At 42.5% G+C, this 57671-nt stretch carries 47 protein-coding genes (1 of these 47 running past the window's edge); 11 read left to right on the forward strand and 36 right to left on the reverse strand.

Going from position 1 to position 57671, the window contains the following annotated elements:
* The first annotated feature begins 459 nt into the window (after positions 1-459).
* From ACYVI1_RS16635 to ACYVI1_RS16660, 6 genes are all read left to right on the forward strand, one after another.
* Positions 460-900 carry a response regulator gene (locus tag ACYVI1_RS16635; protein WP_460911770.1) on the forward strand — a complete coding sequence of 147 codons (441 nt, stop codon included), beginning with the start codon at positions 460-462 and terminating at the stop codon, positions 898-900.
* Between the two features lie 145 nt (positions 901-1045).
* Positions 1046-2524, forward strand: coding sequence for a two-component system sensor histidine kinase NtrB (locus ACYVI1_RS16640; protein WP_460911772.1), 1479 nt, complete (start codon positions 1046-1048; stop codon positions 2522-2524).
* Between the two features lie 285 nt (positions 2525-2809).
* Positions 2810-3022: a DUF2188 domain-containing protein gene (locus ACYVI1_RS16645; protein ID WP_460911774.1), complete on the forward strand. Its 213-nt coding sequence runs from the start codon at positions 2810-2812 to the stop codon at positions 3020-3022.
* Between the two features lie 167 nt (positions 3023-3189).
* Complete coding sequence (locus tag ACYVI1_RS16650; protein WP_460911775.1) at positions 3190-3468, forward strand: hypothetical protein; 279 nt, start codon at positions 3190-3192, stop codon at positions 3466-3468.
* A gap of 114 nt (positions 3469-3582) precedes the next feature.
* On the forward strand, positions 3583-4086 hold the full coding sequence (locus tag ACYVI1_RS16655) for a pyridoxamine 5'-phosphate oxidase family protein (protein WP_460911777.1): 504 nt from the start codon (positions 3583-3585) through the stop codon (positions 4084-4086).
* A 78-nt stretch (positions 4087-4164) separates the two neighbouring features.
* A complete protein-coding gene (locus ACYVI1_RS16660; RefSeq protein ID WP_460911779.1) occupies positions 4165-4893 on the forward strand; it encodes a DUF3891 family protein in 729 nt (242 codons plus the stop codon).
* A 63-nt stretch (positions 4894-4956) separates the two neighbouring features.
* Here the strand turns inward: ACYVI1_RS16660 and glgX are convergent, their stop codons facing one another.
* From glgX to ACYVI1_RS16680, 4 genes are all read right to left on the reverse strand, one after another.
* On the reverse strand, positions 4957-7083 hold the full coding sequence (glgX, locus tag ACYVI1_RS16665; RefSeq protein WP_460911781.1) for a glycogen debranching protein GlgX: 2127 nt from the start codon (positions 7081-7083) through the stop codon (positions 4957-4959).
* A 136-nt stretch (positions 7084-7219) separates the two neighbouring features.
* A complete protein-coding gene (locus ACYVI1_RS16670; RefSeq protein WP_460911782.1) occupies positions 7220-7675 on the reverse strand; it encodes a ferritin-like domain-containing protein in 456 nt (151 codons plus the stop codon).
* Between the two features lie 175 nt (positions 7676-7850).
* Positions 7851-8015, reverse strand: coding sequence for a hypervirulence associated TUDOR domain-containing protein (locus tag ACYVI1_RS16675; protein ID WP_460911784.1), 165 nt, complete (start codon positions 8013-8015; stop codon positions 7851-7853).
* A gap of 81 nt (positions 8016-8096) precedes the next feature.
* Positions 8097-8840, reverse strand: a complete 744-nt coding sequence (locus tag ACYVI1_RS16680) for an OmpA family protein (protein WP_460911786.1) — start codon at positions 8838-8840, stop codon at positions 8097-8099.
* Positions 8841-9270: 430 nt separating this feature from the next.
* On the opposite strand from ACYVI1_RS16680, the gene ACYVI1_RS16685 reads away from it, so the two are divergent.
* Together ACYVI1_RS16685 and ACYVI1_RS16690 are read left to right on the forward strand one after the other, a co-directional pair.
* Positions 9271-10470 (forward strand): alpha/beta hydrolase family protein, encoded by a 1200-nt coding sequence (locus ACYVI1_RS16685; protein ID WP_460911787.1) that lies wholly within the window; start codon positions 9271-9273, stop codon positions 10468-10470.
* A gap of 449 nt (positions 10471-10919) precedes the next feature.
* On the forward strand, positions 10920-12158 hold the full coding sequence (locus ACYVI1_RS16690) for an alpha/beta hydrolase family protein (RefSeq protein ID WP_460911789.1): 1239 nt from the start codon (positions 10920-10922) through the stop codon (positions 12156-12158).
* Between the two features lie 168 nt (positions 12159-12326).
* Here ACYVI1_RS16690 and ACYVI1_RS16695 read toward each other — a convergent pair whose 3' ends face one another.
* From ACYVI1_RS16695 to ACYVI1_RS16705, 3 genes are all read right to left on the reverse strand, one after another.
* Entirely contained in the window at positions 12327-13316 is a 990-nt protein-coding gene (locus tag ACYVI1_RS16695; RefSeq protein ID WP_460911791.1) for a hypothetical protein, read from the reverse strand.
* 138 nt (positions 13317-13454) lie between these two features.
* The gene (locus ACYVI1_RS16700; protein ID WP_460911793.1) at positions 13455-14126 is read right to left on the reverse strand and encodes a response regulator transcription factor; all 672 of its coding nucleotides are present in this window, start codon (positions 14124-14126) and stop codon (positions 13455-13457) included.
* Between the two features lie 16 nt (positions 14127-14142).
* On the reverse strand, positions 14143-15483 hold the full coding sequence (locus ACYVI1_RS16705; protein ID WP_460911795.1) for a sensor histidine kinase: 1341 nt from the start codon (positions 15481-15483) through the stop codon (positions 14143-14145).
* Between the two features lie 222 nt (positions 15484-15705).
* On the opposite strand from ACYVI1_RS16705, the gene ACYVI1_RS16710 reads away from it, so the two are divergent.
* Positions 15706-16098, forward strand: a complete 393-nt coding sequence (locus ACYVI1_RS16710) for a DUF1573 domain-containing protein (protein WP_460911797.1) — start codon at positions 15706-15708, stop codon at positions 16096-16098.
* A 140-nt stretch (positions 16099-16238) separates the two neighbouring features.
* On the opposite strand, the gene ACYVI1_RS16715 is transcribed toward ACYVI1_RS16710, so the two are convergent.
* The 28 genes from ACYVI1_RS16715 to ACYVI1_RS16850 all read right to left on the reverse strand — a co-directional run bounded on the left by ACYVI1_RS16715 (position 16239) and on the right by ACYVI1_RS16850 (position 53220).
* Positions 16239-19892, reverse strand: a complete 3654-nt coding sequence (locus ACYVI1_RS16715) for a PA14 domain-containing protein (RefSeq protein ID WP_460911799.1) — start codon at positions 19890-19892, stop codon at positions 16239-16241.
* A gap of 486 nt (positions 19893-20378) precedes the next feature.
* Positions 20379-21086 (reverse strand): hypothetical protein, encoded by a 708-nt coding sequence (locus tag ACYVI1_RS16720; protein WP_460911801.1) that lies wholly within the window; start codon positions 21084-21086, stop codon positions 20379-20381.
* 175 nt (positions 21087-21261) lie between these two features.
* On the reverse strand, positions 21262-22260 hold the full coding sequence (locus ACYVI1_RS16725; RefSeq protein ID WP_460911803.1) for a phytanoyl-CoA dioxygenase family protein: 999 nt from the start codon (positions 22258-22260) through the stop codon (positions 21262-21264).
* A 282-nt stretch (positions 22261-22542) separates the two neighbouring features.
* Entirely contained in the window at positions 22543-24144 is a 1602-nt protein-coding gene (locus ACYVI1_RS16730) for a lectin-like domain-containing protein (RefSeq protein WP_460911805.1), read from the reverse strand.
* A 540-nt stretch (positions 24145-24684) separates the two neighbouring features.
* Positions 24685-25797 carry an acyltransferase family protein gene (locus tag ACYVI1_RS16735; RefSeq protein ID WP_460911807.1) on the reverse strand — a complete coding sequence of 371 codons (1113 nt, stop codon included), beginning with the start codon at positions 25795-25797 and terminating at the stop codon, positions 24685-24687.
* Between the two features lie 198 nt (positions 25798-25995).
* Positions 25996-27102, reverse strand: a complete 1107-nt coding sequence (locus tag ACYVI1_RS16740) for an acyltransferase family protein (RefSeq protein ID WP_460911809.1) — start codon at positions 27100-27102, stop codon at positions 25996-25998.
* Positions 27103-27194: 92 nt separating this feature from the next.
* Positions 27195-28271, reverse strand: a complete 1077-nt coding sequence (locus ACYVI1_RS16745; protein ID WP_460911811.1) for an acyltransferase family protein — start codon at positions 28269-28271, stop codon at positions 27195-27197.
* 304 nt (positions 28272-28575) lie between these two features.
* Positions 28576-30144, reverse strand: a complete 1569-nt coding sequence (locus ACYVI1_RS16750; protein ID WP_460911813.1) for a carboxypeptidase regulatory-like domain-containing protein — start codon at positions 30142-30144, stop codon at positions 28576-28578.
* A 36-nt stretch (positions 30145-30180) separates the two neighbouring features.
* Positions 30181-31506 (reverse strand): CsgG/HfaB family protein, encoded by a 1326-nt coding sequence (locus ACYVI1_RS16755; RefSeq protein WP_460911815.1) that lies wholly within the window; start codon positions 31504-31506, stop codon positions 30181-30183.
* 269 nt (positions 31507-31775) lie between these two features.
* Positions 31776-32225 carry a VanZ family protein gene (locus tag ACYVI1_RS16760; protein ID WP_460911817.1) on the reverse strand — a complete coding sequence of 150 codons (450 nt, stop codon included), beginning with the start codon at positions 32223-32225 and terminating at the stop codon, positions 31776-31778.
* Positions 32226-32282: 57 nt separating this feature from the next.
* Positions 32283-33173 (reverse strand): glycosyltransferase family 2 protein, encoded by an 891-nt coding sequence (locus tag ACYVI1_RS16765; protein ID WP_460911819.1) that lies wholly within the window; start codon positions 33171-33173, stop codon positions 32283-32285.
* Between the two features lie 91 nt (positions 33174-33264).
* A complete protein-coding gene (locus ACYVI1_RS16770) occupies positions 33265-34335 on the reverse strand; it encodes an acyltransferase family protein (protein WP_460911821.1) in 1071 nt (356 codons plus the stop codon).
* A gap of 97 nt (positions 34336-34432) precedes the next feature.
* Positions 34433-35011, reverse strand: coding sequence for an LbetaH domain-containing protein (locus ACYVI1_RS16775; RefSeq protein WP_460911823.1), 579 nt, complete (start codon positions 35009-35011; stop codon positions 34433-34435).
* Entirely contained in the window at positions 34986-36131 is a 1146-nt protein-coding gene (locus tag ACYVI1_RS16780) for a glycosyltransferase family 4 protein (RefSeq protein ID WP_460911825.1), read from the reverse strand. The genes ACYVI1_RS16775 and ACYVI1_RS16780 overlap by 26 nt, the downstream gene beginning before the upstream one ends.
* A gap of 29 nt (positions 36132-36160) precedes the next feature.
* On the reverse strand, positions 36161-37321 hold the full coding sequence (locus ACYVI1_RS16785; RefSeq protein WP_460911827.1) for a glycosyltransferase: 1161 nt from the start codon (positions 37319-37321) through the stop codon (positions 36161-36163).
* Between the two features lie 23 nt (positions 37322-37344).
* Positions 37345-38520, reverse strand: a complete 1176-nt coding sequence (locus ACYVI1_RS16790) for a glycosyltransferase (RefSeq protein WP_460911829.1) — start codon at positions 38518-38520, stop codon at positions 37345-37347.
* Between the two features lie 38 nt (positions 38521-38558).
* Positions 38559-39710, reverse strand: coding sequence for a glycosyltransferase family 4 protein (locus tag ACYVI1_RS16795; protein ID WP_460911831.1), 1152 nt, complete (start codon positions 39708-39710; stop codon positions 38559-38561).
* A gap of 64 nt (positions 39711-39774) precedes the next feature.
* A complete protein-coding gene (locus ACYVI1_RS16800; protein ID WP_460911833.1) occupies positions 39775-41166 on the reverse strand; it encodes a hypothetical protein in 1392 nt (463 codons plus the stop codon).
* 17 nt (positions 41167-41183) lie between these two features.
* Positions 41184-42347, reverse strand: a complete 1164-nt coding sequence (locus ACYVI1_RS16805; RefSeq protein ID WP_460911835.1) for a glycosyltransferase family 4 protein — start codon at positions 42345-42347, stop codon at positions 41184-41186.
* Positions 42348-42370: 23 nt separating this feature from the next.
* The gene (locus tag ACYVI1_RS16810) at positions 42371-43369 is read right to left on the reverse strand and encodes a glycosyltransferase family 2 protein (RefSeq protein ID WP_460911837.1); all 999 of its coding nucleotides are present in this window, start codon (positions 43367-43369) and stop codon (positions 42371-42373) included.
* The gene (locus tag ACYVI1_RS16815) at positions 43338-44459 is read right to left on the reverse strand and encodes a glycosyltransferase family protein (RefSeq protein ID WP_460911839.1); all 1122 of its coding nucleotides are present in this window, start codon (positions 44457-44459) and stop codon (positions 43338-43340) included. Before ACYVI1_RS16815 ends, ACYVI1_RS16810 begins: the two co-directional genes overlap by 32 nt.
* A gap of 143 nt (positions 44460-44602) precedes the next feature.
* Entirely contained in the window at positions 44603-45559 is a 957-nt protein-coding gene (locus ACYVI1_RS16820; RefSeq protein WP_460911841.1) for a hypothetical protein, read from the reverse strand.
* A 138-nt stretch (positions 45560-45697) separates the two neighbouring features.
* Positions 45698-46678 (reverse strand): hypothetical protein, encoded by a 981-nt coding sequence (locus ACYVI1_RS16825; protein WP_460911843.1) that lies wholly within the window; start codon positions 46676-46678, stop codon positions 45698-45700.
* 292 nt (positions 46679-46970) lie between these two features.
* Positions 46971-48269 (reverse strand): lipopolysaccharide biosynthesis protein, encoded by a 1299-nt coding sequence (locus ACYVI1_RS16830; protein ID WP_460911845.1) that lies wholly within the window; start codon positions 48267-48269, stop codon positions 46971-46973.
* A gap of 184 nt (positions 48270-48453) precedes the next feature.
* A complete protein-coding gene (locus tag ACYVI1_RS16835) occupies positions 48454-48936 on the reverse strand; it encodes a UpxY family transcription antiterminator (RefSeq protein WP_460911847.1) in 483 nt (160 codons plus the stop codon).
* Between the two features lie 34 nt (positions 48937-48970).
* Complete coding sequence (locus ACYVI1_RS16840) at positions 48971-51271, reverse strand: GumC family protein (RefSeq protein ID WP_460911849.1); 2301 nt, start codon at positions 51269-51271, stop codon at positions 48971-48973.
* A gap of 56 nt (positions 51272-51327) precedes the next feature.
* The gene (locus ACYVI1_RS16845; RefSeq protein ID WP_460911851.1) at positions 51328-52161 is read right to left on the reverse strand and encodes a polysaccharide biosynthesis/export family protein; all 834 of its coding nucleotides are present in this window, start codon (positions 52159-52161) and stop codon (positions 51328-51330) included.
* Between the two features lie 693 nt (positions 52162-52854).
* Positions 52855-53220, reverse strand: coding sequence for a LytR/AlgR family response regulator transcription factor (locus tag ACYVI1_RS16850; RefSeq protein ID WP_460911853.1), 366 nt, complete (start codon positions 53218-53220; stop codon positions 52855-52857).
* A 914-nt stretch (positions 53221-54134) separates the two neighbouring features.
* On the opposite strand from ACYVI1_RS16850, the gene ACYVI1_RS16855 reads away from it, so the two are divergent.
* Positions 54135-54860, forward strand: coding sequence for a sugar transferase (locus ACYVI1_RS16855; RefSeq protein WP_460911855.1), 726 nt, complete (start codon positions 54135-54137; stop codon positions 54858-54860).
* A 579-nt stretch (positions 54861-55439) separates the two neighbouring features.
* A complete protein-coding gene (locus ACYVI1_RS16860) occupies positions 55440-56696 on the forward strand; it encodes a WcaI family glycosyltransferase (protein ID WP_460911857.1) in 1257 nt (418 codons plus the stop codon).
* A 439-nt stretch (positions 56697-57135) separates the two neighbouring features.
* Here the strand turns inward: ACYVI1_RS16860 and ACYVI1_RS16865 are convergent, their stop codons facing one another.
* A protein-coding gene (locus ACYVI1_RS16865) for a TonB-dependent receptor (protein ID WP_460911859.1) crosses the window boundary here: on the reverse strand, positions 57136-57671 show its end. The gene runs 1780 nt beyond the window's last position; the window shows 536 of its 2316 coding nt (coding positions 1781-2316); the start codon falls outside the window, past its right edge; its stop codon occupies positions 57136-57138.

Consider the following 57671-nt stretch of genomic DNA (forward strand, 5'->3'; position numbering starts at 1 on the left):
CATCAGCGTCGGTTAAGGGTGGATTATGAACGTTCGGTAAAGGTCTCCGAAGCGATGATCCAACTGGCAATGATTCGTATTATGATTCGACGTTTTTAATTTTTAGACAGCCTCTAAGACAATGAAAACCTGCGCTGGGTTTAATGGGGTTATTGAAACAACGAGTATAAAATTCCCCGATGTGTAGAACGCATCGCTCATTAAAGCCAACTAAAACGGTTATCGAACAGGAGCGAATAAACACGTTGTTTAGCCGTATCTGAAAAAGTGCCTGAAGTGGCAGGCTCAATTTTGTTCATTGACAGGACCGCGTAGTATAACGTTTTTTGTCTAATTTTGAAGAGAGGATATACTCGCTGATAAGGTTGGAATAGCCTGAAAACAAGGGGGAATTATAGTCTGAACTTACCAATGAGTAAGAAAGGCGTCTGCTGATAACCGTAACTGATCAAGACAACTATGTACCGTAAGTCTGCGTCCATGACCATTCTGATTGCCGACGATGACCTGGATGACCGCCTGTTTATGGACCAGGCACTTCGACAGAGTGGCTATACCCATGCAATTAAATTTGTTGAAGACGGAGAAGAGTTGATGCGTTACCTGCGCCGTGAGGGTAACTATACTGAGCTTAATTCACCCTGGCCTGATTTGCTGATTCTGGATTTGAACATGCCCCGCAAAAACGGGTTTCAGGCCCTTCGCGAAATTAAGGATGATCCTAAACTACGTAGACTGCCCGTAATTGTGATGACAACCTCATCGGCTGATGAAGACGTTGTAAAAACGTATAACATGGGCGTTAATTCGTTTGTGACGAAGCCGTTTAATTTCAACCGCTTAGTCGAAATGGTAGGCGCGATGAAAACATATTGGCTGGATACCGTTAAATTGCCCTAATGGGATAACCAAATGAAAGCGCTCCGCAATGCCGGACCTCGACCACCCGGCCGCACCACCGCCTAAGCGAAACCAGTATCTAACGAACTGACACAATTCTGACTAAGGACTTTGGTGATGGCTTTTAAATAACTACTCAACATTTATGACACCCGTTTTCTCCGCACCTGATAATCATGAAGCTAAAGAAACCATTCGTGTTCTGTTAATTGAAGACGATGAAGACGATTACCTGCTAACTAAGGCGTTGGTGTCGGCAAAGGAGAATACAGCCCTTAAACTCGATTGGGTCGATAGTTACGACCGTGCCATAATCGCTATTGATGAGTGCAATCACGATGTGTACTTAGTTGACTATCGGTTGGGGCATAACACCGGTACAGACCTAATTCAGGAGGCCTTCCGAATGGGGTGCCGGGCGCCCATGATCCTGCTGACGGGCCAGGATGACCTGACCGTCGATCAATCGGCGCTGGAACTTGGCGCTGCCGATTATCTGGTTAAAGGGCGGATTGATGCCCAACTGCTGGGACGAAGTATCCGCTATGCCCTGCGGCAGGCCAGCGTATTGGCCGAAGTGGCTCAGAAAGAAAACAAATACCGCTCGCTCTTTGAACGATCCATCGACGCCATTTTTGTCGCCACAGAAGACATGCGCTTTCAGGATGCAAACTCGTCGGTTGAGCACCTGCTGGGCTACAGCCGCGACGAACTTCGGGGCCTGAATCCGGCGCGGCTGTTTGCCGATTTTAACCACCTGCGCCGACTGCGCTTTACCGTGCGCGAACATGGGCAGATAAAAGACTTCGAAACAATATTGATTCATCGGAATGGGCGGAAACGCATATGCCTGATTTCCGTATGGGAGGTTGAAGACCGGGTTGGGCAACCGGAGTGGTATCAGGGCATCGTTCGGGACATTACGGATCAGAAGCGGGCACAGCAGGAACTGATTCTGGCCGAAAAACTAACAATGACCGGCAAAATCGCCAGGAGCATCGCCCATGAAGTGCGTAATCCGTTAACCAATCTTAGTTTAGCTTTAGAACAACTCAAAGACGAGCTTGATACCGATAATGAGTACGTTACGATGTTTACCGACATTATTGGCCGTAATGTAGACCGCATTGGGCAACTCATTACCGAAATGCTCAATTCATCGAAGCCCCGCGACCTCGACCGTAAAAAGCAGGATTTTAATGCCGTTGTCAGAGAAACGCTCCAACTTGTGGGCGACCGCATAAAACTCAAACGAATGCGGCTCGAAACCCAGTTCTCTACAGACAATTGTCAGGTGCTTCTCGACCGTGATCAGGTAAAAACAGCCCTGCTCAATATTCTGGTCAATGCTGTTGAAGCCATGCAGGAGACAAAAGGCATTTTGTCGGTCAGAACCAACTGCACAGACGATGGCCGGGTCTATGTAGAAGTAACCGATAATGGCGGAGGTATTACTGATACAGACCGGCAACGGCTTTTCGATCCTTTCTTCACGGGGAAATCGGGTGGGATGGGGTTAGGCCTGACCGCCACGCAGAACATCATCAATAGCCATAAAGGGTCTATTGAAGTGGAAAGCCAGGTTAATGTGGGAACTACATTTCGACTTTATTTTCCGAAGTGAGATACAGCCTATAACAGGTAACTTAAGTGGTTAACGATTGCAGCCAGTCATTTGAGAATGACTGGCATTTTTGTGGAAAAGAGTGGGTAAAAAAATACACACCCCCTTCCAGATTCTACAGTCAATAAAGTATTTCGGTAGCCTAATAATAAATTGACTACAAGTTAACGCCCTTGTAATTGATTGGTAGTTAAGTAATTACCTGTAATGGTGCGTAGCTCGGCCGGAATTTTATAGAAGTGGCACAATAAAAGCTATTATATCAGTAACCTACTATCTACAACTATGTGGTCTACCAATCACTTTCCGGCTGCCATGCGGTCGCTGAGTCCCAGTATTCGGGCTAAAGCTATCGAAATTGCCAATCAGCTTATGGAGCAGGGGCAGTTAGATACGCAGCACGTAACGGCTATCAGCGTTGATGAAGCTCGTCGGTGGGCACGCTGTAGCCACGCCGATCGGGACTGGACCGTAGCTGGTCAGCGCCCCTTTGCCTGAGTAGGATCACTCTTATTGACTTGTTGGCCATGATTTGGAAAAAATCTATCTACGATTCCCTGACCGCTTGTGCAGCCCTTTGCAATGAGTTTGCAACCGAATGCTCAAACTCAGAAGACATTGAAACGTGTTATCGCAGTATTTTTTTAAACCTCGACTGTGCCGACGTGTGTCGAAATTTGGCCATGCTTTATGTTCGTGGATCTGAAAATGCCCGGCTGCTGGCCAAAACGTGCATTGAAATATGTGAAAAATGTGCTCAGGAGGTGAGTCAGTTTAGTTCTGAGGAAAGCAGACAAGTCCATGCCAGTTGCCAGCAGGTAATTTGCAGTTGTGTAACGATCATCGACATGGGATACCAAACAGACTTAGAAGTCCGAAATCCGGCTATCACACCCGCTTCTCTGTTTTATGGTATTGACCTCCGCGAAACGCTTTATAATTAACAGCAGCCGATAGACACAGTTTGCTGTTGCACCTGGTGAAATCAGTAAATCAGATACATGTCGCTCACAAGTAGCAATTGGCTACACGGGCGGTTCTATGTCAACTTCTTTAGTATGGAAACGAAACCACAGACGAATAAGCAGTTAGAGAAAATTCGTGATATGATCGAGGATATTCGTATCGCGATGTTGACGACGGTTGATGCGGAAGGGAATTTGGTAAGCCGCCCGATGGCCTTGCTTGAGGTCGACGAACAGGGAACAACCTGGTTTTTCACCGAACGGTCGTCGCCTAAAGTCGATCAGATAGCGGCTAATTCGCACAAAGTTAACTTAGCCTTTGCTTCCGTAAGCGACGCTGCCTATGTATCCATATCGGGCACTGCCGATGAAGTGGATGATCGGGCTAAAATAGATGAACTCTGGAATCCACAGGCTAAAGCCTGGTTTCCAAAGGGTAAGGACGATCCCAATCTGGTTTTGCTGAAAGTTCATACGGATATGGCCGAATATTGGAACTCGAATGATAGCAAAATGGTCCGGTTTATTCAGCAGGCAACCGCCGTTATTACCGGCAATCCCCCCCAAATGGGCGAAAACGAAAAGGTTTATAATTAAAGGCGAACGAGCGAACGAGCGAATACACCGGCAGGCATTCGCTCGTTCACTTGTTCGCTCGTTCGCTCATTCATTTCTATGATTGTCACTCAAACCGACGGTGGCTGGCAGCTTATCCACCAACAGGCGCATGGCTTACTGGCGGTGCAACTTGCTTTGCAGTGGCATAGCCACAAACGTCCTGTTCATTGGGTTGAAACCTTAATTGCTCTGACCGAACACGACGACGGTCAGGATGCCTGGGAAGGGCAAAATCACCTGACGGAATCCGGTACTCCACTCGATTTCCAAATTTTAGCGTATTCCGTGGAACAATGCCGATCGATGATTCAGATTGGCTTGCAGAAAAGCCGCTGGAATGCCCTGATGATGTCGATGCACACATCGTTTTTATACGAACCGAAGCGTGGCACTAATAAGGCGCTGGATGTATTTCTGGATCAGCAGGTTGACAATCAACCCAAATGGCGAAAGCAGATGAAGGCAACAAAAGCTGAAGCGGTTTATGCCTATGATTTTGTTCAGTGGTGTGATGCCCTTTCACTGGTGCTGTGCCTGAATCAGATACCACCCGAAGGACGACGTTTAGAGATTAGCGTTGGCCCCGATGGTCTGTCGTACTTCATTCATCAACAAGCCGACGGTTCGGTTAGCATAGACCCCTGGCCATTCGAGACAACGTCGTTTTCGGTGCATGTCGAAACGTTTATTCTGGCGCAGGTGATCTTTAAAGATGATAAAGAACTTTATAAGGCCATTCAGAACGCACCCGTCGAGTTGAAGGAGTGGGTATTCAGCGAAAAATGATCGTCTGCTGCCCTACCTAAGCTCATCAGCCGTTGTCGCTTACGTCCGGCGCAGCGCAGAAAACTATATGAGCCGCAGTAACATTGACGAGCGAGCTGATACATTGACGGGTCGCCCACCCTTAATCGGTGTCGAATCCGGGTAAGCCTTACTTGTGGCTGTATCGACAATAATCTCCCAGGCCAAATGCCTGCGGCTGATTTTGGGGAGCATAAAGGGAATATCCTCCCAATAAGCATTCAGAATCCAGATCAGTTGCTCCGGTCCGCCGTTGCGGTCACCAATGTTCTGTCCGTCTTCAGTTTGTTCAGTCACCCGCAGACCATCCATGAATAAAGCTAAACAATGCGTATGCGGATTATCCAGATCATCAGTAGTCATTTCATTACCCTCGGGCCGTAGATAAGCCACCTGCTCACTGCCAAAAAAACGCCGTCGGCTCAGCAGCGGAATAGCCCGGCGCAAGGCCGTCAACTGGCACGTAAAGTCAAACAGCGCCTGCTGCTGCTCGTTCCAGTGCCAGTTCATCCAGCTAATTTCGCTATCCTGATTATAGCCGTTGTTATTACCCTGCTGGGTTCGCCCGCATTCGTCGCCCATCACCAGCATTGGCGTACCCTGACTAAGCAGCATAGTGGTCAGGAAGTTCCGTTTCTGACGCTCGCGCAGTTCGTTGATAGCGGGGTCGTCGGTAGGGCCTTCGACTCCACAGTTCCAGCTTAGGTTGTCGTTGGAGCCATCGCGGTTGTCCTCGCCATTAGCTTCGTTATGTTTCTCATTATAACTCACTAAGTCGTTAAGCGTAAAGCCATCGTGCGCCGTAATCAGATTGATGCTGTTGGCCGGTGAGCGGCCATCATTGGCATAGAGATCGGGACTGCCCAGCAGGCGGGTGGCGGTTTCGGCGGCTTTGCCCTCGTCGCCCTTCCAAAATGCCCGAAGTGTGTCCCGATATTTGCCGTTCCACTCCGACCAGCCTACCGGAAAACCACCAACGTGGTAGGAATGAATATCCCAGGGTTCGGCAATGAGCTTCACATGCGCCAGAATCGGATCCTGCGAAATAGTATCTAAAAACGACGAGACAGTGCCCAGTTCCTCATCAGTACGAATCAGGGCCGATGCCAGGTCGAACCGAAACCCATCGACGTGCATGTCCGTCACCCAATAACGGAGGCTGTCCATAACCAACTGCAACACGCGCGGATGGGTCAGGTTAAACGTGTTACCCGTACCGGTATAGTCCATGTAGTATTCAGGCTTATTGCCGACCTGATGGTAATAAACCCGGTTATCAATTCCCTGAAAGGAAAGCATCGGGCCGAATTGATTTCCTTCGGCGGTGTGGTTATAGACTACATCCAGAATGACCTCGATGCCAGCCGCGTGCAGGCTTTTCACCATCTGCTTGAATTCAGTTACCTGCTGTCCGGCCATACCCGAGGACGAATAGGTATTCTGAGGAGCAAAGAAACCGATGCTGTTGTAGCCCCAGTAGCTTTCGTCGGTAAACTGATGTACGGGAAGCAATTCGACGGCTGTAATGCCAAGTTTTTTAAGGTAATCGGTACTCTCGGGCCTGCCAAGCCCGGCATACGTACCCCGAACGGCGGCATCCATTGTGGGGTGACGGTATGAAAAACCTTTAACGTGCAGCTCATAAATAACGGAACGGTGTAGCGGGATGGCGGGCGCGGTGTCATCTTCCCAATCGAACGAGCTGTCAACAACCACACTTTTGGGTATCGTTGGGCCACTGTCTTCAGTACTCATGGATAGATAACGCTCAGCCTCTTCCAGTGAAGGAGATGCATACTCATAAGCTAACCAGGCCTTGTTATGATTGAAGGGCGCGTTAATGGCACGGGCATAGGGGTCAAGCAGTAGTTTATGCGGGTTGAAAAAAAGACCCAACTGGGGTTCATAGACCCCATCGGCCCGGAAACCGTAAAGCTGGCCTGGCTGTAGGCCTTCGAGGTAAATATGCCATACAAGATTGGTACGCTCTATGATGGGAATGCGTGCCGTTTCCTGCCGGGCATCTTTCGGGTTAAACAGGCAAAGCCAAACGGCTGTTGCGTGTTCGCTGAATAGGGTAAAGTTGACTCCTTCGCCGTCGAAGGTAGCACCGAGTGGGTAAGGTTTTCCTGGTTTCGACTGGATGGCGTCAGGGGAAGGGGTTGCTTTCACTTGTTTAGTTATGATGTGCTCGTGGTGGAATAATGGATGTCGAAATAAACTTCTGTAGAGAACGATTGTTTCGACATTCTGTGAACACAAAAAAGCCCGCCCCCAACGGAGACGGGCTTTCCAATCCCACCATTCACTACACTACCAAGGCCAAACGTGCCATTGTAGAATTGGCCGTGTCGATGCTCTGTTTCTGGCGGAGCAATAACTCGCGGGTGCTGGCCACTAAATCAGTTTCCTGTAGCACCGAATTATATTCGTTAAGCGCTTCCTGATCGCCCCGATGGCATTCCTCTACAGTTGCTTTGTCGTCGTTAGAAGTAAATGTAGATTTGATATTTATCCAGGCCCGGTGCAGATCGGCGGCAAGACTGGTGCCTCCGTCCGATTCTCCACCCAACGCTCGTATTTCGCGATCTAACTCACCTGCAAATTCGGCCCGTTGCCGCGACTGTGTTAAAAACAGACTTTTCAGTTCGTTGTCCTTTACGTTCTCTGCAGCCTCCTGATAGCCTTTTTCGGCGTCATGATTGCGGGTTAGTAGTCGGCTTAATTGTTCGAGGATTTCGCCCCTGGTTTCCTTTACATTCATAACGTTGCTGGTTTAGTTGTGTTGATTTGGTGAAAGATTCATAACGTTTCGTGTTGAGCAAATCAGAAAGTGTACGCTTTATTAACTACCTGTTTAGTGGCCCTGGAGCCTTACCCTGGGTATTTTACCGCTTTTTAGCGACCTCACTGGCCGACTTCACAATTCGTTTACGGCCCTATTTGATAACTAAAGCGGGCTCTTCGGCTGAGCCTTTGCGTTTTACAACTGCGCCCTGCACCTTTCGTTCCACATTTTCCGTATGAACTTCGGCAACAGTACCGCTGGCTTTGCCTTTTCCATAGTTCCAGCTCACGTCATCGCCTTTTTTTAGAGTCTCCATTGGGCATGTAGTTAGAAGTTCATCGAGAACAGGTAAATCCGGTGATTAAAAAATTTGTTTTTAATCACCGGATTTATTTACCTACTCATCAAGTTTGCCATCTTTGGCATCGCGCTGCATTTGTTTATTGGCAAATACGGCAACATCGACCCGGCGATTTTTTCGGCGACCGGCTTCGGTCGAGTTATCGGCAACGGGTTGAGCCTCGCCATACCCTTTTTCATCAACACGCGACGTTTTCACACCCTGTGTTTCCAAAAAACTACCTACGGCATCGGCCCGCTGCCGGGACAGGTTCAGATTGTGCTCATCTGACCCCGTAGCATCTGCGTGTCCCTCAATCCGAATGTCGGTATCTTCGTATTTATTCAGCGTCTGAGCAAATTCAGTAAGCTGTTGTTTCGTTTCAGATTTCAGCGCGTAGGAGTCCACATCGAACAGAATATCTGACCCGAATGTAATTTTGATGCCTTCGCCAACGCGCTCAACCTGAGCATTTGGCATTTGGCGTCTCATTTCTTCGGCCTGCTTGTCCATTCGGCGTCCAATAACAGCGCCAGCGGCACCACCTACCGTTGCGCCCAGAATCGCCCCCATAACCGTGTTTCCTTTTGCTTTACCAATCATGGCACCCGCAACAGCCCCACCGGTAGCGCCAACGATAGCCCCTTTCTTTGTTTTATTTAATGAGCTTTGCCTGTCGCTTCTGTTATTGACTGACTGTTTGGATGACTTACAACTTGTTAACCCATTGCCCGATAGAAGACCAGCAGCCAGTAGTAGGGTGAGTGACTTCATTCCGACAGATTTCAGTTGACTATTCATAGTGTTGTGAACATTTGGTACTGCTCTTAGACTACCAAACCCTGTACCAGTTTAAAACAGAGCGTGCTGGCGGCTAAGTAATATTTAGGTAAGTCGTTTATAATCAGCAGTATAACTCGATTATAGACTGATTGATTATTGTTATATCAAACATATAAATCAAGTAGTTTAATAGAGTAATCGGGAAGAACTGTGCCTATTGTTGTGGAGTAGACTCCACAGAAATTGGGACAACGACCGGTTTAAACGAAAAAACAGGACTGTAATTTTGAAACACCTTATTGCGGTTCAGTTGGGTAGTATCATTATAGAGTTGATAGTGACGTAATTACGGCTCTGTCTACGCAACAACTGACTGCTACCGCGAGTAGACGAAAACCGGACTATAAACGTTAAAAATAGACCAAATACAAGGCTTTATTCCCGCTCCATGTTAACTATAAAGGCAATAATTACCGGGTTCTTCGTGGGTTGTTTGCTACTCGTGGCACCTACCGGCTGCAAAACGTCGGGAACGAATGACCCTGTCCCCTCACTCCAAACCAGGACGCTGGTTGGCAGTTCGCTAATCGGCGCGTATTCAACCGATCAGTTGCGTACCCGGTTTAGTGGGGCAACAGCTCTGTTTCAGATTTTCATTCGACATGGCATCAAAGCCTATCGATTGGAGTACAACACCACAAATACGGATGGCAAATCAATAAAAGCATCGGGCGCGCTTATCGTGCCGGATGTAACATCACCCTCGCCCATGTTAAGTATGCAGCATGGTACCATCACGAGCGATAATGATGCTCCCTCAAATTTTCAGTCGGGGAGCGAAGCCTACACATTTGGGTCAGTGTTTGCTTCACAGGGCTACATTATTGCTGCGCCGGACTATATTGGTTATGGCGCGTCGAAAGATGTGCCGCATACCTACGAGCATCGAAGCGGATTAGCGACGGCATCTCTCGATATGCTGCGAGCCGCCCGCGAGTTTTTGAGCGACCAGAAACTCAACTGGGATGGCCGATTGTTTATCGCCGGTTATTCGGAAGGAGGCTACGCAACTATGTCGTTGCAAAAGAAGATAGAGGAAGAAACGGGCAGCGAGTTCAATTTAGTGGCATCCAGTTGCGGAGCGGGCGCTTATGACAAACCCGCATTCATGCGGCAGATTATTAATCAGCAGTCCAGTGCCGAACCTGCCATTAACCGGTTGTATGTATGGGTGTTGCTAACCTATGACCGAATCTATGGGTTGAATCGTCCAACAAGTTATTACTTTAAGGAACCCTATGCAGCTCAGATTGCCGCTCAGGGTAAAGATGCGCCTATTAGAGCCAGCCTAAGTTCGGTTTTCACGGATAGTTTTAAAAAGGCAATCAATGAGGGAACGGATAAAGATTTTCTGGCGGCTGTCCAGGATAATGATATTCACGACTGGAAACCGCGAACCCCTACTCAATTGTATCATGGCGATGCCGACGATACAGTGCTATACCTGAATTCAACAAATACTCTGGAGGCTATGCAGAAACGTGGTGCAACAAACGTTGAACTGAAAACCTTGCAGGGGGCTAATCACGCGACGGGAATAGTGGGATTTATTACGGGCACTTATACCTTCTTCGGCGCACTTCAGTAACCGTTTTTTTAGCACCGATGCATATGTGTCCGGCTTTATCCGATGAGGGTTATGCCCGCACTTGTTCGGGCAGATACTGATAAAACTAAATTTGCCCGTTAATAGCCAGGTGCTTGTGTATTAAGTAATAACACCGTTTAATAAACAAAATTTGATTAAAACAGGGAGAAATAGCAACATAAGTGAAATATGTGTCTATTTTTATAGAAAAGGTATTAAAAAAATAGAATATGTTACTGTATAGAGATATGTATTAACAATTTATTTTTAGGGAACTGGCTCGTTTTTCTTAACTTTGCATAAGAGCTACATATAAATAGCTGTATATGAGAATGTTATTTATTTTTTGCATTTTTTTAAGTTATTGACCGGTAAGCAAACAAAAATGAGTAACAATCCCTTAAGCACTACGTTTACCAACTTCAGTTAACTCACTCACTCCCTCACTTATGAGATTATCTATCAAATCAATCCTTGTGTTGCCGCTTGCCAGTTGTATGTTACTAATGGCATCGGCCAGTTGCAAAACATCAGAAACGACTGAGCCCACCCCTACCCCAACTGATGTCACCTCCACTGATACTGTGTTGTCGGGCCGAACCGGAGTATTAGTTAGTGGTACACTCATTGGCGATTATTCACCTGACCAATTACGTAACCGATTTACGGGTTTAATCGCCAAGTATCAGCCTTTTGTGGTATATGGTACTAAGGTTTACCGGCTGGAATATAACACGACGGATACGGATGGAAAGCCTGTTAAAGCATCGGGTGCGCTGCTTGTGCCAACTGTAGCAACGCCCTTGCCTATGCTAAGCATACAACATGGCACAATCACAGTCGAAGCAGATGCTCCCTCATACTTTAAGCCGAGCAGTGATGCTTACTCATTTGGTTCCGCATTTGCCTCTCAGGGCTACATTGTTGCCGCACCGGATTACATTGGCTATGGCGCATCGAAAGCATTAGAGCACCCCTATGAGAATCGCAATGGGCTGGCCACTGAATCACTCGATATGCTCCGGGCTGCCCGTGAATTTATCAGTAGTCAACGGATTAATTGGGACAAACGCCTGTTTATTGCCGGTTATTCGGAAGGTGGTTATGCCACACTGGCCTTACATAAAAAAATAGAGGAAGAAACGGGCAGTGAATTTAATCTGGTAGCTTCCAGTTGTGGGGCTGGCGCCTATGACAAACCGGCCTTCATGAACATAATCCTCAATCAGACAACAATGGCTGATCCGGGCGCCAACAGGCTTTATATCTGGACATTATTGACCTACGACCGAATTTACAAGCTGAATCGCCCAATGTCCTTTTATTTTAAAGAGCCTTACGCTACCCAGATTGCCGCATTGGGTAGAGAGGTAGTCATTAAGGCCAGCCTGAGTTCGATCATGACGGATAGTTTCAAAAAAGGAGTCAATGACGGGACCGACAAGGCTTTCGTGGCGGCTATAAAGGATAATGACATTCATGACTGGAAGCCCCGAACCCCCACGCAGTTATATCATGGCGATATCGACGAAGTGGTGCCTTATATCAATTCGAAGAACACCTACGACGCTATGAAGAAACGTGGCGCGTCAAACGTGGAGTTAAAAACATTGAAAGGTGCTGGTCATGCGGGGGCTGCTTCTGGTTTCACCAGTGGCACCTATGACTTCTTCGGTGCAATTCAGTAACCGTTTCTCTCATACAGGTATTTCCGACCAGGCTTTCCTGCTGGTACATTAATGCAGAAGGGCGTGAACTGATGAGTTCACGCCCTTCTGCATTAATGTACCAGCAGGAAAGCCTGGTCGGAAAGTGTGGTGCAAATAGAGTTAATTGAAGAATTAGCCCTTGGTAAATCAATTAACCGTCACAATGGTATAGGCGGCCTGATGTGGTTGTCGCGCTTGTGTGCCTATGGTTGTTCGGGCGTGGTCGTCGTCATGAATGAGCAGAAGCCGATTCTTGTCTAATGGTGTAAGGTCTTCTGCCTTATGACCGAAATGCAGGGGTTTGCCCCCGGCGTCGCGCATGAGGCTGAAAGGCTTGTTGGCATATAGGTCGTCGGGGCTAATGGTCCAGAGGTAAGCATCCAACTGCCCCTTGAACTCCAGGGAGGTTAATAACCAGAACTGCCCCCGATAAGGATCATATTCCAGACTCGACAGGGCAAGAGGCCGGGGCAGGGTCGAATCGGCTTTCGCTATGTCGAAGTCAGCGATGAGCTTCCAGTCGTCGGCCAGTCGAATTCGTTCGCCATCCCCGGTTTTTTCGACCTGGTAGGATACACCAATAATTTTTGCCCGGTGCTTGAAATCATCGTAGCTCTTTCCATCTTCCCGAATGCCGAACAACAACAGCCGGTCGGTAGCGGCCAGTCCCTCAATTTTAAAATACGGCATAGATCCCGGAAATTCGTCAGTGGCCAGTAGCTGGGCAATCCGCTGTCGATAGGCAATTGATGTCTGGCTGGTATCATCGGGAGCCAGAACGCGTGGGTGTTGTTCGTCGCCGGCAGGCCAGTACAAAATGGTATTATACCCATCCCAATCGTGACTACCCGCCTTAACGCGGTCGAAAGCCGTGGTTAGGAAAACAAACCGACGGTCGGGCGTTTGGGCAAAATCCTCGTACTTGCGGGTTGCTGAATAAACGGGCCGCGTCAGGTAGGTTGGCGATTGAGTCGAATCGGTCAGCGTATCGGGCGTTTTCATAAACACCGGACTCTGGCCGGGCGGCATCTCTTTATCGTTGGCAAAGAACAGATTTTTCCCATCGAACAAAACGGCTGACGCTTCGCACCATACCGGCTGGCCATTGAGGGAAGTGCCCGATTCGAAGCAATTCAAAAAACCTTCCTGAGTAATAGTAGCCGTGGTTAAGGTAGAATCTGTTGGGAGTTTAACAGTTCTACAGCCGTAGGAGACCACTAAAGCGGTCAGTACAAAAACAGGGAGCCGGTAGTTCATAAGCGCAAATTTCGCAGATTATTGGCGCAAAATGAAGCCGACACCATGCACATTGTCAATCCGAATGCTGGGGTCGTTGGCAAGCCGTTTGCGAAGCCGCGAGATGAACACATCGAGACTGCGGCCCATAAAGTAATCATCATCACCCCAAACGGCCCGGAGTAGTTCGTCGCGCCGAACGAGTGTATTGGGCCGGTCAAGGAGGTAAGCCATGACGTCGGCTTCGCGGTGGGTAAGCAGTTGCGTTTGCCCGTTGAGGGAAAGGGTTAAATTGTGCCGGTCGAGCAACGACGGTGTAAGGGCATACTGTTGAGCCGTTGTGGTTGTTCGGCGCAGAAAAACATTGATTTTTAGGATCAACTCCTCAATACTAAAGGGTTTTGTCAGGTAGTCATCGGCCCCAAGCCGCAATCCCTGCAGACGGTCTTCTTTGTTGGTCAACGCACTCAGAAACAGGATTGGTACGTGGGTGTTAATCGTGCGGATCTGGCGGGCCAGGGTGAAACCATCGCTTTGCGGCAGCATTACATCCAGCAAACACACATCGAACTCACCCACTTGAAACATGGCCCAGGCATCGGGACCGTTGACGCAGTGTGTAACCGCAAACGGCACATTTTCGAGTGTATCGCGAATAACGAACCCTAAATTAACGTCGTCTTCAACCAATAGAATGCGAGCAGTTTTCACGGGCGGAAGAGCATTTTTAAAGGCGGAAAAGTGACTGGAATGCCCAACCGGAGCGAAAGCGCGAGAGATGTTTCGCCAGCTTTTCGCGCTTTCGCTCCGGTTGGGCATTCCAGTCACTTTTTAATAAAGGACATAGTACCGAAAACGTACTTCCCTGGCCCAACTCACTGTCGAGCGTTAGGTGCCAGCCATGCGCCCGAACCACTTGCCGAACATAGTACAGCCCTAAGCCAAACCCTTTCACATTGTGCGTATGACCCGACGGGACGCGAAAAAACTGCCGAAAAACAGCCTTCTGATAGTCCGGTGCAATACCGATGCCATTATCACGCACCGACCAGATTAATTTACTCCCTGAGGTATGTGTGCTTAGTTGTACAGAAGGCGATTTGTCACAATATTTCAGGGCATTATCAATCAGGTTCGATAAGGCGGTCTCTACATGATAGCGATCCGCCATCAGCCGTGCATCGGGTGCCGTCAGATCGAGTGCTACATGCGGTGAAAAGGCAAAAGCAGCGCTGGTCATAAGTTCATGAAGGTCAACTTCAGTTGGCTCAAGCCCGAAGCCGGTTCGCTCAGAACGAGCCAGTTGCAAAATAGAATTAACTTGTTTTTGTAATCGTTTGCTTTCTTCGCCCAACACGCGAACATACTGTCGTAACCGATCGGGTTGCTGCATAATACTCTCCGACTGGAGAACATCGGCGGCAATACGAATTGTGGAAACAGGGGTTTGGAGTTCATGGGTGATGTTGTTAATAAAGTCGCGCTGCACCTCCGTGAACCGCCATTGCTTTAATACTACGGTGAGTGTGTAGCCAAAGAAAGTCACGACCAATAGTACTGCTACAGTTGACCATAGCCAGCCGCTCAACTGTCCAGCCACAAACCCCGACTGGTTTGGGAATCGGATGCCAAAATAGTACGTATAGCGGGGAAACTTGGGCAGTGTCTGACTGCGGGATTTAGTCAGTCCGGGTCCACTCGTGCTAATATAAGCGCCATAGACCATGCGGTCGCTTTCGCAGTTATAAATGCCATATTCATAATCGGTGATCAGGTTATGGGCCTGTAATGACTTCTGAATCAAGGACTCGAGCGTGACCGGGTCAATTGGGGCGTCGGTATTGACGATAAAATAATCGGCAGACAATTGCGTAACGGCGTATCGATTCAAGATGAAGTGATTGAGCCGGGCTACTTCATCGGCCACGTCCTGAAGGGCAATAAACGCCGACTGCCGGAACTGCCGTTCGCGCAGAGCGTAGGCATTCCGCACCCAAACTGCCTGCGCGGCCAGGATGCCAATAATGGACAATACGGATAGAACGACAAGCAACCGTAAGCGCGGCATTTGCAGAGGGCGAAGGGGTGAACGAGCGCAAAGCCGAACAGCGTTTCGCCAGCTTTTTGCTCGTTGATTAACCAAAGTTACTACTTGAACGCGCGCCTGAAAATCATTAACAACTCATTAACAAACGTTAGGAAACGTTTAACAGGCGGGTAGGAGAGGAGGTAGTACGTTTGTGGTGTCGCTTGATTGAGCGGCTATAGAAACCATTAATTCATTTTCCGTATGAAACGTACTCTCTTTTTTGCTTCTCTGGTGTTGCTGGCTGCCTCTATGGCCATGACTGTTCCGGCTGCCGTGTTCAACTGGCGCAATGCCACCCATGATTTCGGGCGTATTGTTCAGAGCAAACCTGTTACGGCTGAATTTGTGTTTACCAACAAAGGTGAACTGCCCCTCCTGATTAGTCGCGCTCAGGGTTCCTGTGGCTGCACTGGTGTCGACTATCCGAAAGCGGCTATTATACCCGGTCAGTCAGGAACCATAAAAGCTACATTCAATGCGGCTTCGCTGGGCACGTTCAACAAATCGGTAACGGTTGAGTCAAATGCAGACGGGGGAGTAACAGTCCTGTATTTTAAAGGCGAAGTTGTTAAGGAAGCTGGGGCCGCTCAGTAAAAACAAAGAGCCGGGCTACTAAACCCGGCTCTTTTAAACCTAATCAAGGCGTGTTAATGTCAAAAACTGGTTTGTCAACACAGCCCAATGGAGTAGGGTTACGTTTCTTTCCTGAGATTAACGAACGGGTTGTCTGCTACTTACTGTTTTATAAACCTTGACATCAACAGTCGCGCGCCAGCCTTATACTTTATGAAATATACCCCTCCCGTCAGGGAGCTGACATCCAGAGAGGTTCTGGTACTACCAGCCTTAAGGGTACAGCTTTTCACCACTTTACCATCCGTTGAAACAATTGTTAAGGAGCCTTCCTTCACAATAACAGGATGCTGCACCTGCAAGTCAGCCCGTACCGGATTTGGAAACGTAACAATTTTCGCTTCTTTGCCTTCTGGATTGTGCGTGAAGAGTTGAGCACTGAAGCCGGAATCGCTGACACTAAAGACCGGGCTTTCAACTGTCTCGCTTTCTGGTCGGCCAGGGACTCCTTTTGCTTTAAACTTCCAGTAGCCAGCCGGCCGATCTACATTACCTACCTCAATGAGGCCCGTATAGGCTTTGTATGCTCCTCCATTTTCACTAACTATAATCGCCGACGTACCCAGGGTATGATCCGCGTCTAAGGTGTTTCGCGTATCGTCCTCGCTGAGGACAGGCTTTGCTGCTGGCATTATAGCCGTTTTGAAGGAGAACCGCATATCTGCCATAGCCATTATGTGTTCCCTGTTGGTTTGGCTAGAATACAGCACCCTCAGCGTTTTAGGCTGCTCCCATTTACTGGTCGGGTCCAATAAAGTAGCGGTTACCGGCGCATAAGGCCCATATTGAATGGTTACTCCACTGCTCTTCACAGTTATAGAAAAGGGCTGTAAGGTGGTTGTTAGTTTATTCAGCGTATCTCTGTGTGCCTGAGCCACTACCTGGTCGTTTCCATACAGCCGAACGGTAGGGAACGGACTGTAGTTTCGTTTCATGCGGGCGATGGGTTTGCCATCTACGTCCAGAATTTCAAAATACCCTTTGTCTGTTGTCGTTTCGTGATCCCAGTCGTCTTTAGGCCAGGTTAGCCTTCCCGTTACCGACCATTCAGTAAAATTACTGGGCGTACCTAAATCACGCGTAACCGTTGCCGTTAAGCCATTTGCCACCGGTCTCAACTCGACATGCAAATCGGGATTTGCCCGATTAAGCGTTTGAACATTGGTAGCAACCTTCCAATAGTCTGAATTACTCACCCTATATTCAGTAACAGGGTCTCGATTCCAGCCATACATACCATTTTCAAGCGTACTGTTGAAGCGTAGACCTTCCATCAAATCAGCACCAGCAGATCGGTCTGGTGCGATGGCAGGATATAGATTGGCGGCAGAAATTTTTTGCTTAGGTTGTCTCGTGCTTGACCAGGATAGCGAGATCCCACTATCTCGGTTTTTGTTCGTGTATTCCAGTTCTATAAAATAGTTCTTGCCAGCCTCAAGGGAGATTGCCTTGCTATACGTATTATTCTTGTTGTTGTTCCAATTATCTATCAGAAGCCCTCCATCAAGCCACAACCGTACTCCGTCGAAGGTATTTAAGAAAAACGTATAGTTTTCTGAAAAAGAGGGCTGAACATAACCCTTCCAGCGAACGGAGAAATTATCTGGATTAGACAGGGCTGTACCGGGCGGAATTTGAGCCTTCCAGTCAAAATCTACGATAGAGTCAACTCGTGTTGTTTTAATGTTGAAATTATTCAAATCAGACCCTTCGATGTAGTCGGCTGTGAGGCCATGTACGTTCGATGGGTTGTTGAGGTTAATCGGAATAATCTGTTCTTCTATACTATTCAGATTGCTGATTTTCCAGCGATGAATGCCCCCATGCTGGCCTTCGTCGGCATGGTATACATAGTACTCATTGCCAACTTTAGTAACGCCCCAAACAAGCGAATTGCCTGCATAACCCGGGTAGGACTTCTCAGTACGAATATCGGACCCTACTACCCCAAACTGACCAACATACAGGCCATTATCGTAAAAATGATTGTACTTATTCGTTTGTATACCTTTCCAGAACTCACCATTATACCCCCAGAATATGCTTCGTTCCAACGTTGTTACGATGTTTCCGGCATATTCCACGCTGTTGCCTATATCGTAGGCCCCGTCGGCCGGGAAGGCTCCCCCGTAGTTTTTGGTTGTGGATTTCGACGTTTTCCACAACCACTTGCCGTTTTTCAGCCCGCCGAGATGATAGCCCATGCCGCGTAAATAGCCACCTAATACGTCCCCGGTTTCGGGAGCAAAGGTCACCATCACATTATTCGACGTGTATTGATCAGCGTTCCAGCCGCCCGTTGCGTGACCTATTGGGTCGGTCGTAGTGACAGCAGGGGTTTTTTCTACTACCACTGCCGGGCCGAATATGGGGTTGTTGTTACTATCAAAAACAGTCACTGGCCTGCGTTTGAACTGCGCTACTTTTCCTACTTCGCCACTCGTGGTGCTCCAGAGGGACCCATCCGCGTATAAAGAAAATCCCTCTTCATTCGCTGGAAAAGTAACACCCGTGTACCGAATCCCCGTAGGCGCATACTCGATAAGTTCGTAAGTGCTGCCATAACGAATTATATTGTACGTTCTGCCATTGCTAAGAGTTGTTATATTACGGGTCCTTTGATACTGACTATCTTTCGTTCCGTTAACCTTCCAACTCCAGTTACGCTTTAATTTCCAGGAACCATTACCGGCTTGAAGCGGCTTGGTATAATCAACTTCAAACTCAAGGTAGTTGCAAAAAACACGCCCAGGACTGCTCCGATTTACAGCGGCCTGGTAGTGGTAGCCTGCATTTAGTATTTCTTCGACGACCGTTGTCCGGTTCGCCCCAAAATGAATCAGTCGTTGATTCCCCATATCACCCAGCCACATGGAACCATCTGCCAGGATGTTCCCGAAGGCAACATCAAAGTTGTCGCGCAGACCAGACCGCCACTCTTTGGCCGACCGAAACAGGAATTTATCATACGTTACATCCGGCGATGTGGAATAACTCCCTGGTTTTCCAACCGTCCAGAGAAGTTGCCCGGTCAGGGTAGAATAGCCTTTATAGACGTGGTTAGTACCCCCGTCGCCAACCAGCACCGTGCTGTTACTGGGTGATACCTGAACGGACAGTGGTTCAGACAGGCCTGAAAGGGTCATGTTAGGTCCAGACAAGGTTCCATCCGCATTGATAGTGTGTCTGGTAACCTTATTATTCTGTACCATCCATAATTTATCGTTTTTATCTACGTATAACGAGCGTGGGGCACTGTATTTCAACGCTCTCACCAGCGCGCCCGTCGTCTTGTTCAGAACGTGAATACTGTTGTTTTGGAGCCTTGCTACGAAAATGTATTTGCTTGATGCGGCAATACCCAGAATAAAAGCGTTGGCATCTCCCGTTGCTTCATCGACCACACTGGCATAGCGCCTTCCATAAGTGGAACTATACGGCCTGCCGGCTGAAAAATTTACCTCGGCGCCGGTCGTGATCGAAGTAGCCCAGATGCAGCTAACCCCCTTTCCGGTATCGTAACCACTCCAGTAGATGGTATTTGCATCGTTGCACAGCGCGTTCGACATCAATCCTGATCCTCTAATGTCGTTCGGATTGGTCCAGATTTCTTCCATAATATTGGGCGTCGTAAGCTTAAATTTACGCTGCGACGGGTGGCCCTCGGCATATCCTGTTACGAAGTACCCATAATTGCCAATAATTCGGAGGTCGAATATTCGGTCAGTCCAATTGTGGACTGTCTCACCAGACATATTTGTTGACGTATTTCCAACTACACCCTCCCACTTATAAGATACATTGTTGGACAGTAATCGTATGTCATAATTATCATTCTGAACGAGCCTGCCGTCATCATCGGTTTGATCCCAGGTCTGCGTGTATGTGCCCGCCGGATATGTTTTACCACCCCAGAGAGTTCTTAGTAAGGTTCCATCTTTTGCAAATACGCCCGCACTCGTCGTGGCGCCTGCACTTAACGAAAAAGTAAAGGAAACGTCCTTAGGCGTAGTGCCTTGAGCCAGGCTCTGTGTCTTCCCGAAAAGACATACTATTAAAAACAGTACTGCCCAGCAGGTTTTACTACTAAAAATACTACTTACGATCAGCTTTCTTTCATAAAAATTTTTCATAGCGTTATTAAAAAGTTAAGATGCTGCAAGGCTATTTGTTTATAACCAATGCAGACCATCACAACGGCGGACCGTTTAGTGAGTACGTGTGAAAAAGTATCATTTTTATTATGGGTTAAATAATTTGTTTACATGGTCATCCATGGCTTTAATCTTTATCATTACGTTATCTTCTTCAGGAGAAGTAGCAACGGGCAGTTCGTAAGCAAATGCATCGATATGGCCATCGGGTTGAAGTTTAACCAGTGAAAAAAGGAGATCGGACTTAAGTTTCTCTGCCAAACGAAATATGTTTGCCGAATATCCACCATTTTCCATATCATCGATCAACACAATTATAATTCCACCTTGTCGTAAAACACTCCTTGTTTTCAGCAACACCGCCGGATCGGCAAATAGAGCGGGAATTTTTGTTGTTGTCCCTAATATGGGTATTAAGCCATCTTTAGGTAAGTTTTTAACAATAATTGCATCAGGTATTAACCCTCGTTCAATCATACAACGCACGGTAAGCAGAACCAATGGATGGTGGATAGAACACAACAGCAGCCCATTTGGGTAACTCTCTTTGAATAAGTTAGCCCCATTCGGCCGTATATTTATTGGGAAGACAGGTGTAGATTTAGCCCTGTCAGCTATAGCCATCAATAAGGTATCAAGCTTCGCAGACTGTACATTACGGAAACTGATATTTGGCATTTTTTTTGGCGGCTTCAGAGCTAAGGAATAATATTTTGTAATCAGAAACGCAGCCCTGTACCATTTGTCAGCGGGAAGGGTACTTGTAATAAATTTAGCGATAATGTTGGATAGCATGATGGAAATTAGAAAAGTTGAAAAATCGCTATAATCAGGTCGGATTATAGCATTAAGAGTTGGTAAAGCAAATTAGTAAAAAAAGGAAATTTTGACATGGCACCTTAAACCATGCTTTTTAATGAATAGGGTGAGTATTGGCGTTGAAACGTGGGTGTAGTCAGTACTCATGACCTTAATTGATTACCTTCCGTTTATGGCCAATTAAGCTTTTAAAACTCCATTTTGCCGGATTAATATTTTTTAACATGATCAGTGCATTGCTGGGTATTAAGCTTTTAATAACGGAAAACAGAAGGCTGTGAACAGCTTTAGGAAAAATACTTTTTTGCAGCAGCCACAGGTCGTGAGGTAGCATACTACTCACGGAAGTCTGAGGAAATGTCGGATAATTCGATTCTAACCCAAACCCTAAATAACTTAATACACCTGGGCTGGTATCGTCTACGAATGATGGATTGATTAATAGTTTTTCGCCATGCTCAGGATGGGCTTCTGACAAGGCATCTACCTGAAAAAGATAGGTGAGTCGTTTAAAACCCGGACGATTAAATGGCTCGGCCCGATGGATTAAATGAGTGTTGCAAATAACGAAGGTACCCTTTGGCGCTCTTACCGTTACAATATGATCGGCATAATCCTGTTCAATATACTCGTCGGCGAAAAAACGTTCATTATGCTTTGCCGACCATTTGTGCGAGTCAGGAATGAGCTGAAACGGATTTGTGTCAGAAACGTCAGATAAATATAGTAAAAACAAGAGACCCGGTAACGTATGCTTTCCGGTAAACGTATTCCCTGACTGAAGGTTATTGTCTGTATGCCAGGGCATATGGGCTTTTGTGTGGGTTTCAAAAATACGCTGATTACTCAGCTTGTGAGGTGCCTTAAAGAAGTGATTGCAAATAGTTCTTACTTTTTCATTCGTGACAATATCATAACAGTCCTTCGAGACAGCCAGTGTATGGGAATGGAAATTCATTCGTTGTGCATGAACAACACCAACGAAATTATTATTGACCAAATACTCGTTTAGGTTGATCGTGGCCCGTATTCTGGATAAGGTAGTCTCGCTAAGAGCATTCTCAAATATGATAAAGCCTCTACCATCCTTAAGTTCATCCGCTGCTTCTGCTGGAACACATTGGTTAAAAGTAAATTCAAATGTTCCCATATTGTTAATATGATAACTAATAAGTATGAATATAAAGATAAAGTAAAATAATAGTTATCCACCTTAGTTTGCAAATATATATATTAAACGCGTTACGATTCATCTGTAAGTCATATGTATAAGCCGAATAGTACAATTTAAGTCAAAAAATAGCAACTATAAGCTCCTACTTATGCGCTATTAGTTATTAATAAATAATAATATATGGTAACTTATTGGTGCTTTATGTGTAAGTGAGTGACTATACTATATACGTATTGAATCCTTTGTGATAATTGTATTTTATTTCAGTAACACGACCGCGCCACGTTTGATAAACCATTGATTCTCGTTATTCCTTCGGGAGCGATAATCAATCCGCCAGGCATAGACGCCGGGCGGACAGGGTTGCCCTTTCCAGGCACCATTCCAGAATTCACCTGGATTTGCCGAGGAAAAGATTATCTCGCCCCAGGGACTGTATATATTTATTCGCGTGTCAACTTCTGCACTACTTTTCCATTCAAACACGTCGTTTTTTCCATCTCCATTGGGTGTGAAAGCGTCAGGAACATAAATTGATGCCGGAGGTGGGCAATCATCCAGAATCGTAAACCGCTGCTCTACTGAACACCCAAACGCCGTACTGATTTTCGTCGTGTAACGTCCGGGTATACTGGTCACTAAAGTAGGCGCAGTTGTGCCACCGGGAGTCCAGGCGAATTGTAGATCGGTACCTGTAGCCTGAGGATCAAGCAAAACAGGCGATTCGCGTGGGCAATTGTAAGTAGGTTCGTTCGGAAGGCCAAGCTTAGGCAGGGGCTGAAAAGTTACGTCTGTTGTATCACTGACCGAACAGGTCCCCACAGTAACTTGCAGGATGTAGGTACCCGAACGGGTGGGTTTCAATTGGCGGGTCGTATCGTTGGTCGACCACCGAAATTTGGCTGCTGTATTAGCTGGTGTTAGGGTGGGGGTGAGGACAACTACGCCGTTTTCACACACTGTTCGATTTTCTCCCAAACTAAGTCTGGGGGCGTTTACGTTGACAAACACACTGTCGATTTTGGGGACTGAGCAGCGATCTAAATAGCTTACTGTATAGAGTTGAGTTGTGGTAGCCGTGAGTAGCGGATTTCGAATACGGGCATTACTAAGCCCTATACTGGGTTTCCATTCGTACTTACTATCAATCGCCAAGCCTGCCTTAAGCGTAGCCGTGTCCTTCGGGCACATCTGGAGAGTGTCGCGACTAAGTACGTCGTTAGGTAGCTTTACCTGATGGGCATTGCCGGCTGAGCCTGTAGAAGAAGTTATGCCCCAGTAAACCTCCTGCGTTCCGCCAAAGATATCGTTCACCAAATCAACGGATTGCGACACTCTCGAAACGCAATCGACATATACCTGTAGTACGTGAGTCGTTGTATTCCAAACCAGCTTAATAAGATGCTCCTGCCCATCTTTAATGCTCTTTGAAGTCGTCGAAATGGGTACGGGCGCTGCCGATAAGGGATTAAGCCGGTGATCATTTATACCATTGCGCACTACGGCTATATGGTCAAAAAACGGAGTGGCCGGATCACCTGTCTCACTGTTATAATGTGTATCGAATTCTATACCGAATGATGGCTTCATACCTCGGAAGCCAATACCCGCGCCAGGCCCTGCCAAAGCATTAGTACCTATCGTTTGCATAACCACAACCACCCCGTCGGCTCCGTTAGGATTGGCACTAAAGTTTACTGTAAATTCTAACTCAAACGACTCATTTAATTTGAGCTGCTTATTGGCCCACACAGCACCCGTTTGTGACTTCCCCGGAATTTCTTCTGTGACATAATAAACGTTAGGGGCGGGGCCTGAGCGGGCAGATCCTACAATCTTATAGCTTTGGGCTTTAACCATAAGACTACTGAATAACACCCATCCAAGTAGTGATAATATACGTGTGAGAGATAGCGGAACGTATAGCTTCATCAGATCATAGTAGCTTATAAATTAGCTAAACTGTTTTATGAGACTACTAATTTAGCACAATTTGCCGTACACATTCAGGATCAAACAATTCTTTTATTATAAGTAGCCCATAAGTAGTAACTTAAAATAGCAAGACTAAAACAAATGATGCATAATCCTGGAATAATTGAATCGCCTGCGCGGAACTTCCAATTAGGTCACTCTTCACGTTATTTACCTTACAATTGTAATAAGTAGATAATCTAAGACGATATGGTTATTACTTGAACCTTTTAAGAGGAAATCCAGTGTAGTTTTAGTATACTGGCGACTCAGGCGGCCTTAGAACACTACCTATAGCGGTAGGTCTCAATCCACAAAAAACTTACTAATTAGGCATAACAACTCCTTTTGCAACTTAAACGATGCTGCCCCGACGCCAACTTATTGCCCGTGAAGCAGTTAGTGTATTTAGGCTCTCATTCCATTTTAAAGAGGCTTTTCATAGTTTTTTTCTATTTTCAACGCCTGTGGCCATATACGATTAATAGTCCATCGAAAGAAGCGCGCCCAGTTATTTCGTTGGCTTTCCAAAAAAAGACCAATTAATGTAGCTAACAAAATTACAGATACAATAGCCTGACACATCTGTACCACATCATTAGGACGCCAGCCAAAAACAGCTCGCCACAACACCAATAATGGGTAATGTAAAACATAAAGAGGAAATGATAAATCAGCAACAGTACGTAATAATTTTATCCCTTTTGATTTTGAGGAGCGTTCTTGATAGGGCAGATACCATAAAGCTAATGCAACGAAGATTCCTATGGCCCAATCAGTAATAAATCGATTAGCCAGGTAGAACGGCCTCTGACCTAATGGGAAGGGAAATGCTGGCAAATAGGTTGTGCCAATAGCAGCAATGAAAAGGAATAAAAAAACAAAGAGCCAGGATATTTTTGTTGTAATTTTTGGTCTTGGCAATTGATATGCCATAAAACCACATAACCAGATAGGCATTAACAAAAGAATTTTAGGACCCGCAATCAAACAGGCACCTATTGGTAATAATAGTGATTTCCAGTTAGAACTTCGGTAAAACCAAAGTCCAAAAATAGTGTAATACCAAAATTCAAAGCTTAAAGACCATAAGGGGCCATTTATAGGAGGGGCTGCTGAAAACAAGGCAATTTCGTTACAGAAAACTATACTTAAAGCATAGCGAGGCCATGAAGAGCCTCTGGTGTAATCCATAGCCAAAGCGGGGTCAATAATATTTACTACAATTTCGATAATAGCTGTTAGCAAAAGAGCAGGCGCTACTGTCGAATAAAGCCGGCTCAAGCGCGCAACTGTATATTGAATAAAGCCACGGTTATTGCTGGTGGTTGTATAAGCAATGAGATAACCAGAAAGCACAAAAAAGACTACGACTGCCGCATGCGATAGATTATTTGATAGTTCAGCTATATCATAATAATTTGTTAACCACTGCATGTTCGCGTGGTGGACCACTACAATAAGGGCGGATAAGATACGAAGGCTGTCAAGAATTATACTTGAACCTCCATCAATGGTGCGTCTTTTTAAATTATCCATAATTTCAAATTGCAACCCCTAAAAATTAATCTCAAAATAATTTTGACTAAATTAAGGTTTTTTTATTGATTTTATTTCCCTTACTTAGTATTACTGACTTATTTGTTAAAAAGAATTAATTTACTTAGTCCATGAACTAACCGACGCTTCATCTCTCCAATCTTGTCGAATCTGTACATATAGCTATAGTTGAGCCACTCACTTCATTTTTTCAAGAGGTTCTAAATGCGTGAATTTATCCTTAAACCTTAAAAAAGATTTTTCAATAAAATAATAAGAAAAACAAGCAGCCAAATAAATTAAGGCTACTGTCACTATTAAGTTTATTTTGTAAGTGTCTTGTATATAAACTATAAAAAATGTTTGCCATAAATAGATGCTATAGGATAGTTTTCCTATATGATTCATAATAGCTGAATTTATTAGTTTAAACCAGGCGTTTTTTACGTTGATAGAATATACAATAATTAACCCAAGAAGCAAATTAGTTAGTAAGCCAACACTTCCTATTAAACCATATGAAATTGATGCAATAAATAAAATTATCTGACTATGTAACTTTCTCGCTACAGCCGAAAATAAATAATTTAATAAAATTAGTAAAAGCAAGGCTGGCAAAGCATAAACAAAATATTTTTTTTTTGCCTCAACCCAACCAGTAATTCGTTCATACTCAATTGCAAACAAACAGCCAATTAATAAAGCATCTCCTCTGGCAAAGATTGTGTTTTCTATGGAAAAATCTGGCACTATAAATCGTACTATAATGCGAACACTACAGACCACCAATATCAAGCGACTAATGATCAGTACATTAAATTTATTACGTTTTATGAAAAATAAGGGCCAGAGTAAATAAAAGAACTCTTCAACCGATAATGACCATAAATGCCCTACAAGAATGTTTTTTTCATGAAAAAACTGCTTTGTGAATGTAAGGCTACTTATCCAGTCAACAGCATTTATGGCTATGTTGCCGGATCGTTGTAATAAAAAATAAATAAACAACAGTAAATAGTAAGCTGGAAAAATTCGGATAATTCTTCTTATATAGAAATTTTTAAGAGAAACCACTCCAAATTTTATTTCTTCATCCAGTAGTAATTTTGTAATTAGAAAACCGCTAATTATGAAAAACATATTAACCCCTAAAGGCCCATTGAATATTGATAAGGCTATATATATTAGTACATTGTTGCTGTAGAAGCTCTCGGGAAAATAGTGCTGCTGATAAATATGGTAAGCCACTACTATTAGAACGCTTATCGCTCGTAAGCCATTTAGGCTTGGTATGGTTTTCAGCATATTGATGATGACTTAACCGGGTTGCAGGCAGAAAAACTGGTTTGTAAACAAGCCGTCTGAAACGTGGACAGTATCGCTTATATCAACTCTTGTTAAACGGACCTCTTTTTACTATAAAAATCAAATATCCAGTATACTGCAGTAGCAACAGCTAAACAACATATTACCAATAAAAACCAATTGCCAATTTGCAATTTTTTACATAAAATTAAAACAGAGAAATGGGTGAGATAAAGTGGATAAGATATATTGCCCAGAAAATTAAAAAATCTTTTATAAAGTAACGATAACTGCGGTAAACTTCTAGTCCCTACCACAATAAAATATATAAATATCAGACATATTAACTCAAAAATATATTTACTGATATCCGTAGTAAAAAAAAGATTTATTTCCTGGTGTTTTACTCTCGAGCCAAACGCTATTAAAACAGTAAGTACGAAATGAATGATGAATAGTAAACTAATGATTATGGAAATTTCTTTTCGTTTATCGCTAAATATAGCCAGCATGAAGCCTATTAACCATATGAATGATAATAGTAAAAGGTTAATGCCAAAATTTGTGCCTGAATAATAAGGCCAGTGGAATAATGATCGGCCAGCTGTATAAAAGCAATAACAAACAAAAGATATTGTAACAAGTGTAAGGAGTGTCTTGTAAGATTGTTTCAAAAACACCGGAGCCAGACCATACAACCAAACTTCGAGCGATAAAGTCCAGGCTGGCCCTACATAGGATGCAGGAATAATGACCTGATTAGCAAAGAATAAATTTACAATGATAAACAGTATAAAAATAAGAGTTAATTCTTGAGGGACTATCAAATACTGAAGGACTATACTCGCAAGATAAACCGGATAAATTCGTTGAATTCGCCTTGAGAAATAACCCTCTTTGTTTTTAGCTATTGAACTGCCGATTGACAATCCACTAATTAATAAAAAGCCCATTATTGCATTAAATGCATTAAAATTATTGATCCACTTCAGCGGACCAGAGTTAGGTACGTGGGGTACTATGTGTGCTGACACAACAACGAAGGACAACAGAAATCTTGTAAGCGCCAACATGGGCCAATTAATAGACCCTACGCCAATCAGCTTATCAAGAAAAGTAGACGTAAAGGAATACATTCTGGTATCTTGAATAATAGATTTTGATAACATACTACAAGACTTTTAAAGTATTTTTTGATTTATTGATATGAATAGTAAACTGATTGGTTTACCGCAAAATGATTTCAAGAAGTGGCGCGTCATACCTAAGCGACAGGCAACCCTGTTGTTTAGGCATGACGCGCCAGAGATACGTTTGATATGTTTAAACGACTTCCGAGTCAGGTACTACTAATTCGTATGTTACTTGTTATGTGTTGATCATCAGAATTATTCCAAACTCAGTCAATTAACAGGCCGGAACTTTTTCCTATTTACCGATGAATCAAAAGGCCTGACTCGGTAAAAATTAAATTTAGGGTTGTCGCCAATAGGGCATTTCTGCTGGTGTAAATAATAGTTTGCGGTTGCGGCTGCTTTGACTTGTTCCGGATCCAGCTAAGTCAATTGTATAGACCGAGCGGGTTCCGATGCCTGTGTTATCGGTATTAGTAAAGATCACCTGCAATCCATTCGGAGAAAACCGAGGATCCAGATCGTTGGTGCCAGCCGGCTTGTCGATCTGTGTCTGCGAGCCATTTTGCACTGAAGATAAGTCGAAGAAGGCATTTGTTACCAGATCGAGCATAAGAATACGTGCATCCAATTGGCGGCCCTGCTCATTCATAAATGAACTGGAATCAGCCGAGAATACTAATAGATTACCTGTTATCGAGAAGACAGGGTTCCCCACTCGCTTTGTTTTTCTGACAAAAACCGACTTTGCCCCGGAACCATCGGTGTTGTAGGTGCTGATTTCGTTATCATATACGCTCGTGCCCGTTGTCCGGGCCGCAATACGATTGCCTTGTTGAGACCAGTCACAACCTGCAAAAATGCGCCCGGGAGTGGCCTGAATTAGTGTCCGTAAGGCGTTGCCATCAGTCTGAACGGCAAAGAGCTTATCATAGCTTGGAAATAGCAGTTGTGTACCGTCGGGCGACCAGCAAAAGGAAAGATCGGTTGGATACAGACCGGCAATAGGAACGCTTGTGACTTGACGTATGTTGCTGCCATCCGCATTCATGACGTGTAAGTAGAGACCGTCATTTATACTGGAAATAAACGCAATCTGCTGACGGTTAGGACTAACAATGGGACGCCAGTTGCTACCAGTCCGGGTAAGCTGTAAAACAGCTCCGGTTGCGTTTGACGCAAAAATCTGGTATTGGCCGTTCAGGAGCCGGGCAAACACATAACTATAGTTGGGAAAGGGAATAGTTGAAAAGGGCCATACCGGTCCGTTTGTGGTATGCGTCGCATCTTTGACCGTTACCTGCCAGAAGTAACTTGTATTGTAGTCTAAATTTGTGACAACTAAGCTATCAACCTTAAGCCCTGTGTACGAGGATACAGCCGTCATAACGCCCGACTTGAAAAGCTGTACATCATACGTCAGAATATCCTTATCTGGGTCAGTAGACTTCCATTTTAACGTTACGCTGGCCGGTTGAACAATGCTGTTAAGGGCTGGCGCAACTAAGGTAGCCGCTAACGGGGGGCTGTTTGTTGTTGGGGTTACTACGACCGTATCCTTTACTTCAGTAAGCAAAAGCGTTATGGCTGGTAATGCACCCGACGTTGCTGTAACCGTAGCCATTTGCGTTACGTACCCTGCTTTTGCTGCCTGAATTGTGTAGCTGCCCACTAAAACACTATCATAGTGAAATCTGCCCGATGAATCAGTAGCGACAACACGACTGTTAGGATTCAGTGTCACGAGTGCATTTCGGGCGGGTTGCTGGTTGGCGCTATAGAGAACCCGGCCCCGCAGGATTGCATATGGGTCCGAAGACGCTGTCGGAGCGATGGTGAAACTTTCTTTACAACTTAACAGGATTACTATCCCGGCAAATAATAGAGTCAGATAAAGGAGATATTTCATTAGGATTGAGTGCTTGTTTGGTCTAATCAGAAAATGTTATCTTGTTTGCGGAGTTACCTGCGTGAACGTTATTGGGGTGGATTTACGCAGAAAACGTCCAAAATGAACAACTAAGCCGAGCGTAATGCGCGTATAAAAATCATTGCGACTGCCCATTACTTTCCCATCCAACGCATCGGTAAACGGTAAGTTATAGGATAAGGTGGAACGGAGTCCAATGATCCTGTTTGGCGAAAACTGCAACCCGGCTCCAAACTGAGCTTGTGCGTACTTATCCCCGAATAACTCAAAGGGCGTTGACCTGCTTCGGCTTACTACCCCCGCTCCCCCATACACGATAGGCGTCCACCGCTGAAACGGAAATGGTCGAAACATAACATTAGCCTCTAAAGAAGTTAAATGGACAGAAAACGCATCCTGACTGGACAATGTACCGGTGGCGGCATTGATCTGAACGCCTACAATGGGGGTTATATACATTTCTGCCGATACGCCGTAGGTATTTCTGGTATCCCGAATGGTGTAATCGCCGGTGTAACGCATGATGCCTATATACGGATGCAGAGTAATAAAGGGCGCATCCATGCGGGGACGAACCCCAAACAGGTACGTATCCGGTTGAGGATTGATCAGGTCCAGTTCATTCATAGCCACTTTCCCCTGTTCGTAGGTATTAATTATAGCGGCCATCGCAGTTGCCGCCTTGTCGATGGGCAGCCACACGCCATCGCGGACTCCTTCAATTATTAATCCCTGAACGGCCTGCTTGATGGCTTCCATTACGCTTAGTTCACCCGGTATAACAGACGTTAGACCGGTTTCTGCTTTATAAGGTTCTTTAAACCAGACAAAGCGGAATAAAGCAGGATTAACTTGCTGCGAGTAGATGGTTCTGGTCGTATACAGTGTTTTTAGAATTTTCCCCGATTGAGTAGATACGGCCCGCAGATACACCGTGACCCGGTCTTGCTGGTACTGTTTGGGACTATTCCCGCCGAAGTACTCGATGGCGTGCTCATCCGAGAGTGTCGTTGTCTCGTAAGCCAGGATGCCCCCTTCCAGAAAAACAGTAGCTGGCGGTGCTGGTTTTTCATCGACTTTTGAGGGCGCTCCATTTGACTGCGTATCTCTGCGTTCGCTCAGTAAACTAATGACATTGTCGTACTCGACGGGTGTAAACCAGCCGCTTTCTTCGAGCGTCTTAATCAGCAAACTTGTATAGTCCTGTGCAATAGCCGCCTGGGGCATCGTTTTAGACGGTTTGGTCCTAATCTGTTTGTGCTCATCCGTCAGGTATCGGAACTTACGAACGGCGGCTGCAATTTTCTCCTTAGGCGGGGGTAATGGGAGAGATGAAGCCAACTTTGCTTCGCTTAAAGAAACCTGTTGGGCGCGAAGCGGACCAGGAAAAAACATGACAATGCCGACTATAGCACCAGTTATTCCGGTGGTTAGAAGCAATCGCAAGGTATTAATCAGACTAAATTTCATGTAAGTAAACGTATAATAGTGCATTTCGTGAAGGTAACTGGTGGGAAATCAATGTTATAGATTGCTAATATAGGGTCAATCTTTTAAGGCTTTAATAGTCAGCCACTTGACAGGCAACAGTTGCCATCAATAGACTCAGGCTATGTATTTCCAGATGAAGACTGTGGTTGTTCTCTGGTCTGTTTTAAGGCAACCTGTATAACTTGAAAGCTTACGGCGGCTACTCCTAAACCACTTAGCGAACCTATTGATCCCCAGACTACATCACCCCAGTCAAAACTTCGGTGTGGCAACAGGAGCTGGCCAAGTTCAGCAATGAGAACGATACTTACCAGCCCTACTAAAGCAGCTACCCACCACTTCCACCCTTTTTTTGTTAATGACAGCAGGAAGCCAGTAAAGAAGCCCAGGAATAGCAGAGGAACGCCAGTACGAAGTTTGTCGTTTACTTCGGCATCGGTCCACCGGGCCAGCCAGTCCGGCAGAAATCCATACTTACTTAGCGCAGGATCGGGTAGCCAACTCAGATAAAAAACAATGCCTGTTCCGATAAGTAAAAAAAGTGTAACCAGGCCAAGGCTAAAGCGCACAAAAATAGGTTTTTTTATCACCACAACACATCTGCTATTACTTAAATATAAGATATATCAGGCAATTGGCTCTACATGTTTATTTTTTCCGGCTGCAACGACCGTTTTTTCCGCGTCCTGCATCTCACGAATTTTGAGATATATCTGAGTAAAATAAGCCATTTTAAGAATAGCAAACGCGAATCCACGACTGCCATCCCGGAAGCCGCCCATCAAAAAGAAACTCCCCAAAAAATAAATTGGCCCTAACAGCGGAGTTCGCATCAACCCATATTTAATGCGTTGCATCCACGACCAACGCTGAGTGACCCGTGCATCCGTTGTTAGTTTTAAAAACCGCGCTGCTTCCCAACTCGAATACTCGTTATGTTTTATTACATAATAGGAAACCCCACGTAAATCTTTGTGATCGATTTTAGTACGTATGCTGCCAATTTCTCCATTCAATACCGGATGCTCGTGAATTTCCATATCGAGATGGCTCCACTGATCCTCGTCGATTCGTTCATATTCGCCCGCTCCAACCTGAAACAAGGCTAATTTGTGTAGAAAATACCCGCCTTTATTTTGTTTGCCAAGAAAGTATATGGTGTAGCGAAGCCAGTACCCTACTTTGTTCTCGTTCCGTTGTAACGTTTCCCTTAACTCTGCTTTGAACTCATCTGTTAGCAATTCATCCGCGTCTAAAAACATAACCCATTTGGTACTGGGTGTATGATTACGTAAAAACCAGTTTCGTTTTTTAGGGAATTTTCCATTCCACGCAAACTCGACTACTTCGGCTCCGGAGATTTTTGCAATCTCAATCGTTCTATCCGTACTCCCCGAGTCTATAACAACAACTTTACGCGCTAAATCAGTACCAATAGCTGCCAGACACTTCGGTAAATTTTGCTCCTCATTTCGGACAGGAATGGCAATGGTCAAATCGAGGGTAGAATCCACCATAGTCGTTCTAAAAATCTGTTTATTGGAAACTGTGTATGTCAGCACTCCTTACTGGACTACTTTTGATTGCAGGGAGGCAACATAAATGACGTTAACTAACCACTAACATGCCCAGCTTTACTCGTTTCAATAGAAATATTATTCCCAGACAGATAGTGATTATCAGCGCTGTGGAAAACAGTGGCATGAAAACAGAACAGCCCCAAAATTGCAGGTAGGAATTTGAATAATTCGTAATAGGAGATAGCGCTATAATCACTAATGGATTTAAACAAAAAATGCCCAGTGTATTGCGCCCTAAAATTGTAACAAGATTACTCAACCATAATTTGCTAAGGATCGAATTCCCAGTTTGGCTCATCACCGCTGCCCACAGTAATGATGCGGCAATAAAAACACCGGGCGAAAGATATGGACTCGATGTTCTAACGTGGGGGTAAAATACGAAAAATTCCAAAGGGATGAGAATGGGGGCTAACGTACCGACAAGTAATGGGACCGACACTTGCTTTATAGTACTTCGATTGGCATATAAAATGCCAATGAAAACATACGGTAACCAATATATAAAAGGTCGATGCCCTAATTTATTTACAATATTAATAGTAAATAAAGGCGAGTAGGAAACAATACCATAGAATAGTATCGAAAGTATAATGACAGTCCCGGGAATGTTTATAAAACGATGACTAATACGACGTATTAGTACGAATAATGGAATCAGTTGAAAAAGAATAATAAAATAGTACTGACCACTCCAGCCATACCCAGACCAATGCTTGGTTATGATCTTGGCGAATGATAAACTAAATACATTGGCAGTGATAACCAGATAAACGGTAGACCAGAAGGCAAAGGGAATTAATAATCGGTAAAACCGTGTGAAAAGATAAGGATATGGATTATTGTGCTTTAAGATAGACTTTTCAGCAAAATAGGCCCATAAAATAATGAAAACAGGTACGCAGAAACGAAATAATGCTGAAACCCCGTCAAGGTATGATGGCGAAAATGGGATTAAGAAGGCACCATGAATAAAAACTACGCCAACTATTGAAATTGCTTTTAATATGTCAGCTGACATTGACCTTTGGCCAATGGTAGTCTCTTCTTGTGCCGCGTTTATGTTAGTCTCCTTCTGTGTAGTTTTTAGAGGTTCCATAACTCATTCATTAACGAGATTATATGTCGTAAGAGTGTTATTTATCAACGATAGATAATTTCCTCACCTGCCGCATTATAAATTGCCTAATCTGCTCCTATTTAATGAGTGAATTGGTTACGGACGGGCGAATGCCAATTTCTCGACTGGGATTTCCCGCTACAACTTTCCGGGGAGCCACATTCCTGGTAACTATGCTACAGGACCCCACAATGGCCTGTTCACCAACGGTTACGCCAGGCATAATGAATGCCCTGGCCCCAATAAAAGCATAGGGACCAATCACGATTGGCGCCGTAACTAAGTTCATGGCTGGCTGATCAAAAGCATGTGTACCCGTACACAAATAAACCTCCTGAGCAACCGTGGCGTGTTCATGAATTTCGATCATCGCTAATGAGTAAACGTTAGCTCGATCACCGAGGCAGGCATGATCATGGAGAATGAGATGCCAGGGTATCTGAATGCGTGCCCGTTGATGAACGAAGGGTGAACCGTAGATTTTGGCCCCAAAAAGTTTAAGCCAAAACAATCGCCACCGATTAGCTGGTTTAGGTGTCCATGAGCAGAACAGAGCCCAGACATATTCCCACATCAACGCCTTAATCCGGTGTTTTACACTCCATGGACTGTCGTAAGGAGTAAGCTGATTATGAACCTGCACTGTTGCTGGCATTAGCTGGAACTGACTGTTTTACGATTTGCTCGAATTCGTCTAAAAAAAGAGCAGCGATATGCTGAATAGAATGCGTTTGTCGGACGTTCAGTGCATTCTTTCCTAACTTGATCCGGTGCTCTTCGTCGTTCTGGACGTGTGTTATATGCTCCGTAAGCTGCTCTATGGCATTTTGAGCGCGGTGGTCAAAGATTAATCCATTTTCATTGTGAACAATGAAATCCTGAAAACAGGACAGATTGGAGACAACAGGTACGCACCCCCAAGCCATAGCTTCCAAAGGAGCCAGGCCAAATGTCTCTCCTTTTTCTGCTACTGATGGATAAACAAAAATAGACGCATCACTGTAAAATTTGTTTAGCGCTTCAATATCAAATACCGGCCCAATAAAGTCAATGTGAGCATCCCCTGCTAGTTGTTTTAAGAAAGTAAGGTAACCCGTGCCCCCTCCTCCTGAGGCTGTTTCCCAGGGACCAACAATTTGCAGCAGATACTCCTGGGACGTTTGTTTGTAAGCTTTTATTAATAGCTCCAGCCCTTTTTCCGGATGAACACGACCAACATACAGTATAACAGGTTTTTTATGTCTGTAATCCACCTCCTGCAAGGCAACAAATGGTAGTGGATTCGGAATCATTACTATCTTATTATACCGATGCTCAGGGAGCTCATCTTGAATTGCCTTAACGACGGCCGAGGAATTTGCCCGCAAACGAGCTACCTGCGTGTAGAGTTGCATCTGCCGTTTAGGCATACGTTGAACGTCTACCATACACACCCGCCGAGCTTTTTTAGGTAAGAGGACAGGTGCCCAGAATGTGTTACTAATGATTATGTCGAAATCTGCAGAAAAAATTCGACGGGCATTTCGTGTATAGAGTAAATCGAAAAATTTGAGAACAATACCAGATTTAGGTGTGTCGTAGCCACTTATCCTAATATGATTCACGCCATCTACTACTTCTGATGTTGACAAGCCTTCAATATGGCGCGAAATCTGGGTTACATCATGTCCCTTTTTTACAAATTCTTTCCCTAAAGAAAACCACATCTTTTCTATTGCCCCACCCAATATAGGAGGTACTGGAAAAAAAGCCCCCTGTAGAATTGCAATTCGCACAATGATAACTACAATTAAGATGAAATAGACTAATTAAGTATCTTACTCATTCGGATTGATACCTGGGTTATGTTAAAATATTTTTCAAAAGTAGCTTTCGCTTTTTGGCCCATTAATCGCTGTTGGCTAACCGATAAATTCAGCCAACTTTTCAATAACTGTGTAATTCCCTCCAATGAATTCCCGGCAATGAGACCACCACCACCCGCTTCAATTTCAGACCAGATATTTACCTGATTAGAAATTAATACGGGCTTTCCGCAACTCATTGCCTCAACCACAGCGATACCAAAATTTTCCTGATGGCTCGGCAGTATAAAGGCTTCACATCCATTGATGGCTCCCCATTTTGCATCACCTGTGAGCATGCCCGTAAAGAATACGCTGTCTTTTAGCTGAGAATTAGTTGCTATCTGCTGCAAAAGAGTTTGTCCGTAGGGTGTATCAAGGCCAGGACCAGCGATTACGAGTTTAGGTATGCCTGATGTTGACTGTAATAATAACTCATAAGCTTTTATAAGTAGGTCAACCCCTTTTTTGTAATGAATTCTGCTTAGAAAAAGCATATACGGCTGGTCACCTATTTCCGGGCATTTGTTTTCAAATGCCTCACGCATGGAATCAGAGAAGGGGGGCGGTTCATTTACCCCGTAGCCAACATTAATTTCTTTTTTTGGATGGTAGGGTTTAAAGGGTTTTCTGGCCAATAGCAATTCTGTCTGACAAGTAAAAAGTAATCCATCTGCATCATTGATTACTTTATTTTCAATCAGCTTCCAGTAAATCCAGTTTCGCCATGCTTTCCATTCGCGCCCTTTCACATCCTGAAACCAGGGATCCAGCATCCCATGCGGCATAATGAAAATTTTGGGTAGTTTGGCTTGCCCCTGTCCACTCTTCTTAATTTGGTGAATTGCTTTCCACACGGCATAACTGTGATACAGCCAAATTCCATTGACAATAATCACATCAAAACGGTCCATGTTGCCAATAAGCCAGGGAACGAGTTTTGAACTATATTGCCAGGGCCCTTTACCGGACCCGAGTGCATGAATTGGAAACGGATCCTGACCAAGGAATGAATCTGCTGAGTTGTCAAGACTGACAATTTCTCTGGTTACGCCCAATATTTGCGAAGCTTTATCCACGTTCCGTATTCCCTGACAGGGGCCTCCGGTCAACGGATTCATACTATTAATTACATGGAGAAATTTCACGACCGTTGATTAGTTGTTAATATACGCCTATAAATCGTTTCAACTTTATTTAAATATACAGTTGTGTCAAATCGTTGCGCGTTAATAAATCCTGCTTCGATTACTTCCTGACGCTTCTTTCGTGAGAAGCCAAGTATAGTGCCAACAACATGGGCCGCCTTTTGAGCCCATTGTTCAATTTCTTCCGCTTTATTTGGCCGACGGGGTATAAAAAAACCAGCCTTCCCAGCTACTTCTGTCATAGGAGCCTCGCCGGTTGTCACAACCGGACACCCCGCAGTCATTGCCTCAGCAATGGGCCAGCCAAAACCCTCTGCCAGCGAAGGAAAGAGAAATAAAGAAGCGCCAGCGTAGGCCAACTGAACAGCGGCATCGGGAATACCGGTAAAAAAATGGATATCAGTTGAAAAGGGCGAAGCGGCCTGTCTTTCTAAAAGAGCGGGAACAGGCTGTGCCCCTATCATAATAAGGGGCAATGCGTACCTACTGCTTGAGCGCAAGGCATCATAAATAGCAATAACACCCTGTCGGTTTTTATACCATTGATTTCCTCCAACATGAAGTATATACCCGTTATCGAGGTTCATACCAATTTTTTTAGCGAACAAATCACGGGCTTCATCAGCGGTATGTGCTCTAAACGTTTGGTTCAGACCCGTATAAACGACTTCGGAATAAGCCGGTAGAGCCGATAAAAGCACATGAAGATCCTGCCTCGTTTTTTCAGAAACCGAAACAAAATTGGCACCCTTCGAATAGCCACGACGAATAAAGGCCTGGTACTGTTTTCCCGTCCATGTCAACGGATTCTCGGAAATTTCGCCAAGCGCAGAACGCTGGGCTAAAAAATCATGGCAATGAATAATATGGGGCCGATTGGCAATCAAAGGTACCCAGGGACCCAGTGCATTATCAGTAACCACAAATAAGGTATCGGGTGAACAGTTTTTAAGGCGTTTCTGAACCTCCTGAGGGAAAATAACATACAAGCCAAAATAGCCAAGCCATTTCTTGTAGGCTGCCGGCATTTTAAGTTGCGATAATCGTGTTATTGGCGACCAAACCTCTACAACATGCCCTCGCTCTTTCATGCCCTCAGACAGCATTTTCGCAAAGCGAGGCATACTTTGCGAAACCAGAAAACTTGGATGGACTAAAAATACAATGTTCATTAAAATCTCTATGACTTGTATTGATAGAAAGATGACTTTTATAAAATGGTTCTAATATTTTCAACCACCGCTTGATAGCTATAGTTCTTGACTATATCTTTTGATGTAATCTTCCATGATAATTTATTGTTAAATAAAATATCCTTGATTTTTAGCGTCAATTCATCAACATCACCTGTCTTAAACACATACCCATTTACACCATTTATTACAAGATCATCTGCGGATCCCGTTAAATCGGACAAAACAAGCGGTAAATTATAATTCATGGCTTCATTAGCAGATAATCCCCACGACTCGCCAACAGTTGAGCACATAACAAAAACATCACTAACGGCATAGTACTGAGCGATAAGTGATTGATTTATAAATCCAGTTAGCAATACATTTTTTAGCTGATGTTGAGCAATGAAACCTTCCATTTCTTTCCTTAATTTACCCTCACCAACCATCAACAACCAACAATGCGGATTATTTATGTTTTTGAAAGCCTTTAACAAATCCATTGGTCTTTTCTTGTCAATATATTTAGCAGAGAATAAAATTACCTTATCTTCCCTGGGAATCTGTAGCTTCTCTTTTATCGCAGCTATATCATAAGTCGAGTTAGTGAATCGGTCATTATCAACTGCATAAGGACAGCTCAAAAGTTGCTCATCTGCTATTTTATAGCTTTTGTAGAAAAGACGATTTTGGGTGCCAATAAATAGAAAGTAGTTGATTCTGGGAAATAATATGTACTTCAAACCTATATATTTAATTTTTTGCTTCCAGCCTACCTTTCTTTGCTCATGACTTAAAGGCATATCATTTCGTATACAAATAGTATGACCATTTAACTTACCAAGCATTATAATTAAAAAATGAGTAAAGTAGTGCCATCCATGAACAACTATTATTGATTTTGGAATCCTAAAAATCTCTACAACCATGCTTAAATTCACTAACCCCCAGAATCCATTTGAATGAGATGGTTTATACGATAAGTTCTTGAAAAAGCGATAATTATATCCTTCCAATAAGGGAATATCCCATTTTACTTCTACGCCAAATTCTTTATCCATACTAACCCCAGTAGAACCACTCGAGCCATACCAGGCATCAACACTTAGCCCTTGCTCATTCATATACTTATACATTGGAGCAAAATATTGAATAGGGTGAGAATTGATAAAGATAATTTTCTGCATAAAAGGCCTTACTTATTTTTAAAACGATTGCCGGACCCTGAGCATTCTATTTATTTATGTGGTGTTAGTCCTGAGTTTGTAAACTAATTTTTTCACTTTTGTCAACGGCCGCTGCTACATTCAAATCATAAGTATCAAATCCTTTAAGTGCAATAAGAGCGCCTACTGAAAGCCACCACCAAATAGCAATAGGTGGTTGTATACTCAAAGTTGATACAGTTCCATTAATTATAACATTGGCCAATAGAAATGATGCGGGTACGCCGTATTTATTATCTCTGATAGTTCGCCATCGATTAAAACAAAAAAGAACGATTGAAAACCGAAATCCATACCATATAATTATCAAATATAAGCCGCCTTCCCAGGCTAAAGTGGCTGTATCTCCCTCCGTCCAAAAGCCTGTTGCTCTAATTATACCGGCGTAAAAACTAACTCGGTCAGCCCCATTACTCATTACACCTAAACCGTTTCCTATCAAAATAGCGGTAGGTTCCTGCTCCCAAAACCAAGTTGTCCAATCAGTTAATCCCCCTAAAATACGATCTTGAATTTCTTCGCCATGTGACCTATCTTCTGTACCAGTGGATCGCCTGTCATAGGCGGCAAAAAATTGAGGTTTTACAGTTCGGACCACAAGAAGACTTGCAAACATCATTGCCCCGGCAAGGGCGCCTTTACCGGCCATCAATTTAGGTGCCTTTCGGGTAGCCAGCACAAAACCAATAAAAAGGCAGGCTGCACTTCCTATTACCGCCGTTCTGCCTCCAGTAATAAATATACCAATCAAAAATAAGAGTCCGAGTATACCGGGTACAAGCCATTTTAGGTAATTATTGCTAAAATAAGGCAAAAAGAATTCTAACAAGACGAATGCACAAACAGCGTTTAAAAACCAAGAATACTGCCCTGTAAATGAGAATGTTGAACTTACCCGTAAGTAGCCAGCAGCCGCGAAAGCCTCTAACGAATCTCCACCCACACTTAGATTAAGCCAATGAGATGCCGGAAGAGAGTTCTGTAGAATAGATACCATAGTAGTTGGAACAACAAGGGCTGCTAAGAAGAGTGCAAAACGCTTAAATTGTTCGAGTCTATCCATTGGAAACGCCAGGGGAACCAACAAGCCAACTACTACATATAACAGGTATTGTTTGGCCGCAAATACACTCAATGGTAAATCTAAAGTAGCCGTATAGAGTAATAATGGGCCAAACATCATTAGTAATCGCTTCCATCTTACATTAAGCCATTTTAACCAGGAATGCATTTTAACGCGGCTAACTAAATAGAGCGTATATAAGCAAAGAAAATCCTTAAAGAAAAAAATGAGCTGCCCAACATTTTTGGGCACCAATTTACGGGCAACCCCCTCAAATACTAACACAGTCATTAGTATGTAGAGAATAATTTGGTATTTTTTTAGCGACTTATCTGAGGAGCTACGTGTATTCATTACGAAAGTAGGATAAGTTATTTTTTATTACTTACATCAACTAAAGTAGAAACAAGCAAACGGCCTGACTCGTCCCATCCATTTAATTGTTGAGATTTAGACTTTGCTAAACTTTTCATCGTGTGATATAAATCAACATCGTCGGCTAATAATTGCAATTTAGCGAAGATGCTATCTGAGTCTTTAATAGGAACAATAAAACCTTCCTGACCGTCTGTAATAATGTCCGATGCACCTGTATTAGTAGTCGCAATAATGGGCAAACCAAAGGACAACGCTTCACCAAGTACTAAAGCAAGTCCTTCTTCAATAGAGGGGAGACAGAAAACAGTAGCACTACGATAAGCCTGATGTAAGGCTTCTCCTTTCAGAACACCAGTAAATGTAACTTGCGGTGAGACAGCTAAATCCTGTATTCCCTCTGGTTCGGTCTTTGGGCCAACAATAACTAATTTTTTGCGTGGATGCTGAAATTTATCAAATGCCTGTATAAGATAACGCACTCCTTTTCTCACAGATATACTTCCAACATAAAGTACAACGAAATCTTTAGAATCTAATTCAATTGGTTTATTTATAGCTAAACTTGAGAATTTATTAAAACCGTATGGAACTTTCAAGAGTTTTTGCTCGGGAAATCCTAACCTCAGAAAACTATTTTTTACAAATTCTGAAGGAAGTAATATATAGTCAGCTAACTCATACTCCTTAATTCGTCTCTCTTTTTCCCGTTTGTGAAAAGGTGTCCACGCTAAATTGAGCTGGCGATATTCTTCACATAAACTTTCCTCCTGATACGTTACGTGGCTATTTACTGCTTCTACTATGCTAATAACTCCTCTTTTTTTTGCGTATTGGCACGTACTTAATCCACTGCCGTTATAGAATAAAAATATATCGGCATTATTTATATAGTTTCTACACGAAATGTCCTGCTCAATTTTCGCCAAATAAGCAAGATTTGAGGCAATTTTATTCGCTATTCTCAACTTTAATGCAGCTAAATATACAGTTTGTAAAATGTCAGCACGGTGTAGTTCGCTCCCAATTTCATCCAATCGCGCATGAGAACTAAGTCTGGAAAAACCACTGACAAATGCATGTAGAATTCCTGCTTTGTGCATAGCCAGCGCATAACGATAATGATGCGATCGATTTGGGGCCGTATAAACAACTTTCATAAAACCAGATAATAGTTCATAAATTATGTTGAAATTTTATTACGGCTTAATAAGATAGACTTGGCTATTTGCTTTAACCAATTTAATAATGCCTGATAAAAATGAATTACTTCTCCATAGCCTAATTTATAAATTTTAACGTATACATGTGTTATAAGTCCATTAGACAATTGAAAAATAGCTTTCTCTAATTCTTTTTTTTCTTCATTGGAATATATAGTCCAGCCTAAACATGACGATTGTTTATTAGCAAAGCGTGCTCGGGCTTTAGCAGTTATTTCTGCATTCCAACCTTTTAAAGTAAAGGCTGGTTGTATTACTTCTTCAAATATAATTCTTAAGCCATTAATTTCATTCAGTTTCCGCTTCTGTCTAACGTTACCATTGTCAGCCCATACCCGATAGCATGATAGAATTTTTTCATTGTATACATTGCCAAATCCCAAAGCTGCAATCTGAGCTGATAAATAATAATCTTCTGCAAAGTCTACGTTTGAGGTGATATAATTTGCTCCAGATAACACGCTTCTTCTAAACATTATTATGTTAGCTGCAACTTTATAGCCCTTAACACAAGATTTTAAAGCAGTGTCACCATCAACAAATCCAGTTTTACGAAAAAGAGTCCTAATAGTACCATTTTTACCAAAACCATCAATTTCTTGAACCGATCCATGTGCATAGCCAGCTTCTGGATATGTATCCAGAAGTAATGATAATTCTTCGATATAGTCAGGCAGTAAATAATCATCTGAATCAAGTTTAACTACATAGTCGCCAGTAGCTACTTTTAAGCATACATTTGTGTTTTTCACCATACCTAAATTGATTGGTTGATGAATAACTTTAAGATTCTTATACTCACTACTTAACCTATCTAAAATTAATTTTGTATCATCGGTACTACAGTCATTTGATACAATTACTTCAAATGGCTGTAGTGTTTGTGTAAAAACGCTCTTAATAGATTGCTCTAAATAAGCAGCTTGATTATATGTGGCTATACAAACTGAGATCTTCATAAAATTCTTTTGCTGTGTGAACTACGCTCCACTTATAATACTCTCTACTCTTCAAATACTCATTAAATTTTTTAATTTCAATTTCATACTTAGGGATATGCATAGAGGAAGTAGACAGCACTTGCAGGTTGTGTAATCTCATAGCTGCATATACGCCACTTTTGCTAATATATTCTTCAGGTGTACAAGATACTCCCTTATCCAGAATTTGTAATAGGGATGATACATGATACTCTGGTAATTCTCCTAAATAGAAAACATCTATTTTATCTTTAAATAATTCTTTTAGTTGCAATAGCCCATCTACATTTCTTATTCTTCCAAACCCTAAAACTATAATTTTTTTGTTATACTCCCGTGCTGATATTATTTCATTGTATATAATGTTTTCCAAATCACTGGTGGAATGAATACTTCCGAAAACTCCAACAAATAAATATTTATTAAGCTCATTTTCTTTAATACCTAAACTTTCATAAGTATACGCAACAAATTCACTATCTATTTGTGTAACAGATATGTTGCTGAATAGCGTTAAAATATGCGCCTTAATGCCTATATGTTCTAATACTAATTGATAAAGCCTGTTGCTTGTAGATACAGATTTAGGGGTAAGGCTGAGTGTTAAAAATTTTGCAATCTTTTTTTGAAAAAACTTATAAAAATTATGAGTTATTGGTGATTGACTTTTTATACCTACCCAAGTCTCATGAAACATAATATGCCACAAATAGTTTTTACCAAGTTTTTTTAATTGAATAACTAAATTGAATGGTAAACCTTTAGAATGAAAACTATACGGGACATATTGAAGGCTTAACCAATGCGGACTTATATACTCTATAAATTCTATGATTTTTATGCGTCTCGCTTCCCAGGATAATTGGTGGGATAAACGTAATGTAGTAATCTCCTGTGTTCCATCAACTTGTATACTTTCCTCAACTATATTCTGCAAATACTTATCATTTAGCGCAATTATGGCAGCTTGGTGATTTTGCCTAATCAGTTCGCCAGCTAATTTTCGAGTATAATCACCTACTCCATCACGACCTGGCTCTAGCGAACCACAGAAGAAAACAATTTTCATTCTATCTACAGTAATTATTTTCTAACTGGATATGTCAGGCCCATATTTCAAAAGAAAATATTAATATGCTTCAATGGATATCGATTTACGATTAATTTGTAAAATTCAGACCATTTCAAGTTAATAGTTGGATGCCCAAAACTTTATATTCTATGATAAAAGCGGCCTAAAAAAGCTGAAAAATTTAGCTGTAATCTCTTAATATAAATTTCATTTTCAGTATATAGTCTAATAATGCCATGAACATTATCCCAATACAATTTGTCCGCTTTTGAAGGGGGTATTCCTTTTAAAAATGAATTAATAAATTTTTTTTTCCAGGGCTTTGGTGAACCAGTTGCATGAGACATTGTCCATCCTCCATAAGTAAAATCCATTCCTTCCGGTCCCATCTCACTAATAGGTTGATCAGTGCACATAGCTGTTAGATTTAACAAATCTTGATCCCCAACAGTAAAAAGATCATTATTGTATATACTTTGAGCAAAACTACTTTTATCGTAACCGAAATTTTCTACTGCAAGATCCATTAAATTAACCCACATATTTAAAAAACTTACTTGACTCTTATTTACGCCAATAAAACCGGCATTAAGATAGGAATTCAAATCATTTTTAATGAATAAATTGCCAGATTTTGCTACTTCAGCCCACTGTTGACGTTTTGGATGAGATGGGGGCATATCGTTCCACACAATTTCACGCACTATAGCTACTCCATACGTAATCCATCTCTCATAAAAACTCCAACTGCATTTGTTAATTATATCCGGATCAAAATAAAAAATACCCTCTGCGTCTTTTGCCGGTCCATTCCATACATTTAATATAAAATTAGGTTTATAATTCGTGAAATGGTAATCATTAACAACTGGCAAAAAATGTAGTTGTAAATCTTCAGCGAGAATAGCCGTAGTAGCATCTGGCCAATTTAATGATTTATTTGCCTTCGCATTTTTAATCCAATTCGGTAATTCTCCTCGATAGCCTGCATAAATATCTCCTCGGAATCCCTGCTGATATAAAGAATTTACCAAGGCAGCTACACCATAATGATAATGCCCTTCAAACAACGTACAAACAACAGATTCTTTACGCATTTATTGCCTATTTTTTAATAAATTTTGTTCGAACTCCTGCCCGTATCGAATTGAGTGGAGTATGTGTAGTAAAAACTTTTATCATCGCTAATTTTTTACTATATATTGTTTACGTCTTCGGCCATTGAGAAATGCACTTTAATTTGTATGGCGATAGAATCTACTAATAAAGGCTGAAAATATAATACTTAGCCGTAAGATTCGGATTCGAGTTTTACTGTAAATACTAATAGGGTATTGGGTATTTAGTAAGAAAGCTTTTTCAGATGATGATGCTGGTGTTCCATGGAGGGCATATAAAATAAAATTTTTGTTCCAAGGTTTAGGCTGTCCAATTGCGTGTCTCATAAGATTTGACCCATATTTGAATGACATCCCCTCTTTTCCTATGAAACTTAATTCTCCGTTCCAAGCTTCGATTGCCACATTTAGTGCATCCTGATCGGGTATATCAAAAGCATTAAATGCTCCAACGGAATCTTTAAGTAGCTGGGAGCCACCAGGTAGTGAAGAACGGTTTAACCCCATCACTTGAGTTCCAATATTTTCTAAGACTTGGCTCCAGATAAATAAAAAATTAAGCATTTGTTTATTTATGCCTACAAATCCGCTATTAGCATAAATTGTAGATTTAAAAGAAAGATTTATACCTGTTTTGTTAAAATGCTTTCTCCAAACCATTCTTCTTGGATGACGCTCAGGTAAGGGTGAATTTACATCTTCACACAAAGCCACACCATAGGTTACCCATTCTTCAAAAAGAATCCATTTAGAAAAAAGTACAATGTCGGGGTCAAAATAAAACATTTGTTCTGCTGCTTTTGCTACGCTGTTCCACAATAAAAGCATGAAATCAGGTTTATAATTTGCAAAATGATGTCCAGTTTCTAAGGGTAAGAAATGGAGTTTAAGCCCAGTAGCAACAGCAAATGATTTACTACCCTTCCAATCAATTGCCACATCGTTTTCCAACAAATTAACCCAGAAGGGTAATTCTCCTCGATAGCCTGCATAAATATCTCCTCGGAATCCCTGCTGATATAAAGAATTTACCAAGGCAGCTACACCATAATGATAATGCCCTTCAAACAACGTACAAACAACAGATTCTTTACGCATTTATTGCCTATTTTTTAATAAATTTTGTTCGAACTCCTGCCCGTATCGAATTGAGTGGAGTATGTGTAGTAACTGTTGAGCCTGCTCTAATAATATTTGCTTTTATAATTCTAACCTTGAGAAGAATGATATTTCGCGAACCAATTCAGATATCTTCTTCAAATGTTATTGGTGATGAAAATATAGATTACAACCTGGTAATAAATACTTACAAAAATTGTATGTTAAGTATTCAGCAATTTTAGGCAAGCTTTAGTCGAATAAAGTATAAATAGTACAAAGTAAGTTGCGTTTATACTTCCTTAAGCTTGAAATTAAGACAGTAGAAAAAATATATTAGATATTGAAATAAATAGGCACAATATAAAAACATATTATAGAATATTGCCCCTGTCAGAGTAGATAAATCAAAGAAAAATACACCTAAAACCAGTATAAGCAATTCAAGAGGAATATTAATGAATGGTTTGATAAACCAGCCTCTACTTGCCGCAAGTGATGAATGCAACCCACTTAGTAAACCTACACAAGTTGTTAATACGTAAAGAAACAATTCGGTATCTAACCCAACATAGTTCTTGCCTAATATAGCCAGAAATTGATCCGAAAAGAAATACGTAATTGTACAGACTATACTTAGACTTAGTAGTGTAAGAATTAGCACATTAAAATAATTTTTTATAAGAAGTATTTTAATATTATTTAAACGCGCATACCGAGGTATAACCAGAATACCAAATACTATATTAAAGAGGGTAAATACAGTTGTGATTCTACCTAATGCGCCTATTTCAGCAATTGATGTAGTGTTCCCAAAGAATGAAATCAGCCAGATAGTAATCTGACCCGTTATACAATAGAATACTGCACTGGGCATTATTCTTTTTACTGTTTTGATAATCTCCTTTTCTACAGTCTCGTTATATGCGCCATTATCAAGAAACTTGTCGGCAATTTTCCTTAATTTAAAATTTCCATATATTCTCGGAATACCACTGCTTAATATTGCTAAGGATGCAAATGGAAATATAAATAATGTGATAGAACTTAATATTAGGCGATAAACACTAACCTGTAACTGATTTTTTTGTAGGGGTTTAATATCCTGGTGCAATTTAGGTGTGATTTCTAATAAGGTATCTGACAAGGCTGAAATAAACGCAGGAATTACAGATATTATAATTAAAACGGTGGTTAATAATGTAGCTCCTTGATGGTTCAGTAAATAAGCTAATATGGGCATAGCAATCAACAAACTTACTATTGCAAATTTTCTTCGCATAGACAAACCTGTTTCTACTATATCACCCAGTTGCTTTTTGTCTTGCCACACTTTTCCACCCAATGCCAGCACACTATTGGAAATTCCACCATCTGCCAGAATTGTCATTGTACCTAACATCGTATTTGCAATCGTGTACAAGGCGTATTCTTGCGTAGGTAATAGTCGTACTACTAATATACCACTTAATAATCCTGTGATTTGTACGAGTACTTGTGCGCTACCAGTAATGGTAATCAGACGACCCCACTTAATAACTTTTGCATACCCAGGATGGTCTGCAATCTTCCGAAACGTAGTTGTAACCAAAACGTTGATTTTAATTTTAGATGTGAATAACTTAGTGTATTCTAATTTGAACGCTGACTTACTGTATGATTTTGGTTATATAATCTACCTTATCATATGGCTTCGCCCGCTCAGTCCCACTTGGAACCTACTCTAATAGTTACTATAAACTGAAGTCAAGTTTTCCCTTAGTAAGCGAGTGGTTTTAAGCCGAAATAACCGTTTTTGTTAAATCGATTGATAACGACAATTGTAGAGCATCGAGCATGATTAGTACGATTTTGCCCTGTTGTCGCACTATTTGGCCACTCGCATTAGTGAATAAACCAGAGGCAATTGTTAATTGATCACCTGGCTTAAATGACTTTATCTCAATGAGGTTATGATCAACTTCATTTAACATTAGTTTAATCGCATCAATCTCCAAATCCCTGACAATAGCTGCTTTATTCTGCCAAAATAAATACCGAACTATCCCTGGTACGCCAAATACACTGGCCCGCTCATTTTCCTGTAGGTTTACAAAGCAATAAGAACGAAATAGGGGTTCTTCAACTACTTTAATTCTGTCCGACCATTGACGTTTTGTTTTAATTAATGGACAATAGACTTCAATACCTCGCTCTCGTAGCTTTTCTGCGACGAGCTTTTCACTTCTGGATTTGGTATAAAGTACAAACCAGGGCATAATCAACGTAATTAATCTGTTTATAATTTACACCTTATCGATAGCCATATCCATAGCCAAATTCCTGACTTTTTTCGTAGGCTACGCCATTGAAAATGACATGCAGCGATTTGAATTTTTGGCTGGCTGACAGGCTGGTCAGCAACTGCATGCAATTGCGAGGGGTATATTCATGCCGCACGATATAAAAAACTTTATCGGCATAGGGGGCCAAAATTGTCGTGTCTGCTACGAAAGCTACAGGTGGGGTGTCGAGAATGATGTAGTCGAATTGCTGACGAAGTTCTTTTAATAAGACATCCATGCGCTGATTCGACAGCAGTTCAGAAGGATTGTGTGGTATATCGCCACTCGAAATTAAATATAAATTAGGGTGGTCGGTAGCCCTTATTAAATCACTGATTTCACACTGACCAGCCAGATAATCAGACATACCTGTAACTTGTTGATCAGGCATACCCAAATAAGTTGTGGTCTTTGGCTGGCGTAAGTCAGCCTCCAGAATAATGACCCGCTTCTCTAATTGAGCAAGACTATAGGCCATGTTAATACTAAAAAAGCTTTTACCCTCTCCACTAATCGATGAAGTAACCAGTAGAAGTTGGTTGTCGAGCGGAACCATATTGCCATTGGTATAGGGTAAATTTGCCCGCAATACTTTAAATTGTTCAGTAATGGTTTTATCAGTCTCGATTCCGACAAACTTATCGGCCTTCGTTCTTGGCTTTCTCATGATCTCGCCAAAAACAGTAAGCCCCGTTTCGGTTTCAATCTCATTCCGTGTTTGTACTTTACCGCTAAGTCTCATTCGTACGGTAATTATACCAATAGGAACAAGTAGGCCCATCAAAAAAGCAACCATATACGCGTTTATAGGACTGGGCTTAAGTGGATAGGCTGTGCTGGTTGCCTCGTCAATAATTCGGCTGTCTGTTACGGCTGAAGCATAGGAAATGGCGGCTTCTTCCTTTTTTTGGAGTAGCAGTAGGTATAAACTTTCTTTAATTCCCTGCTGCCGTTTGATCGTAATAAACTCCCGCTCTTTACGAGGGAGCGTATGGATGGACGATTCAAAACGTTGATTGACTTTCTGTAAATTAGCACGGCTAAGCTGTAAATTTTGTCGCTGATTATTTACATTTTCCTGAATAGCTGCTTTGGTGCTTTCTATCTGCTTAGTTATACTTTGTAAGAATGGATTATCATCCTGCATTGTGCGACTGTATTTCTCGTGCTGTCCCTGTAAGTTACTTAATTTTTGTATAAGTTCTTTTAAGATAGGGTCGGTCAGTGCAGACATAGCGGGTGCAATTCCACTCTGACTATTTTTCATATAACTTTCTACCCCATCCAGCAATTCGAGATTAAGATCGGCTTCGTTGAGTTTTGTGTCAGTAGTATTGACTGCATCGAGGAACATATCTCCCTGACGTCTCAAGTCCGTAACCTCCTGAGAATTTCGATAAGACTCAACGTCATGTTCCACAGCTCCCAATTCGCCGGTTATTAATTTCAGGCGTTCATCAATAAATTGTAAGGTGTATTTTGCTTCAAGATTTTTGTCATCCAGAGCTGATTGGGTATAAATTTCGAGCAATTTGTTTAGAACAGCTTTACCTCTGGCTGGCACAGATTCTTCAAGAAATAATTTAAGCACTGAACTCTCCATTGTTGATGCAATTTTGAGTACGTTTTGATAACGCCCAGCTATCTGTTCAGGCTTATGAAAAGTTACCTTAATCAGGTTATTATCCTTTCGGTAAAGCGAGTCTTTCAATAGAACGCGAAAGGTACCATATTCACTTTTAGCAACGTTGTTAAAGCTATATTTTCCCTTACTATTGCCTTCTTTATCCTGTAATTCATACTGCTCTTTATTGATGATATTGATGAAAACCGGACCCTGATAAGCTGTGTTGGTTAAACCAGTCGAATATATCCATACAGGAGATGAATTATAAAGTTCTTCATCGCGCCCAATTTTATTCTGTTTATAGTATTGAACGGTCAGATTAAGGCCTTCTACTACACGAAGCATCAGACTACGAGATTTTAGCAGTTCAACTTCGTTTAATACGGAATGAACACTGAGACTTACAGCATCTGCCTTTTCTAATATTTTTTCGCCTGCACTTTTGGGCTGCTCTCTAATTAACAAGGATGCGTTAACGAGATAAATAGGCTCAGCATAACGGAGATATAAATTAGCTGCCCCAAAAGCAAGAACCATTGCCAGAATAAACCAGTACCAATGCCGAAGATATTGGAGTAAGAACGACCGTATGTTAAATGACGGGCCTGTTTCTTCGCGAAAATTAGTAGTTATGTCAGCCATGATTATTTAAGTCAATTTATCTTTACCAGGGTCTTCAGGATGATGGTTTTCCCACCTTACTTTAAAAACGTATTGTATATGAGTAAGGTCGTAGTTATTGTGCTTAATACAGTTGGTATCAATTGTAATGTGCGGTCCGATGATGTAACTCTACCTGATTTAGATTCTACATAAATTACGTCATTATTTTCAATGTAATAGTAAGGAGAGTTAAGTACCTGGCGAGAGGTTAAGTCAAGTTTCACTATTTCACGCTTGTTATTAACCGTCCGTATCAGCATTACATTATCACGTCGCCCAAAAAGCGTCAGTTCTCCTGCCATACTAATTACTTCGGGCAAGGTATTCGTTTTATCAACAATATTATAAATGCCCGGTCGGTTAACCTCACCAATTAGTGTAAACTTGTGATTTAATAAGCGAATAGTAACGGTGGGGTCCTTAATATACCGGGACAACTGTTTTTCAAGAAGGGTGCCTGCCTCTTGCAGGGTCATACCGGCCAATCTAACTTTTCCCGCCAGAGGTAAAATCACTTCTCCATTTTGATCGACTGAATAGGCTAAAGGTTGCACCGTACTGGCCGTAGCAACACCAGGAAAACGACTGGTTGTAATTGTACTCGTATTTAAAACGTTGAAAAGTGCGTTGGATTCCTCGCTTAAACTATTGACAATGATGGCCAAAAGATCATCAGATTGAACTCTTAGTGGAATTTGCTCAATTGTTGCTAACGTGGCATAACGGTTTTCATCAAGCGCATTCTTAGTCTGAAAATAAGTTATTGATTTAGAGGTAGTGCAAGAACAGATCAAGGGTAAAGCGATTACCCAGCTTACCCATTTCAATGCATAATTTCTGTTTACTGAATTTGGGAGAAATTTCATCATGTAGCGCATGCTTAAAAAAGGAGGTTTAATAGGCTTTAACTAACAGCTTAACTTTTGACAAATTTTAACAATAAATCTACTATTCGTTTAGTATTAATTACTTAACTCAAGTAAGATTGCATCAAACTGATTTTATAGGATACCAATTTCGCTCATAGATATATAAATAGCAAAGTAATACTATTAACAGTGCCATAAATTCATTTTTTCACTTACTTACCTGTCAAAATTCATTCGTTAACCCTCAAAATGATAAAATGGGGCTTAATTCTTTGTGCAATACTATCAACTTACTGGTAAAAATACAAATTATAAAATTAAGTATATTTTTAGGCAGAAGTGTAAACTACGGCGTTTTTTCAATATATTTATAACTTTTATCATATTATATGTACTTATTTATTGATATTTGCGCTAAAAAATGATTTAATTTTACTCTATGTACGCTTAATAAATTAGTTAGCGAATTGCTTTTTATGAGAATTATTCAAAAAAAACAAGTAAAATTTATTGCACTAAAGAAGCAATACACTTCAGAGATTGATGAAATATGGATTCGATAGAGGATAAGTGGTTGGTTAAATTGTAGAAGATAGGGCCCGTGTCTTATATGGAGTAACCTAATAATTGGATGATGGAAATTATCACCCATTAAGACTGCCCTATATGCTTCCCTGCTTATTTAACATGTACTCACCCGGAAGACTCACTACTGTACTCGTTCGGTGAACCTCCATGAAGCTTAGCGCTTAGCTGATTGATGACTTCTCCAATTCGTCTGCGGCTTATAGGAAGGTGAGCGTTATTGCTCATGATCAGATAGGCGGTGGTGGGTGAAACCAGCATGCAACGATGAATGTGTTTTGGGTTAATGAGACTTCCTTTATGAATGCGAACAAAGTGGGGCCACCGCTCACCATACCATTTTAAGGTCCTACTTGTCAAAATTTGTTCTCCACTGAGTAGGTGAACAAAGCAATAATTAATATCTCCTGTCAAGTACAGAATTTGGTCTGGTGCGAAGTTATGTTGAAGCTGTGCTGCTGTATATCGTTTCATGACCTACATTCAGGCTTCAAGAGCCAGAATTAGTATACACTACCAAATATAATGATGTTTCTACGAAAGTAAGAATTTGCAATTATAAATTTATTAAATAAAGTTTTGGTAAACTTATTACTATTATAAGTGTATTATTGCGTTGTATCAATAAGTAAGACTTACAAAAACTTTATGTATCTTAATTTTTTAATTTTGATACGTTAGGTGATTTCTAATTATCTGTTTTTGTCTTAGGTTAGTTAAGCGCTCTTAATACTTGCCAGGTAGCACGCTTATTTATTGTATTGAGAATCCAGATGTCAGTGTATAGTGGGTAAGCTGTTAAACAACGTTAGCCATACGCTATCTACACCGTCGTTTGTTATTTTTAAACTGTAGAATTAAAGTGCTAATTATCAGCAAATTGTATGTATTTTGACGTTGAACCGGCTTTATAAGTTTAGGTATTACCAAAGCGGTATAATAAATCAAACTTATTGCCTGCGTTGAAATTGACTCTTTGCTATATTTTGAAGTCTAAATAGACAAACAGTATATCCTTGTACTAACAGGGTTTATATATTATAACTTCGATAACTATATATTGACTTTTGTCATAGATTTGTCGTGATAATCCAGAAAATATGAATTTGTAGGAGATATTGCTCAGTTTAGTAGCTATGTTAGCTTATTAATTATCTATCCCTGCTCACTTAAATAAATAATTTATCAATAAAGTGCAATTTATCGCCGTTTAATAAAAAGATATAGTACAATAGTAAATTGATAGAAAATGATTCCTATAATTGCATACACAGAGGATTGTGATGCAAATTTGCAGTTGCCTGAAAAGAAGCAATAGCAGGTAATAATGAAAAAAGTACAATTTCTTGTGGTTTCCATGCTGTTAACTGCTCAATCATCTCAAACGTATGAACATTGATTCTACCATCTTTCAACCCAACGATGCAGAACTCGCTACAAACGACTTTACGTTAGAAAACGTTTTTTTGCCGTGGACGGCCGATCCGGAAGTTATTTCACTGCCTGAGACTACCTTCTATACCCGTGTTGGCAAGCGCGTGATCGATTTTATCATCGCGGGATTTGTCTTTGTTTTTATCTTATCATGGTTAGTTCCTATTGTTGGTGCGCTGATTTTAACAGAGTCTCGAGGTCCCATTTTATTTATTCAAACTCGTTCTGGTCGTAAAGGCAAACCGTTTCTTTGCCTGAAATTTCGTACAATGACCTACACTCCCGAACCTAAGGGAGGCTTTGTTCAGACCGCTCGTGATGATAATAGAGTAACAGGCATAGGACGGTTCCTGCGACGCACCAACCTGGACGAAATGCCTCAATTTATTAATGTATTACTTGGCGAGATGAGCCTTGTTGGGCCACGCCCCCATGCTGTTCCCCATGATGCCTTGCATTGGGCATCATCGGCTTATCGGGCACGTTATTGGGTAAAACCTGGCATTACAGGGTTAGCCCAAATCAGAGGTTCGCGTGGCGCAACGGATGTATCCCAACGAATGGAGCATCGGGTTCGCTATGATCATCTTTATATACCTCGTCAAACGTTTTTGCTCGATATGAAAATCTGTTATCGAACCTTGAAGTTGATGTTTAAAGGCGATAAAAACGCCTGGTAATCGTTCCGGAAGTACGGGTTTACTGGTAACGATTGTGCCGAGCTGACCCGAATAGGTTTCTGATGTAGTGAGCCAGTAAGAAAGTCAGTGGAGAGCCACATGCTGTTGGAGAAATTCCTGTATAATTTTATGGCGCTCTACTGTAGGTCGGTGTTGGCCTCATTTAGGTATAAGTACTTATGTAGTCTGTATTTTCTATTTCAGTTGGGTACACAATCCTAAGCTGACCTCACTGGAATTCGTACCGAATTGGCTGGCCCATGGGTCAAGGCCATACAAAAGATGAATCTTCAGATTGCCATTCCGTTAGTATTAACTGATTTACTGGCTGGATTGTGGGGCATGTTTTCTAAACGTGCCCGGTCTTGCCGGGTCCTTGCGTGGGTCTGCCTTGCCGGTATAGTTCTTACTACTGAATTAAAGCAAATTCTTTCGTTCCTCCGTCATTTCGATAGGACGGGTATCGGCTGGGAACCTTAAGAAAATTAAGTTCAATTAGCCTGATTGTAGTACTATACTCCTCAAAACAGCCAGGAGGGTAGCCAGGCGTTTGTAAGAACCACTCCACTGACAAAGTGCATGCGTATTCTGATTTATGACATTAATTATGCGCCGGAATTAACGGGCGTGGGCAAATATACAGGCGAAATGGGGGCTTGGTTAGCCCAACAAGGCCATTCTGTTCGGGTAATCACGGCAATGCCATACTATCCAGAGTGGGAAGTCCATAAAGCGTATAAGGGTAAAGCCTGGCTGACCGAAACTATAGATGGAGTGACTGTACACCGCTGCCCATTCTATGTGCCTAAAAAAGTCACTTCCTTAAAACGAATCCTGCATGAGTTCTCCTTTGTGTTGAGTAGCCTGATCTATTGGTTCCCCATTTTTTTTGGTAAACCATACGATGTCGTTCTCTGTGTGGCTCCCCCGTTTCATATCGGCTTGTTGCCTACTCTCTATGCAACCCTACGAAAGGTGCCACTTTGGCTGCATTTGCAGGACTTGCAGATCGATATGGCAAAAGAACTGGGCATGTTGAAAAATAAACGATTTTTAGACCTCCTCTTTGCTATCGAAAAATTTATTCTAAAACGAGCCACTGTTGTTTCAACAATTAGTGAGGGCATGGTTCGTAAGACTACAGCGAAAAACGTTATTCAGTCGGAATGTATCCTGTTTCCTAACTGGGTCGATGATCTTTATATCCGTCCCCTCACCCAGCGCGAATCACTTCGCGCTGAACTGGGGCTGAATAGCGATAACAAAGTGGTGCTTTATGCCGGAAGTTTAGGCGAAAAACAAGGCTTAGAACTAATTATTGAAGCTGCCCGATCGTTTGAGCATCAGCCGGAAGTTAAGTTTTTGATTTTCGGGTCGGGTGGTGGCAAAACACGTTTGGAGGCCCTGGTACAGGTGTATAATCTAACAAATGTAACGTTTCACCCACTTCAGCCTTACGAAAAATTATCCGCTCTCTTAGCTACTGCCGATATACATCTGGTGCTTCAAAAAAAGTCGGCATCTGACCTTGTCCTGCCATCAAAGCTGACGAGTATTTTAGCGGCTGGTGGCTGTGCGTTAGTATCGGCTGTGTCAGGAACAACGCTATACGATGTTATTGACACGCACAAAATGGGAATTCTCGTTGAACCCGAATCCGTGGATGCCCTACGGGAGGGAATCACTAAAGCTCTTAACTCAGATTTATCGGCCTACCGGCAAAATGCCCGCTTATACGCCCGAAAACATTTGAGCAAAAAAAGTATTCTTCAACAGTTTGAAGAGGATTTGCTTCGCTTGCAAGGCATTATTCCTGAACCGCTACTAAGTCAATAAGTAAGCCCTATATGGGTTGTCAGGGCATGGGCTTCACTATTTCGGGCATTGCCCGGGAAACCGAAAATTAGTCGTTTGCTATGAACGGCTTTACTCAATCTCGTCGTGATATGTATTGAGAATTTTTACAATTACAAGATTTTTTGGTACAAATCTTGTAATTGTAAACTTGCGTATATACTATTGTTTATAAGGGGCAGGAGCAGACAGTTAACTTACTCATTGTATATGTAGTGAGTTTAATTGCTTCCATCAGACGCTCATTATTTACAGCTTAAACGTATAGTCACGTTACGTATAATGGCGAAGAAATCATTGCTGCCAGGCCCCTGGACATTAGTTTTGCTAATCGCATTGGTTCTTTTATGGCTGACAGTCCGGTGGCTCTGGCTCTGGCTTACGTAAACAGTGTGTGCGCCTGCTCATACTTAATCGCCTGTTACCAATACAAGGTCAGGCTTAATCGGGCAAAAAACGGTGTTCCAGGCGTGAAGTGAATTTCTTCAACAGCTTTCGTTTCATTTTGTAACCGGCTTTCGGTGGCGAACTGCGTTTCTTTCCAGCGCGTATTCAGCAAGTTCTGCACCGATAGACCGACCGCATAGTTTCGGCGGCTATAATTGACCTGCATATCGGTCACAAAATACCCTTTAGCCACAATTGAATTGTCCTCGTTAGCCGGTCGGTCGCCAATATATCGGTAACGGAGTGAGCCGCTCCAGGCGCCCGCATTTTGCAGCGACAGGCCACCCGTAGACGTAAAGGTCGGTGCCAGAGGTAAGTAATTTTGCTCCCGGCCATATGGTCCTGCTTCAACACCAATGGCTCTTGGCTTAGCCGTGTTTAAGTCAACATCGGCGTAGAGCGTTTTTGTCAATTGATATCGCACCGACACATCGATGCCGGACCGGCGCGTTTGGCCGCTGGGTTCGACAACGCCTGCGTCGCCAACATAAACGAATTCCTGTTGCAGCC

Source organism: Spirosoma areae, from assembly GCF_054781775.1.

Excerpts from the sequence above, each read along its gene's own strand:
- ACYVI1_RS16635 (WP_460911770.1), top strand. The coding sequence starts at position 460 with ATGTACCGTAAGTCTGCGTCCATGACCATTCTGATTGCCGACGATGAC.
- ACYVI1_RS16640 (WP_460911772.1), top strand. The coding sequence starts at position 1,046 with ATGACACCCGTTTTCTCCGCACCTGATAATCATGAAGCTAAAGAAACC.
- ACYVI1_RS16645 (WP_460911774.1), top strand. The coding sequence starts at position 2,810 with ATGTGGTCTACCAATCACTTTCCGGCTGCCATGCGGTCGCTGAGTCCC.
- ACYVI1_RS16655 (WP_460911777.1), top strand. The coding sequence starts at position 3,583 with ATGGAAACGAAACCACAGACGAATAAGCAGTTAGAGAAAATTCGTGAT.
- ACYVI1_RS16660 (WP_460911779.1), top strand. The coding sequence starts at position 4,165 with ATGATTGTCACTCAAACCGACGGTGGCTGGCAGCTTATCCACCAACAG.
- ACYVI1_RS16670 (WP_460911782.1), bottom strand. The coding sequence starts at position 7,675 with ATGAATGTAAAGGAAACCAGGGGCGAAATCCTCGAACAATTAAGCCGA.
- ACYVI1_RS16675 (WP_460911784.1), bottom strand. The coding sequence starts at position 8,015 with ATGGAGACTCTAAAAAAAGGCGATGACGTGAGCTGGAACTATGGAAAA.
- ACYVI1_RS16680 (WP_460911786.1), bottom strand. The coding sequence starts at position 8,840 with ATGAATAGTCAACTGAAATCTGTCGGAATGAAGTCACTCACCCTACTA.
- ACYVI1_RS16685 (WP_460911787.1), top strand. The coding sequence starts at position 9,271 with ATGTTAACTATAAAGGCAATAATTACCGGGTTCTTCGTGGGTTGTTTG.
- ACYVI1_RS16690 (WP_460911789.1), top strand. The coding sequence starts at position 10,920 with ATGAGATTATCTATCAAATCAATCCTTGTGTTGCCGCTTGCCAGTTGT.
- ACYVI1_RS16705 (WP_460911795.1), bottom strand. The coding sequence starts at position 15,483 with ATGCCGCGCTTACGGTTGCTTGTCGTTCTATCCGTATTGTCCATTATT.
- ACYVI1_RS16710 (WP_460911797.1), top strand. The coding sequence starts at position 15,706 with ATGAAACGTACTCTCTTTTTTGCTTCTCTGGTGTTGCTGGCTGCCTCT.
- ACYVI1_RS16715 (WP_460911799.1), bottom strand. The coding sequence starts at position 19,892 with ATGTCTGGTGAGACAGTCCACAATTGGACTGACCGAATATTCGACCTC.
- ACYVI1_RS16720 (WP_460911801.1), bottom strand. The coding sequence starts at position 21,086 with ATGCTATCCAACATTATCGCTAAATTTATTACAAGTACCCTTCCCGCT.
- ACYVI1_RS16725 (WP_460911803.1), bottom strand. The coding sequence starts at position 22,260 with ATGGGAACATTTGAATTTACTTTTAACCAATGTGTTCCAGCAGAAGCA.
- ACYVI1_RS16730 (WP_460911805.1), bottom strand. The coding sequence starts at position 24,144 with ATGGTTAAAGCCCAAAGCTATAAGATTGTAGGATCTGCCCGCTCAGGC.
- ACYVI1_RS16735 (WP_460911807.1), bottom strand. The coding sequence starts at position 25,797 with ATGGATAATTTAAAAAGACGCACCATTGATGGAGGTTCAAGTATAATT.
- ACYVI1_RS16740 (WP_460911809.1), bottom strand. The coding sequence starts at position 27,102 with ATGCTGAAAACCATACCAAGCCTAAATGGCTTACGAGCGATAAGCGTT.
- ACYVI1_RS16745 (WP_460911811.1), bottom strand. The coding sequence starts at position 28,271 with ATGTTATCAAAATCTATTATTCAAGATACCAGAATGTATTCCTTTACG.
- ACYVI1_RS16750 (WP_460911813.1), bottom strand. The coding sequence starts at position 30,144 with ATGAAATATCTCCTTTATCTGACTCTATTATTTGCCGGGATAGTAATC.
- ACYVI1_RS16765 (WP_460911819.1), bottom strand. The coding sequence starts at position 33,173 with ATGGTGGATTCTACCCTCGATTTGACCATTGCCATTCCTGTCCGAAAT.
- ACYVI1_RS16770 (WP_460911821.1), bottom strand. The coding sequence starts at position 34,335 with ATGGAACCTCTAAAAACTACACAGAAGGAGACTAACATAAACGCGGCA.
- ACYVI1_RS16775 (WP_460911823.1), bottom strand. The coding sequence starts at position 35,011 with ATGCCAGCAACAGTGCAGGTTCATAATCAGCTTACTCCTTACGACAGT.
- ACYVI1_RS16785 (WP_460911827.1), bottom strand. The coding sequence starts at position 37,321 with ATGAATCCGTTGACCGGAGGCCCCTGTCAGGGAATACGGAACGTGGAT.
- ACYVI1_RS16790 (WP_460911829.1), bottom strand. The coding sequence starts at position 38,520 with ATGAACATTGTATTTTTAGTCCATCCAAGTTTTCTGGTTTCGCAAAGT.
- ACYVI1_RS16795 (WP_460911831.1), bottom strand. The coding sequence starts at position 39,710 with ATGCAGAAAATTATCTTTATCAATTCTCACCCTATTCAATATTTTGCT.
- ACYVI1_RS16800 (WP_460911833.1), bottom strand. The coding sequence starts at position 41,166 with ATGAATACACGTAGCTCCTCAGATAAGTCGCTAAAAAAATACCAAATT.
- ACYVI1_RS16805 (WP_460911835.1), bottom strand. The coding sequence starts at position 42,347 with ATGAAAGTTGTTTATACGGCCCCAAATCGATCGCATCATTATCGTTAT.
- ACYVI1_RS16810 (WP_460911837.1), bottom strand. The coding sequence starts at position 43,369 with ATGAAGATCTCAGTTTGTATAGCCACATATAATCAAGCTGCTTATTTA.
- ACYVI1_RS16815 (WP_460911839.1), bottom strand. The coding sequence starts at position 44,459 with ATGAAAATTGTTTTCTTCTGTGGTTCGCTAGAGCCAGGTCGTGATGGA.
- ACYVI1_RS16820 (WP_460911841.1), bottom strand. The coding sequence starts at position 45,559 with ATGCGTAAAGAATCTGTTGTTTGTACGTTGTTTGAAGGGCATTATCAT.
- ACYVI1_RS16825 (WP_460911843.1), bottom strand. The coding sequence starts at position 46,678 with ATGCGTAAAGAATCTGTTGTTTGTACGTTGTTTGAAGGGCATTATCAT.
- ACYVI1_RS16835 (WP_460911847.1), bottom strand. The coding sequence starts at position 48,936 with ATGCCCTGGTTTGTACTTTATACCAAATCCAGAAGTGAAAAGCTCGTC.
- ACYVI1_RS16840 (WP_460911849.1), bottom strand. The coding sequence starts at position 51,271 with ATGGCTGACATAACTACTAATTTTCGCGAAGAAACAGGCCCGTCATTT.
- ACYVI1_RS16845 (WP_460911851.1), bottom strand. The coding sequence starts at position 52,161 with ATGATGAAATTTCTCCCAAATTCAGTAAACAGAAATTATGCATTGAAA.
- ACYVI1_RS16850 (WP_460911853.1), bottom strand. The coding sequence starts at position 53,220 with ATGAAACGATATACAGCAGCACAGCTTCAACATAACTTCGCACCAGAC.
- ACYVI1_RS16855 (WP_460911855.1), top strand. The coding sequence starts at position 54,135 with ATGAACATTGATTCTACCATCTTTCAACCCAACGATGCAGAACTCGCT.
- ACYVI1_RS16860 (WP_460911857.1), top strand. The coding sequence starts at position 55,440 with ATGCGTATTCTGATTTATGACATTAATTATGCGCCGGAATTAACGGGC.